The sequence below is a fragment of the Streptomyces sp. NPDC051109 genome (genome assembly GCF_044455885.1).
GTDB lineage: Bacteria > Actinomycetota > Actinomycetes > Streptomycetales > Streptomycetaceae > Streptomyces.
Genome location: NZ_JBITFF010000005.1, coordinates 177,345 through 234,291 on the forward strand (window position 1 = coordinate 177,345; position 56,947 = coordinate 234,291).

Genomic DNA, 56,947 nt, shown 5'->3' on the forward strand with positions numbered 1-56,947 from the left:
CGGGCGAGGGCATCACCGTCCCCGTCGGTGACTTCACCAAGGGCAAGGTGTTCAACACCCTGGGCGAGGTGCTCAACTACCCCGAGGCGAACGCCGAGGTCACCGAGCGCTGGCCCATCCACCGCAAGGCGCCCTCCTTCGACGAGCTCGAGTCGAAGACAGAGATGTTCGAGACCGGCGTCAAGGTCATCGACCTTCTCACCCCGTACGTCAAGGGTGGAAAGATCGGTCTGTTCGGTGGTGCCGGTGTCGGCAAGACCGTTCTGATCCAGGAAATGATCTACCGCGTCGCCAACAACCACGACGGTGTGTCGGTCTTCGCGGGCGTCGGTGAGCGTACCCGTGAGGGCAACGACCTCATCGAGGAAATGGGCGACTCGGGCGTCATCGACAAGACGGCCCTCGTCTTCGGCCAGATGGACGAGCCCCCGGGCACCCGTCTTCGCGTCGCGCTCGCCGGTCTGACCATGGCGGAGTACTTCCGCGATGTGCAGAAGCAGGACGTGCTCTTCTTCATCGACAACATCTTCCGTTACACCCAGGCCGGTTCGGAGGTGTCGACCCTTCTGGGCCGCATGCCGTCCGCCGTGGGTTACCAGCCGAACCTGGCTGACGAGATGGGTCTGCTGCAGGAGCGCATCACCTCGACGCGCGGTCACTCGATCACCTCGATGCAGGCGATCTACGTCCCCGCGGACGACCTGACCGACCCGGCGCCGGCCACCACGTTCGCCCACCTCGACGCGACGACGGTTCTCTCCCGTCCGATCTCCGAGAAGGGCATCTACCCGGCCGTGGACCCGCTGGACTCGACGTCCCGCATCCTCGACCCGCGGTACATCGCGGCGGACCACTACGCGGCCGCCATGCGTGTCAAGGGGATCCTGCAGAAGTACAAGGACCTCCAGGACATCATCGCGATCCTCGGTATCGACGAGCTGGGCGAGGAGGACAAGCTCGTCGTCCACCGTGCCCGTCGCGTCGAGCGCTTCCTGTCGCAGAACACCCACGTCGCCAAGCAGTTCACCGGCGTGGACGGTTCGGACGTTCCGCTCGACGAGTCGATCACCGCGTTCAACGCGATCTGCGACGGTGACTACGACCACTTCCCCGAGCAGGCGTTCTTCATGTGCGGTGGCATCGAGGACCTGAAGGCCAACGCCAAGGAGCTGGGCGTCTCCTGATCCGGCGCGCTCCTCGCGGAGCGCTCCCGGTTCGCAGGCGCCCCGGCCTTGCCGGCAGGTGTCCTGACGGAGAGGGGCGGGTGTGTCCCGTCCCTCTCCCCACGCCCATTAGAATTTGACCCAACACCCGGCTGACCCGCCGGGTGGTGACCCGAGGAGCCACCTTGGCTGCTGAGCTGCACGTCGAGCTGGTCGCGGCGGACCGCAATGTCTGGTCCGGCGAGGCCACCCTTGTTGTCGCCCGCACCACGTCCGGCGACATCGGCGTCATGCCCGGTCACCAGCCGCTTCTCGGTGTGCTGGAATCGGGCCCGGTGACCATCCGTACCAGCGAGGGCAGCACTGTCGTCGCCGCGGTGCACGGCGGTTTCATCTCGTTCGCGGACAACAAGCTGTCCCTGCTGGCCGAGATCGCCGAGCTCGCTGACGAGATTGACGTCCAGCGGGCGGAGCGGGCACTGGAGCGCGCGAAGTCGGAGGCCGATGCGGCCGCCGAGCGTCGCGCCGATGTCCGGCTGCGCGCGGTCACGGGGCACTGAGCCCCGTACCGAACAGGTTTGAGACCTCAGCCGCGGTCCGGTCTGGAATTTTCCAGACCGGGTCGCGGCTGAGGCGATGCAGGTCGTTTTTCGTTTGAGGTATTCGATGAGCGAGGAGGTCGGTGAAGATGCTCCTCGCTCTGCTTGTGAGCGGCCTGGTCGTAGCCCTGGTGGTGATCGGGCTGTTTGTCTTCGGGCTGCGCCGCAGGCTGATCCAGCGTTCCGGCGGCACGTTCGACTGCAGTCTGCGCTGGGGCGTGTCCGAGGAACCCGACATCTCCGGCAAGGGCTGGGTGTACGGGGTCGCCCGCTACAGCGGTGACCGCATCGAGTGGTTCCGCGTCTTCTCGTACTCGCCGCGGCCCCGCCGGCTGCTGGAGCGCTCCTCCATCGAGGTGGTCGCCCGCCGCGCCCCCGAGGGCGAGGAGGAGCTCGCGCTGCTGTCCGACGCCGTCGTGCTCGGCTGTCTGCACCGCGGGACCCGCCTGGAGCTGGCGATGAGCGAGGACGCGCTGACGGGGTTCCTGGCCTGGCTGGAGGCGGCGCCCCCCGGCCAGAGGGTGAACGTCGCGTAGGACGCGTGGTCCGGATGCGAAGAAGCCGGGGAGACGGGGGCGGACCCGTCTCCCCGGCTTCGTCCGTTCTACTGGAGACCGGTGTGGATCGCGTTGGCCAGCTCGCCGTTGGCCGTGTCGCCGCTGAACTCCCAGAAGAAGGCACCCCTGAGGCCCTGCTGCTTGGTCCAGTTCATCTTCCCGGCGATGGTGGCGGGGGTGTCGTAGCTCCACCAGTTGCTGCCGCACTTGGCGTAGGCCGTGCCGGCGACGGTGCCGGTCGCGGGGCAGCTGCCCTTGAGCACCTTGTAGTCCTCGATGCCCTGCTCGTACGTGCCCGGGGCGGGCCCGGTGGCACTCCCGCCGGGGGCGTCCTGGGTGACGCCGGTCCAGCCGCGGCCGTAGAAGCCGATGCCGAGGTTGAGCTTCGAGCCGGCGATGCCCTTGCCCTTGAGCTTGGTGATGGCGGCCTCGGAGTTGAAGCCGGCGATGGGGATGCCGGCGTACGAGGTGAGCGGGGAGTGCGGGGCGGTCGGGCCCTTGGCGTCCCACGCGCCGAAGAAGTCGTACGTCATGACGTTGTAGAAGTCGACGTACTGGGAGGCGCCCGCGTAGTCCGCGAGGTCGAGCTTGCCGCCGTTGGAGCCGTCGGCGGAGATCGCGGCGGTCACCAGGCTGCTGCCGCCGAACCTGGTGCGCAGCGCGGACAGGACGTTCTTCAGGGAGGCCGCGCCGCTGGTGTCGCAGGACAGGCCGCAGGCGTTCGGGTACTCCCAGTCGATGTCGATGCCGTCGAAGACGTCCGCCCAGCGCGGGTCCTCGACCAGGCTGTAGCAGGAGTCGGCGAAGGCGGCCGGGTTGGCCGCGGCCTGGCCGAAGCCGCCGGACCAGGTCCAGCCGCCGAAGGACCACAGCACCTTGATGTTCGGGTACTTCGCCTTGAGCTTGCGCAGCTGGTTGAAGTTGCCGCGCAGCGGCTGGTCCCAGGTGTCGGCGACGCCGTCGACGCTCTGGTCGGCGGTGTAGGCCTTGTCGTAGTCGGCGTAGGCGTCACCGATGGTGCACTTGCCCCCTTGGACGTTGCCGAACGCGTAGTTGACGTGGGTGATCTTCGCGGCGGAGCCCGAGGTGACCAGGTTCTTCACGTGGTAGTTGCGCCCGTAGACGCCCCATTCGGTGAAGTAGCCGAGCTTGACCTTGCCGCCCGGGTCCGGGGGAGTGGTGCCGCCGCCGGTCGTGGTGACCGAGACGGAGCCGGAGGCCGGGCCCGTCTGGTCGGCGGTGTCGCGGGCGACGACGCTGTACGTGTACGTCGTGCCCTTGGTCAGGCCGGAGTCGCCGTAGCTCGTACCGGTGACGGTCGCGACCTTGGCGGCGCCGCGGTAGACGTCGTAGTTCTTGACGCCCTTGTCGTCGGTGGCCGCGGCCCAGCCGATGGTCAGCGAGGTGTCGGTGACCCCGCTCGCCGTGGGGGTGCCGGGGGCCGACGGCGGGCTGTCGGTGGGGGTCGAGCCGCCGTCACAGGAGCCGCCGTTGACCTTGCAGCCGCTGGGGGCGCCGGAGCCGGCGCCGTTGAAGCCGAAGCTGATCGTGGCGCCGGGGGCGAGGGTGCCGTTCCAGCCCACGTTCTTGCCGGTCCAGTGGGTTCCGGAGCTGGTGACGGTGGCGTCCCAGGCGGAGGTGACCGTCGTACCGGAGGGGTAGTCCCACTCCACGGTCCAGCTGGTGAGGGTGGTGGTGCCGGTGTTCTTCACCGTCCACTTGCCCTCGAAGCCGGTGCCCCAGTCGGAGACCTTCGTGTACGTGGCCGTCGCGGAGGCGGCGGCCTCGGCGGGGCCGGCCAGGGCCACGAGTCCGGCGATGGGCAGGGCGAAGGCGGCCACGGTCGCGGCGAGCCTTCGCAGCAGTCGCATGCGGGGTGGGGGTGTCGAGCTTGCTGTGCTCAAGGGTGCTCCTCCGTAGGTCCGTCGCGGCCGTGGGGCCGACCGCGACTGGGGATGGGACCTGCGCCGCCCGTGAGCACGCTTGTCATGGCACGCTCACCACAGTTGCCGCGAGCGTAGAAAGGTCTGGACCAACCGTCAAGAGGTCCAGACCTCCACTCCGGTGCGCCTCTAGAGGCCCAACTCCTGGGCCAGCACGGCCGCCTGGACCCGGCTGCGCAGCTCGAGCTTCCCCAGCAACCTGCTGACGTGCGTCTTCACCGTCGCCTCCGCCATCTCCAGCCGCAGCGCGACCTCCGCGTTCGAGAGCCCCTCGCCCAGACAGCCGAGCACCTCCCGCTCCCGCCGCGTCAGCGAGGCCACCGCCGCGGCCGTCTCCGGCGACACCGGGGCCTTCACCGGGCGCGGAGCCGCGAACTCGGCGATCAGCCGCCGGGTCACCGCCGGGGCGATCAAGCCCTCCCCCCGCGCGACCGTCCGTACCGCCCCGATCAGCTCCGCCGCTTCCGCGTTCTTCAGCAGGAAGCCCGCCGCCCCCGCGCGCAGGGCGCCGAACACGTACTCGTCCAGGTCGAAGGTGGTGAGGACGAGGACGTCCGCCAGCCCCTCCGCGACCACCTGGCGGGTCGCCGACACCCCGTCGAGCCGCGGCATCTGCACGTCCATCAGCACGAGGTCCGGGCGGAGCTCCCGCGCCAGGCGGACCGCCTCCTCCCCGTCCGCCGCCTCGCCCACGACCTCGACGTCGCCCGCGCTGCGCAGGATCAGCACCAGCCCGGCACGTACGGCCCTCTGGTCCTCGGCCACCAGAACCCGGATGCTCATCCGGTCACCGCCTTTTCTTCCGCGGGCAACTCCGCCCGCACCAGCCACACCAACCCCGTAGGGCCCGCCGAGAACTCCCCGCCCAGCAGTTCCGTTCGCTCCCGCATGCCGACCAGCCCGGCCCCCGAGCCGGGGGCGCGGGGTCCCGGCCGGTCCCCGTACGGGGACTCCACCCGTACGGTCAGCAGCCCGTCCGCGCACGTCACGCGGACCCGCACCGTGCCCGGGGCGGCGTGCTTGAGGGCGTTGGTCAGCGACTCCTGGACGATCCGGTACGCCGCCAGCTCCACGGGCGCCGGCAGCTGCTCCCCGGACGGCCGGTCGTCGAGGAGCGCGAAGTCCAGACCGCTCGCGGCGCCGTTGACGCCGGCCTGCGCCAGCAGGGCGTCGAGCCCGTCGAGGGAGGGAGTGGCGACCGCCTCCTGCTCGGCGCCGGCGTCCCGGAGCAGTCCGATCAGCCGGCGCATCTCGGCCAGTCCCTGCACGCTGTTCTCCCGGATCACCCCGAGGGCCTCGCGGCTCGTCCCGGGGGAGTCGATGGACAGTGCGGCCGTCGAGTGGATGGCGATGGCGGAGAGGTGGTTGGCCACCATGTCGTGCAGCTCGCGGGCCATCCGGGCGCGCTCGGCGGCGACGGCCTGGCTGCGGTCCATTTCGGCCAGTAGCGCGGTCTGCTCGGCGCGCAGCCGGGCGGCCTCCGCGGCCTCGCGGTGGTTGCGCAGGGTGGCGCCGGTCAGGGCCGGACCGAAGCACACGATACCGGTGAGCACGCCGATCATCAGTGACTGCGGGGTGCGCAGCCAGGCCACGAAGGTGACCGTGACGGCGATGGTGATCAGGCCGGTGGTGATCGGGAGCCGCCGGGCCATGGCGGGCTTGCCGTAGACGACGGCCGCGTACATCAGGTCCGTGAAGATCACGACCGTGCCGAGATTGCCCACGGTGAACTGGTCGGCGACCACGCCGATCGTGCCGACGGCCAGGGTGACGTTGGGCGCGGTGCGCCGCAGCAGTTCCATCGGGCCGAGGACGAGGAGCGGGACGAGTGCGGCCCACGGGGGGAAGAAGTACCGGTTGTTCGTGCTGTAGATGCCGAGCGACCAGAGCAGCAGGCCCGCGAGCACGCTGCACACCGCGAGGAGGACGTCGTCGCGGTGGGGGCGGAAGGTCCTGGCCGGCGTCGCGGGGGCGATGGTCGGGGTCACGGTCCCATCCAACAGGGTGGGGGAGGGCCGGGCGTCGGCGCAGGGGCGGAGGCCGGGCGGGGCGGCACTACACCGAAGGATGCAGTCACGGTTCGTCACCGGCGACGACGAAGCGGCGCGGATCGCGCGGGAGGCTGGATCCAGTCGTTGCCGACGCGACGACGGAAGGGAGGATCCGGTGCTCGTCGCACTGATCATCGCCTGCGAGGTCGGCTTCTGGGTGCTGCTGGCCGGCGGACTGGCGCTGCGCTACCTCGCGAAGATGCCGAGGCTGGGGGCGGCGGTCCTGCTGTGCGAGCCGCTGCTGGAGCTGGTCCTGCTGGCGGCCACCGCCGTGGACCTCAAGAACGGGGGCGAGCCGAGCTGGACGCACGGCCTGGCCGCGCTGTACATCGGCTACACCGTCGGATACGGCCACTACACGGTGAAGTGGCTCGACCGGCACGCGGCGTACCGCCTCGCCGGGGGGCCGAAGCCGCCCGGCCCGAAGTACGGCAGGGCCAGGGCCGTCCACGAGTGGAAGCTGTGGGCCCGCACGCTGGTCGCGGCGGCCGTCGCGCTCGGGCTGCTCCAGGGCGCGATCTGGTACGTGGGCGGCGCGGCCGACACCGGGAGCCTGCTGAGCTGGCAGTACGCCGCCCTGCGCGTGCTCGGCATCCAGGCCGTGATCGCCGCCGCGTACACGTTCTGGCCGCGCAGGCCTCCCGCGGACGGGCCGCGGGAGGAAGGGACACCTCCCTAGCGCTCGCCGCCGGGCACCCAGAGGACGTCGCCGACCTCCTTGTTGGCCGTACGGGCCAGGATGAAGAGGAGGTCGGAGAGGCGGTTGAGGTAGGTGGCGGTCAGCGGGTTCATCACCTCGCCGTGCACCTCCAGGGCCGCCCAGGTGGAGCGCTCGGCGCGGCGGACCACGGTGCAGGCCTGGTGCAGCAGGGCCGCGCCGGGGGTGCCGCCGGGGAGGATGAAGCTGCGCAGCTTCTCCAGCTGTTCGTTGAAGGCGTCGCAGTCGGCTTCGAGCTTGTCGACGTAGAACTGCTCGACGCGCAGCGGCGGGTACTCGGGGTTCTCGACGACCGGAGTGCAGAGGTCGGCGCCGACGTCGAACAGGTCGTTCTGCACCCGTACCAGGACCTTCACGACATCCTCCGGCAGCGCGCCGAGGGCGATCGCCGTGCCGATGGCCGCGTTGGCCTCATTGGCGTCGGCGTAGGCGGAGATCCGGAGGTCGGTCTTGGCCGTCCGGCTCATGTCGCCGAGAGCGGTCGTGCCCTTGTCGCCGGTGCGGGTGTAGATGCGCGTGAGGTTCACCATGCGGCCAGCCTAGTGAGCGGCGCCGGAATGTCGCACGCGGACCTCTCGGCCGCGCCGCTCCGCCGCGTCCGGGTGAACTGGCTGCGGCCGGGGGGATGCTGGGCCGGATCGGTGTGATGTCCGTCAGTTGAGACGTGACGCGTGTTACTTCGCGGTCACACGAACCCCCGCTGGCGCTAGTCTCCGCCGGAGAGGCTACGAGACTGGGCCGTATGGAAGAACGTGGGGTGTGCAGTGGCTGGGAAGCTCGCCGTCATCGGTGCCGGACTGATGGGTTCCGGAATCGCTCAGGTCTCCGCTCAGGCGGGGTGGGACGTCGTACTGCGTGATGTCACCGACGCCGCGCTGACCCGCGGCACCGACGGCATCAAGGCCTCGTACGACAAGTTCGTCTCGAAGGGCAGGATGACGGCCGAGGACGCCGAGGCCGCGCTCGCCCGCATCAAGACCACCACCGACCTCGACGCGGTCGCCGACGCCGACATCGTCGTCGAGGCCGTCTTCGAGAAGCTCGAAGTCAAGCACGAGATCTTCCGCGCGCTCGACAAGCTCGTGCGCGACGACGCGATCCTCGCGTCCAACACCTCCGCCATCCCGATCACCAAGATCGCGGCCGTGACGGAGCGTCCGGAGCGCGTCGTCGGCGCGCACTTCTTCTCGCCCGTCCCGATGATGCAGCTCTGCGAGCTCGTCCGCGGCTACAAGACGAGCGACGAGACCCTCGCGACCACCCGCGCGTTCGCCGAGTCCGTCGGCAAGACCTGCATCGTCGTCAACCGCGACGTCGCCGGCTTCGTGACGACCCGTCTGATCTCCGCCCTGGTCGTCGAAGCCGCGAAGCTGTACGAATCGGGCGTGGCCTCCGCCGAGGACATCGACATCGCGTGCAAGCTGGGATTCGGCCACGCCATGGGGCCGCTCGCCACCGCCGACCTCACCGGCGTCGACATCCTGCTGCACGCCACCAGCAACATCTACACCGAGTCCCAGGACGAGAAGTTCGCGCCGCCGGAGCTCATGCGCCGCATGGTGGACGCCGGCGACATCGGCCGCAAGAGCGGTCAGGGCTTCTACAAGCACTGAAGCGCCACTGAGCGCCAGTTCGAATATCCGCACCCGCACGGGTGAATTAGGTATCGGTTCGCTCACAGTCGGCAACCTCGCTGCCCGAACGACAGTCAGATGCAGTGAGAGTTGCCGACCGCGGACCAGTCGGATCCCTACGTACCCGTACCCAGGACTGCCGGGAGCACATATGCACATCAGGGGCGACCACGCCGAACTCGCTGTCGGGGGCCGCCTCGACGTGCGCAGCGCGGCGGACGCCCGAACAGCCCTCCACACCGCCCTCGACGACGGCCAAGGCGACCTCGTGCTGGACCTCACCGGGCTCGACTCCTGGGACGCGACCGGGCTCGGCGTGATCATGGGAGCCCACCGGCGGGCCGGCCGGACCGGCCGCCGCCTCGTCCTGCGCGGGGTCCCGCCGCAGATGCAGCGCCTCCTCGTCGCCACCCGGCTGCACCGCATCCTCGCGATCGAGGGCGGGCTGGAAGCGGAATCCCTCCCGAGGGTCTGACGCGGCCGCCCTCCACCCTTCCTGCGGAAACGTAACGGTCCGGTGGTGATGGCACCCCTGCGGTTCCGTGCACGACCGGGCACCGTCTAGGGTTCGGGCGGAAACCGGACCCGTAGCGACAGCGGAATGTGCGAAGGCCGGACGGTACGACACGACGGCGACGGCGCAGAGCGCGATCGGGGGACTAGGTCATGGACCGCACGCAGGGGCAGCCCGAACCGGTGGAGCAGCCCGCGACGGCACCCGTGCCTCCAGGGGCGCCCGCGACGTCGGCGGCGGCTTCCGCGGCCCCCGCACCGGCCTCCGCCGGCCCCGCCGTCGCGCGCGTCGTCACCCTCACCGCCGGGGACTTCACGCTCACCGTGAACCCCGTCGACGGCAGCGAGATCGAACCGCGCCGGCCCGGCACCGGCGGCAGCGCCCCCGCCAAGCGAGACGCCGCCGGCCGCGCCGCCCGGGACGCCGCCGCCCGCCCGCCCCTCCTGCCCGGCCCCGCCGCCCCGGCCCCGCCGCTCCTCGCCCGCGAGGAGGAGCGCGAGCGCCTCGTACGGCTGCTGGGACGCGGCCGCTCCGTACGGCTCACCGGGCCCGCCGGCTCCGGGCGCAGCGCCCTGCTCGACGCGGTCGCCGCCGACTGCGCGCGCCTGGCGCCCGACGGCGTCGTACGGCTCAGCGGGTACGGGCACCAGCAGCCCGGCGAGCTGCTGCACGCGCTGTACGACGCCGTGTACGAGGCCTCGCAGGAGCGGCCCGAACGGACCCAACTCCTCGCCCGCGTACGGGACATCGGCGCCATCGTGCTCCTCGACGACCTGGAGATGGGCGGCGCCCCCCTCGACGAGCTGCTGCGCGCCACCCCCGAGTGCGCCTATCTGCTGGCCGCCACCCCCGACACCCGCGCCCCCTCCGACGACTCGCACCTGGAAGAGGTCTTCCTCGCCGGGCTCGGCCGGGCCGACTGCGTACAGCTGCTGGAAGCGGGCATAGGCCGGGCGCTGACCGAGGAGGAGACCGCCTGGGCGGGCGACCTGCGGTTCGCGTCCGAGGGACTGCCGCTGCGCTTCGTCCAGGCGGCGGCGCTGCTGCGCCAGCGCGACGAGCGGAACCTCTCCTCGGCGGGGGACGAGGACGAGGAGCCCGGGGTCTTCGAGGAGCGGCCGCGCGACGCCGCGTTCGTGCCGCTCCCGACGCTCGCCGAGGGCGCGGCCCCCGCCGAGCTGCTGGCCTCCCGGGTCAGCGAGTCGGCGCGGGCGGCGCTGCGGATCGCGTGCGCGCTGGGCGGGGAGCTCCCGCACCACGCCCACCTGCCGGCGCTCGTGGGGGACACCCACGCCGACGCGGCGGTCGCGGAACTGCTGGGCTGCGGACTGCTCACCCCGGTCGGCACCCGCTACCGGCTGGCCGCCGGGGTCGCACGGCAGCTGGAGGAGGCCGGGTACGGGGACAGCGCGGCGGAGGAGGCCCGTACGGCCGCCCGCCACTACGCCTGGTGGACCGGCCACGCCTCGGTGACCCCGGAGCGGGTCGCGGCGGAGGCCGACGCGGTGCTGGCGGCGCTGGCCGGCGCGGACGTGGTGGCCGCCGTACTGCTGGCCCGCACCGCGGCCCCGGCGTTCGCGGCCTCGCGCCACTGGGAGGCGTGGGAGCGGGTGCTGCGCTCGGGGGCCGAGGCCGCGCGGAAGGCGGGAGAGGTCGCGGAGCAGGCGTACTTCCACCACGAGCTCGGCGTACTCGCGCTGTGCGAGGGGCGCCTGGACCGGGCCCGGGCCGAACTGGAGGCCTCCATAGGCCTGAAGGGCGCGCTCGCCGACAAGCGGGGCACGGTGGCGGGGCGGCGGGCGCTCGCGCTGGTCGCCGACCGTGAGAAGGCGGGGGTGGAGGTGTCGCCGCCGCTGCGGCTGGAGCCGCCGGCGCCTGCGGGTGCCGAAGGGGCCACGGGGGCTGCGGAGGCCGTGACGGCAGCGCTGCCGGCGGCCGCGCCCACAGCGCCACAGGGGGTGCAGGCGGCGCTTGGGGCGCCTGCGGCGCCTGTGCCATCCGTCGTGCCGGTGATGAGCGGCCGCTCGGAGGCCCCGACGACCCTCACGGAGGTGTTCGAGGAGGCCTTCCCCCCCACCCCGAAGCCGGCGCCGCCGGTCGCGCCCGTGCCGGCGCCGCGCAAGCAGCCGCGCCGCAAGCCGGCGCTGCTGGCGGCGGCGGGAGCGCTGACGGTGGTGGCCCTGGGCACGGTGATGGCCCTCGCGATGGCGGGCTCGGACGAAGACCCGCAGACCCCGGCGGGCGGGGACGGCCCGGCGGTGTCGTCGACGCCGACGCCCGGGGCAACCGTGCCGGGGGTGCCGGGCACGAGCGGGAACGATTCTGCATCGGACCCGGGAACTCCGGCCTCCGAAGCCCCGGATCCGGGTTCCCCGGAGTCGGCCCTCACCCCGGACCCGAACCAGCCGCCGCGCCCCCCGTCGCGCAAGCCGGTCTCGCCGCCGCCGTCGCAGAAGCCGTCTCCGACGGGACCGAAGCCCCCGTCGCCGAACCCTTCGACGACGCCGCCCACGACCGAGCCCACGCCCCCGGCCCCGACTCCGACGCCCACCGCGACGGCCACACCGGCCAGCCCGTCGGCGACGGCGTAAGCCGCACCGGGCGGGCCCGGTCGCGTCCGGACCCGGGCGGGCACGCCCGGCCGTCAGAACAGGCGGAGCTTGTCGTCCTCGATGCCGCGGAGGGCGTTGTAGTCCAGGACCACGCAGTCCATGCCGCGGTCCGTGGCCAGAACGCGGGCCTGGGGCTTGATCTCCTGGGCCGCGAAGACGCCGCGCACCGGCGCCAGGTGCGGGTCCCGGTTCAGGAGTTCCAGGTAGCGGGTCAGCTGCTCGACGCCGTCGATCTCGCCGCGCCGCTTGATCTCCACCGCCACCGTGGCGCCGGAGGCGTCCCGGCACAGGATGTCCACGGGCCCGATCGCCGTCATGTACTCGCGCCGGATCAGCGTGTAGCCGTCGCCGAGCGTTTCGATGCGGTCCGCCAGGAGCTCCTGGAGGTGTGCTTCCACACCGTCCTTGATCAGGCCCGGGTCGATGCCCAGCTCATGGGAGGAGTCGTGGAGGACTTCCTCCATGGTGATGATGAGCTTCTCGCCCGCCTTGTTGACGACGGTCCAGACGCCGGCCTCGTCCCCGCTCCCCTCCTTGAGGGTGCAGGGGGGCGACATCCAGTTGAGCGGTTTGTACGCCCGGTCGTCCGCGTGGATCGAGACACTGCCGTCGGCCTTCACGAGGATCAGACGGGGTGCCGAGGGCAGATGGGCGGTGAGCCGGCCCGCGTAGTCGACGGAGCAGCGGGCAATGACGAGACGCATGGTCGGCAACGCTACTCGACCGACGGGCCTCCACGCGATTCGCCCCCGAAAGCCCCGTTCGCGGATGGCGCGTTGTATGCGCATTCTCCTGGTGCGCCACCCACGGGGCGCCTACCGTGGTGAGCGGGAGGTGGCGGAGCGTGCACTCTGCGTCGCGGCCTTCTTCCCTGCCCGTAAGACTCCGGCAACCCAAACGGCCGGGGTCGCGAGAGGAGAACCCATGTCGCTCGACGTCTCACCGGCCCTACTCGAACAGGCCGAGCGAGGCGAGGTCGACGAAGCCGCCTTCGTCGACTGCGTCCGGACCTCCCTGCCCTACGCATGGGAGATGATCAGCTCGCTGGTGGCACAGCTGAAGGTGGACGGCGGAGAGTTCGCCGACAACCAGACGCCGCCGCCCGACGAGCAGGCGCGTGGACAGCTGCTGCGCGCCCTCGCGAGTGACGCGATACGTGGTGCGCTGCAGCGGCACTTCGGGGTGCGCCTGGCGTTCCAGAACTGCCACCGGCTGGCCGTGTTCCCGCTGGATCCCTCGTCGGACGACCGGCTCGCCAAGTTCACTTCGATCCGCGGCCAGCTGCTCAACCAGTCGCCCGAGCTCCGGGACTGCTGACCGTACGACCCGTATGACCCGTGATCCGCATGACCTGCATGACATGCCTGACGTGCAATGACAGGCACGGGATACGCACGACCGTACTTCGCTGCCGCTCCGTGTCGGGGGAGGTGCCATTGATACCGGGGCGGCAGCCTCAGCCGAGACGGGGCAGGACCTCGGCGCCGAGGCGCCGTACGTTCTCCTCCGTCGCGGCGAGATCCCCGGAGCCCTCCGCCAGCAGCGCGAACCGCGTGATGCCCGTCCGCTCCGAGGTGGCCGCCAGCCGGTTCGCCGCCACCCGCGGCGTGCCCACGGGGTGCAGGTCGCACAGCAGCTCGGTGTAAGCGACGGGGTCCCGCATCGCGCGCACCCGGCCGTCCACCGTCACGTGCGCGTCCAGCCCCAGCTTCAACCAGCCCGGCATCGCCTTCAGCAGCGCCTCGCGGGCGTCCGCCGTACGGTCCGCCAGCTGGCACACGCCCGCCGACACGTGCGGGGCGTGCGGGTCGTGGCCCGCCGCCGCGGCCGTACGCCGGTACAGCGCGACCATCTCCGCCTTGTCCTCGTCCCCGCAGTGCATGCCCAGCAGCATCGGCAGCCCCCGCTCCGCGGCCAGCCGCACCGACGCCGGGGAGGTGCACGCGACGATCACTTCCGGCCCTGATCCGTCCCCGTCCAGCGCCTCCGAGGGACGCGGTACGACGGCCACTTCGCGGAACCCGTACCGCTCGCCGGCGGCCGCCACCCGCGGCTCGGCCAGCCAGCGCCGCAGCAGGTCCAGGGCCTCCGGGAACTCCTTCTCGTAGGCGTCGAGGCCGCCGCCGAAGACCTCCAGGTCCACCCAGGGCCCGCCCCGGCCCACCCCCAGCGTGAACCGGCCGCCCGAGGTCAGGTGCAGCAGCGCCGCCTGCTCCCCGAGGGCCACCGGGTGCGTGTTCGGCAGCACGCTGACCGCCGTGCCCACCCGCAGCCTCCGCGTCCGCCCCAGCAGCAGCGCCGCCAGGGTCACCGCCGACGGGCAGACCCCGTACGGGACGAAGTGGTGTTCGGCGAGCCACACCGAGTCGAGCCCCGCCTCCTCGGCCACCTCCGCGGTCCGCACTGCCCGGTGCAGCGCCTCCCCCTGCCCCTGGCCCGGGAACTGGGCCGCCAGTACAAACGCTCCTACGCGCATCGCCTTCACCCTCCTCGTGGCTGACGCGGCCTCCCCCAGGTGGACCGGTTCATCTGATGGCAACAACGTCTGACACGTGCCAAAGGCACGGCCTGACACGAAAGTTATTGGGATAGTCAGGCTGGCCGACTGCGAGCGCGTCGCCGTCGGCCGACCTCTGTCAGCCACCCTGCGGGTACCCGGCCTCGCTGCGCGTAGTCTGGGAGAAAGTCACTTCGGTCCGCCCATACGTGAGGTATACGTGTCACCGCGCCACAACCGCCCCAGGGGCGGCGAGACTCCGGAAGAACGCCCCCACACCGGCCTCGACCGCTTCGGGCTGGAGCGCACGGAGGAGTACCAGGGCGAGGAGTGGAAGGTCCGGCACGTCGCGGGCGCGAGCGCGGCGGGCAAGCGCTACCGCTGCCCGGGCTGCGACCAGGAGATCCCCTCGGGCACCCCGCACCTGGTCGCCTGGCCGGAGTACGGCGGCGTGGACGACCGCCGGCACTGGCACAAGGCGTGCTGGAACGCGAAGGACCGCCGCACCTCAAGGGTGCAGCGGTCCAGGAACGCTCCCAAGTACTGACTCCCAAGTGCTGGCTCCCGCCTGGGGATCAGACGTCGCGCCGGCCGACCACCGCGTACGAGCCCGCCACCGCGGCTCCCGTCACCAGCACGAGCAGCAGCACCTGGGCCGTGCCGCCGGCCGAGTTCCCGGTGTCGACGCCCGACAGGCCGAACAGCCTCATGATGGCGACCGGGGCGTTGTAGCGGAGCACGATGCTGCCGAACGGAGCCAAGGTCTCCCACATGCTGAGCATCGCCCCTATCACCGGCGGCAGCGTGACCAGTCCCAGCATCACGGCGATCGCCCCGGCGGAGTGCCGCAGCATCGCCCCGACCGCGAGGCCCAGCATCCCGAGCAGGGTGACGTAGACGCAGCCGGACAACGCGTGGGCCCACTCGGAGGCGCCGTGCGACCCGGCGGCCGAGCCGCCCCGCAGGATCGCGGAGGCCAGTCCCACGACCGCCACCGAACCGAAAACGGTGAGGAAGGCGACGGCGGCGAACACCAGGTACTTCGCGGTCAGCACCCGCGCCCGGTCCGGGGCGGCGGTCAGGGTCGTACGGATCATCCCGGTGCCGTACTCGGAGGTGATCGTCAGGACGCCGAGCACCATCACGGGGATCTGGCCCACCAGCAGCCCGAACAGCGCGGGCGCGGTGAGCGGCACGTCCCGGTAGTCGCTGGAGCGCGTCTCGGAGACGGCGAACAGCCCGATGCCGACGACGAGCAGCACCAGCGAGCCGAGCGTCCACACGGTCGAGCGCACCGAGATCAGCTTCGTCCACTCGGAGGCCACGGCGTGCCCGAGGTGCGGCCGGGGCGTCTCCAGCGGCGAGCTGTAGCTCTTCGGCCGCTCCGCCGTGCTCGTGCGGCTCGCAGGCGTCGTGGGGCCGGTCATCGGGTGTCCTCGCGGGTGTCCTTGGGGGTGTTCTGGGCGGTACCGGCGAGCTGGCCGGGCTCGGCGGGCATCAGGAAGGGCTGCCCGCCCGCCCCCGGCGGCGGGGGAGCGAAGAAGGCGCCCCGCGGTACCTCCGGCGCTTGGAGCTCGTCCTCCCAGGCCGGGACGGTGAGCGGCTCCGGCTCCCACAGCTCGGCGCGCGGGTCCTCGGTGGAGGTGTACTCCACGTCGGCCTGCGTCATCCGCATGTAGGCCTCCTCCAGCGAGGCCCGGTGCGGGGAGAGCTCCCACAGCCGTACGCCCGCCTCGTGGGCGACGTCGGAGATCCGCGGCAGCTCCAGGCCGGTCACGCGCAGTGCTCCGTCGGGCTCCTGGAGCACCCGGCCGCCGGCCTTGGTCAGGGCTTCACCCAGTGCATCCCGGCCACCGTGATCATTGTCGGCCGCGCGCACCCGCGCGAATCCGGCCGAGTTGTGCGCGATGAATTCCTGGGTGCCCATGTCGGCCAGCAGCCGCCCGCGGCCGATCACGATGAGGTGGTCCGCGGTCAGCGCCATCTCGCTCATCAGGTGTGAGGAGACGAACACCGTGCGGCCCTCGGCGGCGAGCCGGCGCATGAGGGTGCGGACCCAGAGGATGCCCTCGGGGTCGAGCCCGTTGACCGGCTCGTCGAACAGCAGCACCTGGGGGTCGCCGAGGAGCGCGGCGGCGATGCCGAGCCGCTGGCCCATGCCGAGCGAGAAGCCCTTCGTACGCTGCCGGGAGACGTCCTGGAGCCCGACGACCGCCAGTACCTCGTCCACGCGCTTCTCGGGGATGCCGGAGAGCTGGGCGAGGGAGAGCAGGTGCCTGCGGGCCCGGCGGCCGCCGTGCACGGCCTTGGCGTCGAGCAGGGCCCCGACGTTCCGCTGGGCGTTCGGCAGCTGCCGGAAGGGCAGGCCGTTGATCGTCACGCTGCCCGCCGTGGGCCGGTCCAGGCCGAGGATCATGCGCATGGTGGTGGACTTCCCGGAGCCGTTCGGCCCCAGGAATCCCGTCACGTGACCCGGCCTGACCTGGAAGGACAGCTGGTCGACGGCGGTCTTGGCGCCGTAGCGCTTGGTCAGGCCGACAGCCTCGATCATTGCTCTGCCTCTGCTCTGCCCCTTGCCAGGACCGGACGGCTTTCGTCCGCGTAAGGGTTAAGAGGATATCGAGTCGCCTACGGTTCCACCCCGGGCCGGATCCCTGAGCTCACCCTGACTCCGACCCGGGGATGACCCGTAGTACCTGCGGCGTCGGTCGCACGGCTGACGCCGCAGGATCGCAGGGATCAGGCGTCGCGCTTCTTCAGCACCAGGTAGCCCCCGAGTACGGCGGCCAGCACCCACAGGGCCATGATCCCGAAGCCGCCCCACGGCCCGTAGGGGGCCTCGCCGCTGTCCATCGCGCCCGGGACCACCTGCATGATCTTGGAGCCTGCCTGGTCCGGGAAGTACTGGGCGACCTTGCGGGTGGCGCTGACCGCCCCGAGGATCGTCGAGACGAGGAAGAAGAACGGCATCAGGATGCCGAGCGACAGCATCGAGCTGCGCAGGATCGTCGCCACGCCCATGGAGAACAGGGCGATCATGGCCATGTAGAGGCCGGCGCCGACCACGGCGCGCAGCACGTTCGGCTCGTCGATGCCGATGCTGCGGTCGCCCAGGATGGCCTGTCCCAGGAAGAAGGACAGGAAGCTGGTGACGAGGCCCACGACCAGCGCGAGGCCGGTGGCCACGATGAGCTTGCCGGCCAGGAAGCTTGCCCGGCGCGGTACGGCGGCCAGCGAGGTGCGGATCATGCCCGAGCTGTATTCGGTGCCGACCACCAGCACACCGAAGACGATCATGGCGAGCTGGCCGAGGGTCATGCCCGCGAAGCTCGCCAGGGTCGGGTCGAAGGTGACCTGCTGCTCCTTCGGCATGTCGTCGAAGGTGGCGTTGAAGACGGCGCACAGGCCGGCGCTCACGCCGACCGTGACCACCAGCGCGGCGACCAGGGTCCAGGTGGTGGAGGCGACGGTGCGGATCTTGGTCCACTCGGAGCGGAGGACGGCGGGGAAGGAGGACATGGTCACTGCCCGCCCTTGCGCGTCGCCTCGTACCCGGCGCCCCACACGGGGGCGTCGGCGGCGGGGCCGGGCCCCGGAGGCAGCCCCGGCTCTCCCGGTGCGTGGGCGTGGTACTCGACGGAGTCCGCCGTCATGCGCATGAACGCTTCCTCCAGTGAAGCCCGTTGCGGGCTGAGTTCGTGCAGCACGATCTGGTGCTGGGCGGCCAGCTCGCCGAGCCGCTCCGGGCCGACCCCGTCGATCTCCAGCGCGCCGGTGGCCGGGACGCTGATGGCGTCGATCCCGGCTTCGTGCAGGACGTCCTTGAGCCGCTCCTGCTGCGGCGAGCGCAGCCGGACGTAGCTGCGCGAGTTCTTGTGAATGAAATCAGCCATGGACATGTCGGCCAGAAGCTTTCCCTGGCCGATGACGATCAAATGGTCCGCGGTGAGCGCCATTTCGCTCATCAGGTGGGACGAGACGAAGATCGTCCGTCCCTCCGACGCCAACCCCTTCATAAGATTTCGGATCCAGAGAATTCCCTCCGGGTCCAGACCATTGACGGGCTCGTCGAACATCAGGATCTCCGGGTCGCCCAGCAGGGCAGAGGCGATTCCCAGCCGCTGGCCCATGCCCAGCGAAAATCCTTTCGACTTCTTCTTCGCCACCGGCGTCAGCCCGACAAGATCCAGTACCTCCGCGACCCGGCTCTCCGGGATGCGGTTCGACTGGGCAAGGCAGAGAAGGTTGTTGTAAGCGCTGCGGCCGCCGTTCATGGCTTTCGCGTCCAGCAGCGCCCCGATGTGCTTCAGCGGCTCCGGCAGGTCCCGGTAGTGCTTCCCGTCGATCCGGACCGTACCGCTGGTCGGGTTGTCGAGGTCGAGCATCATGCGCATGGTCGTGGACTTCCCGGCCCCGTTGGGGCCGAGGAAGCCGGTCACCACCCCCGGTCTGACCTGGAAGCTGAGGTGGTCCACGGCGGTCTTCGCGCCGAATCGTTTGGTAAGGCCCTCAAGCTCGATCATGCGCTCACGCTAGAACGCCCGAGGGCCCCACGCCACCTCAATCAGGTGACATAGGGCCCTCGGGCAGGACGTTCGTCCACGGACCGGTAGACGGCGGCCGTCCGACCGGTCGACCGCCGGTGAACTGCCGTACGTACCAGTGCCCGTACTAGCGGCTCTGCTGAGCCGGAACGCCGCGCGTGACCGGCTCGTCGTCGACGATCGGGTTGGCCGCCGCGACGGCCGCACCGGTCAGCGTCGCCAGCATCTCGCGGACGTTGGTGAGCTGGGCGTTGATGGAGTCGCGGCGGTTGGTGAGCGCCGCCAGCTCGCGCTCGGACTCGCTGCGGATACGGTCCGCCTTCGCGTTGGCGTCGGCGACGATGTCCTCGGCCTGGCGCTGCGCGGTCTCGACGGTCTGGCGGGCGCGGCGCTCGGCGTCCGTACGGAGCTTCTCGGCCTCCAGGCGCAGCTGCTCGGCGCGGTGCTCGATCTCCGCGAGGCGCTTCTCGGCCTTGGCCTGACGCGAGGCCAGGTCGCGCTCGGACTGCTCACGGCGCTTGGCCAGGTTGGTCTCGAAGTCCGCGGCGGCCTGCGCGGCCTTGGCGCGGGTCTCCTCGAACAGGGCGTCGGCCTCCTCGCGCTTGGAGGCGGCGTCCTTCTGGGCCTCGGCGCGCAGGGTGGAGGCGTCTCCCTTGGCCTTCTCGACGATGCGGACGCCCTCGTCCTCCGCCTTCGACTTGCGGTCGGCGGCGAACGACTCGGCGTCGTTGCGCACCTGCTGGGCAGCCGACTCGGCGAGCTCGCGGTGCTGCTCGGCCGCGCGACGGGCCTCCTCGCGCAGGTCCTTCGCCTCCTCCTCGGCCAGGCGCAGGATCTTCTCGACCCGGGCGCCGAGGCCGGCGTACGACGGCTCGGCGTCGCTCACCTGGGCCTGGGCGTTCTGCGTCTCAAGGTGCAGCTCCTCGATCCGCTTTTCCAGAGAGTTGATACGTCCAAGGGCGCTGTCGCGGTCGGAGACCAGCTTGGTAATGCGGTCGTCCACCTGACCGCGGTCGTAACCACGCCGCACGAGCTCGAAGCCGAAGGGGGAGGAAGTGTCGCTCATGGGGTTCCTGTCGAATGAGACCGATGAGGTGCTACGTGAGGTGTTAGGGGAATCCTAGGCGCCCGAGCGGCGTGTCATCGAGTCAATCCACGTTTGATCTGGACAATGACACCCCTTTTGAGTGGCAAGGCGGCAGAATGCTTGTCACTCGTTCGGATGAATCTTCATCAGGAACACACATCCTGATCGATTGCTAGCCCTCTGACGCCTTGCCACCCGAACGAGTGGAACCGGCTGCGGCTCCCGCCTTCACGCCCCCCGCGCCCTGACCGCCGACCGCCGGCTTTCCGCCGCCCGAAGGCGCCTCGAATGACTCCAACGCCTCAAGAACGTCCTGGACACGGGAGATCTCCGCCTGAATGTCCTCGCGCCTGCGCACCAGGACCTCCAGCTCGCGACGCCCCTCGTCGACCAGCCGCTCCGCCTCCGCCTTCGCCTCCGCGAGCGCCTTCTCGGCCTCCCGCGCCAGCTCGGCCTTCTTCTGCTCGGCCTCCTTGAGCAGCGCCTCCGCCTTGCGCACCGCGGCGATCCGGACCTTGCTCGCCTCGCTGCTCGCGTCCGACACCAGCGCCTTGGCCTTCGACTCGGCCTCGACGCTCTGCTCGGTCGCCGCCCGCACCAGCTTGTCCACGCGCTCGCCGGCCGACTTCATCTGCTCGGCGGACTCCCGGCGGGCCCGCTCGTGCAGCTCCTCGACCTCGCTCTCGACGCGGGAACGCAGCTCCTCCGCCCGCTCCCTTATGGCGGCCGCATCCGTGCGGGCGCCGACCAGCAGCTCGTCCGCGTCCGTACGGGCCTTCTCCACCAGGGAGTTGCCCTCGACCGTCGCCTCGGACGAGATCCGCGCGGCCTCCTTGCGGGCCGCGTCGACCATCGCGTCGGCCTGCTCCTCGGCCGCCGTCGTCGCGGCCAGGGCCTGCGCCTGCGCGTCGGTGGTGAGCTTGTCCGCCTCGGCCGCCGCCTCGGTGATGAGACGGTCCACCTGCTCCGCGGCCTCGCTGCGCCGCTTGTTGGCGGCTTCGCGGGCCTCGTCCAGGAGCCGCTCCGACTCCGCGCGGGCCTTCGTACGCGTGCGCTCCGCCTCCGTCGCCGCCTGGGCCTTGACGCGCTCGGCCTCCGCGCGGGTACGGGTCGCGTGCTCCTGCGCCGAGGCCAGGGCCTCCGAGGCCTCCGCACGCAGCCGTTCGGCCTCGGCCTGCGCCTCGCCGACCGTGCGCTCGTTGTCCCTGCGGGTCTGCTCGGTGAGCTTGTCCGCCTCGGACGCCGCCTCGGTGATGAGCTTGTCCGCCTGCTCGGCGGCCTCGCCGCGCAGCCGGCCCGCCTCCGCGCGCGCGTCGTCGAGCGTCTGCTCCGCCTCCCGCTCGGCGCTCGCCAGCGTCTCGTTCGCCGCGACCGTGACCCGGTCGGCCTCCGCGGTGGCCTCGCCGATGATCCGGCCGCCCTCCGCGCGGGCGTCGTCCAGGGTCCGCGCCGCCTCGGCGCGCAGCCGCTCGGCCTCGGCCGCGGCCTCGCCGACCGTGGCCTCGTTGGCCGCACGCGTCTCGTCGACCAGCCGGTCGCCCTCGTTGCGGGCGTCGACCAGGACCCGCGCCGCGTCCCGCTCGGCCGCGGCCAGCATGTCGGACGCCTGCCGGGTGAGCCGCTCGGCCTTCGCCGTCGCCTCCCCGACCGCGGCCTCGTTCGCGGCGCGCGTCTGCTCGGTGAGCTTGTCCGCCTCGGAGGCGGCCTCGGTGATGAGCCGGTCCGCCTGCTCGGCGGCCTCCGTACGCAGCCGGTTGGCCTCGGAGCGGGCCTCGTCCAGGGTGCCCGCCGCCTCGGCGCGGGTGGCCTCGGCCGCCAGGGCCGCCTCGGTGGTGAGCCGTTCGGCCTCGGCCGCGGCCTCGCCGACCGTCACCGCGTTCGCGGCCTCGGCCTCGTCGGTCAGCCGCTTGGCCTCCGCCGTCGCCTCCGCGACGATCCGGCCGCCCTCGGCGCGCGAGGCCTCAAGGGCCTCCGCCGCCTCGCCGCGGATCCGGTTCGCGTCGTCCCGGGCATCGGCCTTGGTACGGGCCGCGTCGCGCTCGGCCGCGGCCAGCGCGTCCGTCGCCTCCGTACGCACCCGCTGGGCGTACTCGGCGGTGTCGCTGCGCAGCTGCTCCGCCTCGGCGATCGCGTCGCCGACCGTACGCTCGGCCAGCGCCTTCGCCGCGTCCGTCTCCGCCCGCGCCTCGGTACGGATCCGGTTGGCGTCCTCGGTGGCCCGCTCGCGCTCGTCGTAGGCGTCCGCGCGGACCCGCGCGGCCTCCTCCTCGGCCTCCGTCTTCGTGCGCTCCGCCGCGTGCTCGGCGGCGCTGCGCAGCCCGGTGATCTCCTCCTCGGCCTCCTCGCGCAGACCTGCCACGGAGTCCCGCACCTGCTGGGCGGTGGCCTCCGCCGCCGACACCAGCTCCGCGGCGCGCCGCTCCGCCTCCTCGGTCAGGCGGGCCGCCTCGGCCTGCGCCTCCTCGGAGCGCTTGCGGGCCGAGGCCAGCAGCTCCTCGCTCTGCTCGCGCGCCTGGGCCCGCTCGCTGTCCGCGTCCGTACGGGCCGACGCGAGGGTCTCCTCGGCCTCCCGGCGGCGCCGTGCGGCCTCCTCCTGCGCGGCGGCCAGCGCCTCGGCGGCCTCCGCGGCGACCCGCTCGGCGGCGGCCTTCGCCTCCGCGCGCAGCCGGTCCGCGGTCTCCTGCGCCTCCGAACGCACCCGCTCCGCCTCGGACTCCGCCTCGCTGCGCAGCCGTACGGCGACCTGCTCGGCCTCCGCGCGGGTGCGCCCGGCGTCCTCCGCGGCGTCCGTGCGCAGCTGGTCGGCCTCCGCCTCCGACTGCGCCTGGAGGCTGCGGATCCGCTCCGCCGACTCGGCGCGCAGCCGGTCGGCCTCCTCGGCGGTCTCCCGGCGGATGGTCTCCGCCGCCCCACGGGCGTCGCGCAGCGTCTGCTCGGCCGTGCCCAGCCGGCTCTCGGCCTCCGCCTGCAGGCGTACGAGCTCCTCCTCGGCCTCCGCCCGCTTCGCCGCGAGGGCCTGCTCGGTCTCCTCGCGCCGCGCACGGGCCGCCGCGTCGGCCTCGGCCCGTACGGACTCCGCCTGCTCCTCGGCCTCGTCGCGCAGCCGCTCCGCCTCCGCGCGGGTGCGCTCCAGCGTCTCCTCGGCCTGCTTGCGCAGCGTGGTGGCCCGCTCGACGGCCTCGGCGCGGACCCGCTCGCTCTCGGCCCTCGCCCCGCCGCGCAGCTCGTCCGCGTCCGACTTGGCCTTGCCCAGCAGCTCCTCGGCGGTCCGGGCCGCCTCCTCGATCTGCTGGACGGCCTCGCGGCGCGCCTCGCCGCGGATCCGCTCGCCCTCGGCGACGGCCTCGGCGCGCAGCTGCTCGGCCTCGCCGCGCAGCCGCCGGGCCTCCTCCTGGAGTTCGACGGTCCGGGCCCGGTACTCCTCGGTGTCGTCCTTCGCCGCGCCCTTGAGCTCGTCGGCCGTGGCCGCCGCCTGGGCGCGCAGCCGCTCCGCCTCCGACTCGGCCTCGCGGCGGATCCGCTCGGCCTCCTCGGACGCGGCGCGGGTGGTGGCCCGGGCGTCCTCCGAGGCCTTGTTCAGTACGTCCTCGGCGGTGCGGGCCGCCTTCGCCAGCTGGGCGGCCGTGTCCTCGGCCGCCGCCGCGCGGGCCTGCTCCGCGGCTTCCGCGCGCAGCCGCTCGACGCCGGCGCGGGCGTCGGCGAGGGTCTGCTCGGCCTCGGCCCTGAGGGCCTCGGCCTCCTTGGTGGCCTCGCCGACCAGCCTGGCCACCTGCTCCTTGGCCGTGCGGGTGCGCTGCTCGTTCACCGACTCCGCCGAGGCGAGCTGCCGGGCGGCGCTCTCCTTGGCGTCCGCGAGGAGCTTCTCGGCCTCGGCGCGCGCGGTGCGCAGGGCGCCGTCGGCCTCCTGGACCCGCTGCTCGGCCACCCGGCCGAGGTCGAGGGTCTGCTGCCGGGTCTGCTCGGCCTCGGCGGTGGTGCTGCTGCGCAGCCGTTCGGCGTGCTCGGTGGCCTCCTGGGCCTGCGCGGAGGCGGCGGTCAGCAGCCGCTCGGCCTCCTTGCGCGCACGCAGCAGGGTCGCCTCGGTCTCCGCGCGGGCGGCCTCCGCGTCGGCGGCCAGCCGGCGGCGGGTCTCCTCCGCCACGCGGGCGGCCTCGGCACGGGCGGCGTTCAGGGACTGCTCGGCCTCGGCGCGGGACTCCTCCATGAGCCGGCGGGCCTGGGCCTCCGTCCGGGAGCGCAGCTGCTCGGCCCAGGCCACGTTCTCGTTGACGTGCGCCTCGACGGTCTGGCGGCGCTCGTTGAGCTCCTGGTCCAGGCGCTGGCGGCGGTTGACGGCCTCGGCGTGCAGCTCGGCCTGCAGGCGCGCCTGGTGCTCGGCGTGCTCCTGGAGGATGCGCTGCGTCTGGGCCCGGGCGTCGCGCAGTTCGCGCTCGGCGTCCGAGCGCATCTGGTCGGCCTGAATCTGGGCATTGCGCAGCAGCTGCTCCGCCTGGTAGCCCATGTCCGCACTGTCGTATGCGGGGCGGGACGCCAGATTGCGGCGTACCTCGTGGAGCTTGGCGCGCAGCACCTCGACCTGGTATCCGAGGTCTTCGGCGTGCTGGACGGCCTTCCCGCGCTCCTTCTTCAGCCGCTCCATCTCGGCTTCGAAGCGCGAGAGATGGTCGGCTTCAGCCTGATGGCTCTCCTGGCTTTCGTAGCCCCGCACAGCGCGGTCCCATCCGTCCCCTGGTCGCAAGCTCACTCCCAATTGAGCATCGCTCGCCCGCTGAACGACGCCCCCGGGGGAATGGTGTCAGATACCGGGGCAGGGGTCACAGGCCCCGACCCCGTCTCCGCACCGAACCCCGGCCGAGCCATGGCCACTCTACCGGCCGGGGAATCGGGCCATCAGTGGTCCATCAATGGTCGGGGTTGGAGGTGACCAGTTCGGTGAGGACTCCGTGGCAGTCCTTGGGGTGCAGGAAGGTGATCGAGGAGCCCATCGAGCCCGTGCGGGGCTGGTCGTAGAGGACCCGGACGCCCTTGCCGCGGATGGCCTCCGAGTCGCCGAGGACGTCTTCGGTGCCGAAGGCGATGTGGTGCACGCCCTCGCCGTTCTTGGCCAGCCACTTGCCCACCGCGGAGTCCTCGCGGGTGGGCTCGAGGAGCTGGAGGTAGGAGGCGCCGCCGTCGGAGGTCTCGTTGATCTTGAGCATGGCCTCGCGGACGCCCTGCTCCTCGTTGACCTCGGTGTGGAACACCTCGAAGCCGTACGTGGCACGGTAGAACTCGACAGTCTTGTCCAGGTCGAAGCAGGCGATCCCGATGTGGTCGATTCTTGTCAGCATGGGACCAGTGCACCGCCGCGGAGGGCCGTTACGCAACGTGCCAGCGATCACACCGACTGCCCGGTGACGGCGCGGGTACCGCTCAGTACATTCATGTAAACCCTCGTTCACCCTCATCTTCAAGGGGCTGTGCTCCATGTCCGGAACGAACAACACCACGTCAGTGATCGTCGCCGGGGCCCGCACCCCCATGGGGCGGCTGCTCGGCTCGCTGAAGTCCTTCTCGGGCGCCGACCTCGGCGGGTTCGCCATCAAGTCCGCGCTGGAGCGGGCCGGCATCACCGGTGACCAGGTGCAATACGTGATCATGGGCCAGGTGCTGCAGGCCGGCGCGGGCCAGATCCCCGCCCGCCAGGCGGCGGTCAAGGGCGGCATCCCCATGAACGTCCCGGCGCTCACGATCAACAAGGTGTGCCTCTCCGGCCTCGACGCGATCGCTCTGGCCGACCAGCTCATCCGCGCGGGCGAGTTCGACATCGTGGTCGCGGGCGGCCAGGAGTCCATGACCAACGCCCCGCACCTGCTGCCGAAGTCCCGTGAGGGCTACAAGTACGGCGCGATCGAGATGCTGGACGCGATGGCCTACGACGGCCTCACCGACGCCTTCGAGAACATCGCGATGGGCGAGTCCACCGAGAAGCACAACTCCCGCCTGGGCATCGAGCGCGCCCCGCAGGACGAGTTCGCCGCGGCCTCGCACCAGCGGGCCGCCGCCGCGCAGAAGAACGGCGTCTTCGAGGCCGAGATCACCCCGGTCGAGATCCCGCAGCGCAAGGGTGAGCCGGTCCTCTTCTCCCAGGACGAGGGCATCCGCCCGGAGACCACGGTCGAGTCCCTCGGCAAGCTGCGCCCCGCCTTCGCCAAGGACGGCACGATCACGGCCGGCACCTCCTCCCAGATCTCCGACGGCGCCGCCGCCGTGGTCGTGATGAGCAAGGCGAAGGCCGAGGAGCTGGGCCTGGAGTGGCTCGCCGAGATCGGCGCCCACGGAAATGTGGCCGGTCCCGACAACTCGCTGCAGTCGCAGCCGTCGAACGCGATCCTGCACGCCCTGAAGAAGGAGGGGCTCCAGGTCTCCGACCTGGACCTCATCGAGATCAACGAGGCCTTCGCGGCGGTCGCCGTGCAGTCAATGAAGGACCTCGGCGTGACCCCGGAAAGGGTGAACGTCAACGGTGGCGCCATCGCCCTGGGCCACCCGATCGGCATGTCCGGCGCCCGCGTGGTGCTGCACCTGGCGCTGGAGCTGAAGCGCCGCGGCGGCGGGGTCGGCGCGGCCGCGCTGTGCGGCGGCGGCGGCCAGGGCGACGCCCTGATCGTCCGCGTTCCTTGATCGGCAGGGTCCGGAGAAGCAGGACCGCCCCGTATTCGTACCCGAAGCCGTATCCGCAGCGAGACCGAGGAGCGCAGCACGTATGACGGTGGACGTCCCCCAGCTGGTGGCCCAGGCGCGTGAGGGCAGGCCGAGAGCGGTGGCCCGGCTGATCTCGCTGGTCGAGGGGGCGTCCCCGCAGCTGCGCGAGGTGATGGCGGCCCTGGCCCCGCTGACGGGCGGGGCGTACGTGGTGGGCCTGACCGGCTCACCGGGCGTCGGCAAGTCCACGTCCACCTCGGCGCTGGTCTCCGCGTACCGCAAGGCCGGCAAGCGGGTCGGCGTCCTCGCCGTCGACCCGTCCTCGCCGTTCTCCGGCGGTGCGCTCCTCGGCGACCGGGTCCGGATGTCGGACCACGCCTCCGATCCGGGGGTCTACATCCGCTCCATGGCCACCCGCGGCCACCTGGGCGGCCTGGCCTGGGCCGCCCCCCAGGCGATCCGGGTGCTGGACGCGGCCGGCTGCGAGGTGATCCTGGTCGAGACGGTCGGGGTCGGGCAGTCGGAGGTGGAGATCGCCTCGCAGGCCGACACCTCGGTGGTGCTGCTGGCCCCCGGGATGGGCGACGGGATCCAGGCCGCCAAGGCGGGGATCCTGGAGATCGGCGACGTGTACGTGGTGAACAAGGCGGACCGGGACGGCGCCGACGCCACCGCCCGGGAGCTGAACCACATGCTGGGCCTCGGGGAGTCCCGGGGCGCGGGCGACTGGCGGCCGCCGATCGTCAAGACGGTCGCGGCGCGCGGCCAGGGCATCGACGAGCTGGTCGAGGCCCTGGAGAAGCACCGGGCGTGGATGGACGAGCGCGGGGTGCTGGCGGAGCGGCGCACGTCCCGGGCCGCCCGCGAGGTGGAGACCATCGCGGTGACGACCCTGCGGGCCCGGATGGCTGACGTGCGCGGGGACGCGCACCTCGACGCCCTCGCGGCCCGGGTCGCGGCCGGCGAGCTGGACCCGTACGCGGCGGCGGACACCCTGCTGGCGACGCTCACGGAGGCCTGAGCGGCCGGACGGCGTACGTACGCGAGAGCCGCGCCCCGTTCCTTCGGGGCGCGGCTCTCGTACGTCTGCGGGCGGACCGGTCAGGCGTTGGGACGCTTGCCGTGGTTCGCCTTCTTCTTCTTGCGTGCTCGCTTCTTGTTGCCGCGCTTGGCCATGACGCCACTCCCTCGAAGATCGGGGTAATCCGGGCGTTCGCCAGTCTAGGGGCGCCCGATCCGGTCCGCACGGGAACCCGCGGACCGGCGCGTGTCAGTTGTCGCCGTCGTTGCCGTCGCCGTCCGAGTCCGCGGCGGCGGCCACCGCCGGGCTCCGGGCCGCCACCTCGGACGGCACCCGGACCGGGCGGCGGCCGACGCGGCGCCGGGCCGGTGTCAGGCCTTGCCGCGCTGGTCCCGCAGGTGCGCCGCGACCGGCTCCAGCGAGGCGCGCAGCGCCGCCAGGGCCTCCGGCGGCAGCAGGTCGATGAAATGCCGGCGGACGGACGCCACGTGGTGCGGGGCGACCTTCCGCATGAGCTCCATGCCCTCGTCGGTCAGGACGGCGTACAGCCCCCGACGGTCGGACTCGCAGTTCACCCGGACGACCAGGCCGGCCGTCTCCATGCGGGTGATCTGGTGGGACAGCCGGCTCTTGGACTGGAGCGTCGACGTCGCGAGATCGCTCATCCGCATCCGGTGGTCCTCCGACTCCGAGAGGTTCACCAGGATCTCGTAGTCGTTGTTGGTGAGTCCGAAGGGCTGGAGATCCTTTTCCAGCTGGTGCATCAGCAGTCTGCTGACGTCCAGGTGGGTGCGCCAGGTGCACTGCTCGGCCTCGGTCAGCCAGCGTGTGGCCGTCTCGGTCTCCATGGTCTCCATGAATGAACTCTACCTAAGAAGTTGAATTACGTACAAAAAATGTCAGGTCGAAGATCAGGTCACAGTCCGAGGCGCCGCTGGAGATCACCCAGCTGTCCCGGCATCCGCGGCACGCCGAGCTGCCCCAGCGGGCCCTGCTGCCCGTGGCCGCCGGTGTACCCGGCCCCCGGCACGCCCGCCGACTCCGCGCCGGCGCCGACCGTCCCGATCGCCTGCTCCGCCATCAGCATCTCCGAGGACTGCAGCAGCACCGTCCCGGCCCCGACGAACTCGAACTGGTGCTCCTCGCCGGAGCTGCCGCCGACGCCCGTCAGCGAGCGCAGCCCGCCGATGACGCCCGACATGTAGCCGTGGTCGTAGTGGTGGCAGGGGGACGGGCAGTCCGCCCAGCCCACCAGCGCCTGCGGGTCCACGCGCAGCGGCGGCTCCATGAACACCACCGGCCCGTTGGACGCCGCCACGAACTTCCCCGTTCCGATCAGGGTCAGGAATCCCGGCACGATCGACTGCTTGAGGGCGAGCGAGGGCTGGAAGGCCAGCAGGTTGCCCGACCGGATCGTCAGGTTCCCATTGTCCAGGTCGTACGAGTTCACGTCGAATGCCCGGTCGGCCAGCAGCATCTTGCCCTGGCCCTCGGCCACCACCCAGTCGGAGGCGTGCATCGGCGAGTGGAAGCTGGTGCGCAACAGCCGGTCGAAGCGGCCGTTGCCGACGCCGTTGAACTCCATGCGCCCGTAGTAGGCGATCATCTTGCCCTTCTGCAGGAACCACTGGCTCCCCTTGAGCTCCACGCAGAAGGTGTACGCGTTCACGTTGTCGTCGGAGGGCAGGGTGTGCGGGTCGAAGACCGTCGGGCCTCCCGGCCCGCCGATGACCGGACCAAAGTTCACAGCTTCTCCTCCGAGGCCTGCACGTACACGGCTCCCTGTCCCGACAGCTCCAGCTGGAACGCCTCGCCCGAGCCCCGCCCCACCATGTCCCGCCAGCCGAGCGCGGTGGAGAGCTTGTTCCTGACGTCCCCGTGGTGGGCCACGTACGCCTGCGGGTCGACGTGGATCGGGCGGTTCGGCGTGATGGGGAGTTCGATGACCCCGCCGTGGGCCATCACGGCGACCGAGCCGTGCCCCTTGAGGGTGGTGGTGAACAGGCCCTGGCCGGTCACCTGACCGCGGACCATGCCCATGACACCCCCTTGCGAGCCCATGAACATCGTGCCCTGCTGGAGCGTGCCGTCGAAGGCGAGCAGCCGGTCGGCCTCGACGTACAGGGTCTCGCCGGTCAGGTTGATCACCTGGATGTGGTGGCCGCCGTGGCCGAACATCACGGTGCCGCTGCCCTCGACCGTCATCAGCGGGGTCTGCTCGTTCGCCACGCGGCGCCCGATCATGCCCATCACCCCGCCCTGACCGCCGGTCAGGCTCGGGGTGAAGGAGACGTCGCCGCGGTACGCGAGCATCGCGCCGCGCTGGCTGAACATCCGCTGCCCCGGGATCACCTGGGCTTCGACCATCTTCGAGTTGATCTCGCGGAACGGCATCAGATGTCGCCCCCGATGGTGTTGCGCTCGCTGGGCTGCACGTAGACCAGGCCCTCGCCCTCGAAGCGGATCTGGAACGCCTCGCCCGATCCCTCGCCGATCAGGGTGCGGAAATTGATCCCCGACTGGAAGGACTGCTGGAGGTTCCCGGTGTGCGCGATGTACGCCCCCGGGTCGACGGAGAGCGGGTACTGGGCGCTGACGCGCAGCACCACCGCCGGGCCGTCGGACATGATCGCCGCCTGCCCGGAGCCCTCGACGGTGGTGGTGAACAGGCCGTTGCCCGTCGCCCCGCCGCGCAGGCCGGTGAAGGTGGTGCCGGTGCGCAGGCCGGCGTCGGTGCACAGCAGGTTGCTGGACTCCACGTACAGCTTCTCGCCGCGCAGGTTGACCAGATTGATTTCGCTCGCGCGGTCGGCGAAGAAGCAGGTGCCGTGCCCCTGCACTTCCATCACGGTCATCTGCTCACCCGTCAGCCGACGGGTCACCATGCCGCGCAAACCTTCGCCGCCGCCGGTCATCTTCTTGAAGGCCATCTGACCGTCGTACGCAACCATGGAGCCGTTCTTCGCTTTGACGGCATCCCCGGTCAGGTCGACGGCCAGCACCTTGCTGCCTTGGAGTCGGAACTGAGCCACGGGATGACGTTATCGGCAGCGGGCGGAGGCGAACAGGGCCCGGTGGCCGATATCCGGCGACTGCGGCATCTCGTACACCCGGGGCGGCGGCCCCGCCTCAAGATCGGGCAGGGCTGCTGAGACACTGGAACGGACCCCCGGCCACCACCCCGAAGGTTCATCGTGGACATCAAGACCGCTTCCGCCCTGCACCGGCTGCGCCTCATCTCCGTACCGGAGGCGCTGTCGTTCCCGGCCCTGCTGATCTTCGGATCGGTGCTGAGCCGGATCTCCGACATCGACTACCTGATGATGCCGCTGGGCATCCTGCACGGGATCCTGTTCGTCATCTACGCGGTCTTCCTGCTCGACGTGTGGAACAAGGCGAAGTGGCCGGTCAAGAAGGTCGCCCTGTTCTTCCTGCTGGCGCTGCTGCCCTTCGGCGGCCTCTACGGCGACAAGCTGCTCAAGCGCGAGGAGGCCGACAGCGTCATGGCGGCCCGCGCCCGGCGCGAGGCGGCGAACGCAGCGTGATCGTCGCGTTCTCGGTGACCCCGCTGGGGGTCGGTGAAGAGGTCGGCGAGTACGTGGCCGACGCGGTGCGCGTCGTACGGGAGTCGGGACTGCCGAACCGCACGGACGCCATGTTCACCTCCGTCGAGGGGGAGTGGGACGAGGTGATGGACGTGGTCAAGCGCGCGGTGGCGGCCGTGGAGGAGCGGGCGCCGCGGGTGTCCCTGGTCCTGAAGGCCGACATCCGCCCCGGGGTGGTCGACGGGCTGACGTCCAAGGTGGAGACGGTGGAGCGCCACCTGGCCTGATCCGCCCCGCTCCGAACGCCGCGGCCTGATCCCCCGTTCGGCGGAGCCCCGTTCGGCATGTCCAGGGTTTGTCACCTTTTTCGGTGATGCCAAACCCTGGGCCGTGCCACCAGGGGCCGAGCCCGGCGTGCTGCCGAGCGCGGTCACGCAGACCACGGACGTGGAGCAGCGCTCGATCGGGCTCGGGCCGGCGCGGGCGGCCGGGGCGGTTCGTAGCCGGCGCAGGCGCCGGACGAGTAGCCCCTCGCGGGGGCTACTCCTTGGCGCGGGCGGCCAGCCCGAGCGCGTAGTCCGGCCACCACCGGCCGGCCGCCGGCCCGCCGCGGCAGGGCCCGTCGGACTCGCCGGGCCGCTTGATCCAGAGGTACGCGTCGACGAGCGGGTCGCCCGTCCTGTCGGTCGGCGCGGTCCCGAGGGCGCGGCCGGGCGGGTTGCACCAGGCCTCGTCGCCGTCGCCGGTGAGCGGGCCCTCGCCGTTGCGGCTGGTGTCGATGACGAAGTGCTTGCCGTGGGCGGCCCCGGAGATGCGGGCGCCGTACTCCCGGCCGGCCGTGTCGGGCTGGAAGTTGGAGACGTTGAGGGAAAAGCCGTCGGCCTGGCCGAGCCCGGCCTGGTAGAGGGGTTCGACGAGCTTCATCGGGTCGGGGATCCAGGCCGGATGGCCGGCGTCCAGGTAGACCTTCGTGTTCCGGTTCCTCTTCAGCCGGGTGACGGCCTCGGAGAGGAGCCGCAAGCGCTCCTCGTGGTGGGCGGCCGGGGTGCAGCCGTCCACGATGTGCGGGACGGCGTCCGGCTCCAGGACCACCACCGCCCTGGCGTCGCCGACGGCGTCGGCGAAGGCCCCGATCCAGTTGCGGTACGCGGTGGCGCCGGCGGCCCCGCCCGCCGAGTGCCGGCCGCAGTCGCGGTGCGGGATGTTGTACGCGGTGAGCACCAGGACCCGGCCCGCCGCCTCGGCGCCCTTCGCGGCCCTGCGGATCGCGGGACCGGGGTCGTGGCCCGGTGCCCACAGGGCCATGGGCCGTTCCGAGATCCGGCGCAGCAGCCGAGCGTCGCTGTCGCGGCCCTGCACCTCCCAGGCGGCGACCTGCCGGGCGGCGTCGCTCTCCGGGTCCACCCAGTACGGGGATCCGGCGGGCGGGGCCTGCGCCGAGGCCTCGGGCGGCGCCTCCGCGGGCGCGTGCGGCGGGGCGGACTCCCCGCTGCCGCAGCCGGGGGCCGCGGCGAGCAGCAGGGCGAGGCCGAGCGCGGCGGCGAGGGGGCGGGGGCGGCCGGGAGGCGGGCGGCGTCGGGTTCGGGGTCGGCCTGGCATCCGGGTTCCTCGGGGCGAAGGGTCGGTGCGCGCAATTGCGGAATCGCAGACCGCCACATCGTGGCATGACGGTCGGTCACCCCCGCTCCGCGACACCGCACGCCGCCTACGTGCGGGGCGCACCGCCCGTCGTGAGGGCGATGGCGAGCGGGGTGCGCTCGTAGAGGATCCGGTGGCCGTGCCGGGCCGAGATCAGCAGACCGGCGGCGTGCAGAACCTTCAGGTGCGCCGACACCGTCGCGGGGGCGAGGCCGAGCCGGCGGGCCAGCTCCGTCGTGGAGGACGGCTCGTCGAGCGCGCACAGCACGTCGGCCCGGCCGCGGCCCAGCAGCCGCGCCAGCGCCCGCGGGGTCGGACCCGCCGACGCCGTCCACAGCGCGCCGATGCCCCGCGCCGGATACACCAAAGTCGGCTGCCAGGGCGGGTCGTACCCGCCGACCACCTCCGGCCACACGAACGCGCTCGGCATGAGGAGCAGCCCCTGCCCGCCCAGGGAGCGGTCGTGGTGGTTGGCGCGGTCGATGGTGAGCGTCCCGTCCGACCACCGCAGGTCCGGGTGGAGGCCGTCGAACAGCGCCTCCAGCCCGCCCGCCGCCAGCCGCCGCGAGTGGAACAGGACGTCGGCCTCCAGCAGCGCCCGCAGCCGCGGCCAGTGCGGGGCGACCAGCGCGGCCCAGGCCTGCGCGTAGAGGTCGGCCAGCTCCCGCACGGCGCGGGCCGGGTCGGCGAGCATCCGCCGCCCGAGGTCGCTCTCGGCGGCGCCCGGGGTACAGACCAGGGACCGCCGCAGGTCCTCCCGTACGGCCTGCGGATCGGCGGCCGCGGACCGGACCCGCGCCAGCTCCTGTTCGAAGGTGACGGAGGGTCCGACCGGCGGCGGGCTCAGGAAGTCCGGGTTGTGGCCGGCCCGCGGCATCAGCAGCCACAACGGCCGCAGGTCCAGCCCCTCGGCGGCCGCCCGGACCTGCCGCAGCCAGGGCAGGTGGTACGTCTGCCGCTCCGGCTGCAGCAGGGTCCGCACCGCCTCCTGCGTCTCCCACCGCGGCGAGACGGAGAACCGGCACCGCAACAGGTCCCCGGCCCCGAACCGGAAGTGGAACGCCATGCCTCTCCCCCCGGGGTGCGATTCGGCGTACGGCGAATCACTGCCGAACCCCCACCGTAGTCCCGCAGGGTCGCCGTATGTCCCTCACCGTCAACGAGGCCGCCGGCGGATACCGGTCCGTCTTCCGGGTCCGGGAGTTCCGGCCCGTGTTCGCCGCGCACCTGCTGTCCGTCCTCGGCATCGTCGTCGCCGAGATCGCCCTCACCGTCCTCGTGTTCCGCGCCACCGGCTCACCCCTGATGAGCGCGCTCACGTTCGCCCTCGGCTTCCTCCCGTACGCGCTCGGCGGGACCCTCCTCGCCGGGATCGCCGACCGCAGGCCCGCCCGCCGGGTCCTCGTCGGCTGCGACCTCCTCTGCGCCGCCTGCGCGGCGGCCATGGTCCTGCCCGGCACCCCCGTCGCCGGGCTGCTCGTCCTGCGCTGCGCCATGGCCTTCGTCGCCCCCCTCTTCCAGGGCACGCGCAACGCCTCCCTCGCCGACGTCCTCGGCCCCGGCGACGCCTACGTCCTCGGCCGCTCCCTCATGCGGATGGTGGCCCAGAGCGCCCAGCTCATCGGCTTCGGCCTCGGCGGGCTGCTGCTCACCGTCCTCGCCCCGCGCGCGGCCATCGCCCTGACCGCCGCCGGATTCCTGTGCTCGGCCCTGCTGCTGCGCTTCGGCACGGCGGCGCGGCCGGCCCGGACCGCCGCCGAGCGCACCTCCCCGCTCGCCGGGCTGCGCGCCGTCCTGGGCGAGCGCCGCCGGCGCGCCCTGATCCTGCTGTTCTGGCTGCCGCCCGTCTTCGTCATCGCGCCCGAGGCGCTGCTCGCCCCGTACGCGGACGCCGTCGGCGCGGGCACCGCCGCCCTGGGAGTGATGATGTGCGCGCTGCCCGTCGGCACCATCGCGGGTGAACTGTGGGCCGGCTCGGTGCTCGGCCCGCGGGCCCGCTCCCGGATCGTGGCCCCGCTCGCGGCCGCCGGCCCGCTGCCGCTGCTCGTGTACGCCTTCCGGCCCGGGGTGGCGGCCGTACTGGCCGCCCTGCTGCTGGCCGGCCTGGCGCACGCGTACACCCTCGGCCTCGACCAGTGGTACGTCGACGCCGTCCCGGACGCGCTGCGCGGCCGGGCGATGACCCTGCTGAGCACCGGGCTGATGACCCTCCAGGGCGTCGGCATGGCCCTGGCCGGGCTGGCCGCCGAGTTCCTGCCGGTGCACGTGGTCGTGGCGGGTGCGGCCGTCCTCGGCACGGCGGTGGCCCTGCTCCTCCTGGCCGAACTGCGGGCCGCGGGGCGGCAGGGCGGCCGACCGAGGAATGAGACGGGGCCCGCCGCCAAATGACCGCCCGGTAGGGTCGGATGCGTGTCCAAGCCGCTCAGCCTCCCCTTCGATCCCATCGCCCGCGCCGACGAGCTCTGGCAGCGCCGCTGGGGACCGGTGCCCTCGATGGCCGCCATCACCTCGATCATGCGCGCGCACCAGATCCTGCTCGGCGAGGTCGACGCGGTGGTCAAGCCGTACGGGCTGACCTTCGCGCGGTACGAGGCGCTGGTGCTGCTGACCTTCTCCAAGGCCGGCGAACTGCCGATGTCGAAGATCGGCGAGCGGCTGATGGTCCACCCGACGTCGGTGACGAACACGGTGGACCGGCTGGTGCGGTCCGGGCTGGTGGCCAAGCGGCCGAACCCGAACGACGGCCGGGGCACGCTCGCGTCCATCACGGACAAGGGGCGCGAGGTGGTCGAGGCGGCGACGAAGGACCTGATGGCGGTCGACTTCGGGCTCCGCGTCTACGACGCCGAGGAGTGCCGGGAGATCTTCGCCCTGCTGCGCCCCCTGAGGGTCGCCGCGGCGGACTTCGAGGAGTAGCGGACCGCGGGCGCCGGGCCCCCGTCAAGATCGAGCAAAACGGACGGTTAGGCTCGTCGGCATGAAGAAGAGCGTGCTGACCCGCTACCGGGTCATGGCCTATCTGACCGCGGTCATGCTGTTGATCCTCTGCACCTGCATGGTTTTCAAGTACGGCTTCGACACCGGCGCCGACCTGACCCTCGCGGTCTCGCAGGTGCACGGCGTGCTGTTCATGATCTACCTGGTGTTCGCCTTCGACCTGGGCTCGAAGGCCAGGTGGCCGTTCCCGAAGCTGCTCTGGGTGCTGGTCTCCGGCACGATCCCGCTGGCCGCCTTCTTCGTCGAGCGCAAGGTCCGCGCCGAGGTCGAGCCGCTGGTCGTCGACGCGATGGCGACCGCCGACGCCTAAAGGCGCACCCGAGCGCCGGCCGCGCGCCGCTCGTACGCGGACACCCCGGGGATACTCCCCGGGGTTTCCCATCGACATTTACTAGGACGTCCTAGTAAATTCATGGGTATGGACGCTGACGCCATCGAGGAGGGCCGCCGCCGCTGGCAGGCCCGCTATGACAAGGCCCGCAAGCGCGAGGCCGATTTCACCACGCTCTCCGGGGATGACGTCGATCCCGTCTACGGGCCCCGGCCCGGCGACGCCTACGAGGGATTCGAGCGCATCGGCTGGCCGGGGGAGTACCCGTACACCCGCGGCCTGCACGCCACCGGATACCGGGGCCGGACCTGGACCATCCGCCAGTTCGCGGGGTTCGGCAACGCCGAGCAGACCAACGAGCGCTACAAGATGATCCTGGCCGCCGGCGGCGGCGGGCTCTCCGTGGCCTTCGACATGCCGACCCTGATGGGACGCGACTCCGACGACCCCCGCTCGCTCGGCGAGGTCGGCCACTGCGGCGTCGCCATAGACTCCGCCGCCGACATGGAGGTCCTGTTCCAGGACATCCCGCTGGGCGACGTGACCACCTCGATGACGATCTCGGGCCCGGCCGTGCCCGCCTTCTGCATGTACCTGGTCGCCGCCGAGCGGCAGGGCGTGGACCCGGCCGTGCTCAACGGCACGCTGCAGACCGACATCTTCAAGGAGTACATCGCCCAGAAGGAGTGGCTCTTCGAACCCGAGCCGCACCTGCGCCTCATCGGCGACCTCATGGAGTACTGCGCGAAGGGCATCCCGGCGTACAAGCCGCTGTCCGTCTCGGGCTACCACATCCGCGAGGCCGGTGCGACGGCCGCGCAGGAGCTCGCGTACACCCTCGCCGACGGCTTCGGATACGTGGAGCTGGGCCTGTCCCGCGGTCTGGACGTGGACCACTTCGCGTCCGGCCTCTCCTTCTTCTTCGACGCGCACCTCGACTTCTTCGAGGAGATCGCCAAGTTCCGCGCCGCCCGCCGGATCTGGGCGCGCTGGATGAAGGAGGTGTACGGGGCGCAGAGCGAGAAGTCGATGTGGCTGCGCTTCCACACCCAGACGGCCGGCGTCTCGCTGACCGCGCAGCAGCCGTACAACAACGTCGTGCGCACCGCCGTCGAGGCCCTCGCGGCCGTCCTCGGCGGCACCAACTCGCTGCACACCAACGCCCTCGACGAGACCCTCGCGCTGCCCAGCGAGCAGGCGGCCGAGATCGCCCTGCGCACGCAGCAGGTGCTGATGGAGGAGACCGGGGTGGCCAACGTGGCCGACCCGCTGGGCGGTTCCTGGTACGTGGAGCAGCTCACCGACCGCATCGAGGCCGACGCCGAGAAGATCTTCGACCAGATCAAGGAGCGCGGCCTGCGCGCCCACCCGGACGGGCAGCACCCGATCGGGCCGATCACCTCGGGCATCCTGCGCGGCATCGAGGACGGCTGGTTCACCGGGGAGATCGCCGAGTCGGCGTTCCAGTACCAGCGCTCGCTGGAGAAGGGCGACAAGCGGGTCGTCGGCGTCAACGTGCACCACGGGTCGGTGACCGGGGACCTGGAGATCCTGCGCGTCAGCCACGAGGTGGAGCGCGTACAGGTGGAGCACCTGGCGGCGCGCAAGGCGCGGCGCGACGACGCGAAGGTCAAGTCCTCGCTCGACGCGATGCTGGCCGCCGCCCGCGACGGGTCGAACATGATCCCGGCCATGCTGGACGCGGTGCGCGCCGAGGCCACGCTCGGGGAGATCTGCAACGTGCTGCGGGACGAGTGGGGCACGTACACGGAGCCGCCGGGCTTCTGAGTCCCGCCCGTGTGGTGGAAGGCCGGTCGTGGGCGCCCCTTTCGGGGCCGCCGCGACCGGCCTTCGCCGTGTCCGGGTGCGAGGGGGCGCCTGGGGGCGTGAGGGGAGTCGGGCATGAGGCGTGCCGCGTGCCGCGTGTCAGGCGTGGGCCGGGCCCCGGAGGCCGTGCATCAGGAGGGCGGTGAAGGTGGAGACCCAGAGCTCGTCCACCGGCTCCGAGCTGACCAGCGCCCGGTGCACCACCGTGCCGGCGATGACGTCGAAGATCAGGTCCGTGGTGCGGCCGGCGAGGGTCTCGTCCTCCTCGTACGGGAGTTCACCGCGGGCCTGGGCCCGTTCGCGACCCAGTACGACGAGACGTTTCTGCCGGTCCACGATCGCCGATCGGATCCGGTCGCGCAGGGCCTCGTCCCGGGTGGACTCGGCGACGACCGCCATCAGGGCCGTACGGGCCTCCGGCCGCCGCAGCAGCGCCGCGAACTGCAGGACCACGTCCTCTATATCGGCTTCGAGGGAGCCGCGGTCGGGTAGTTCGAGGGAGTCGAAGAGCTCCGCGACGGCGTCCACGACCAGCTCGTTCTTGCCGGCCCAGCGGCGGTAGAGGGTGGTCTTGGCCACCCCGGCCCGGGTCGAGACGTCGCCCATCGTCAGCTTCGACCAGCCCAGCTCGACCAGCGCGTCCCGCGTCGCGGCGAGGATCGCGGCGTCCGCGGCAGCGCTGCGGGGGCGGCCGGTGCGTGCGGTCGGGGAGCTGGGGTTGCGCATGGCCGAGACCATACCCGTCGGTAGCCAGAGCGGCGGGTCCCGAAATGCTGTGCTTCAGATCACGGGGCGCGAAGGGGCGCGGGGAGTTACGCTACGGCTCGTAGCGTAAGAGCGACGACCACGCGAAGAGCTACCGGCGCCAGGTGGGGACCCGGCGCCAACACCGCACCACCGAGGGTACTGAAGAAGGCATTTCGGCCGATCTTTTTCGTCGGCGCGCGCACACGGGGGAGGATGTACGCATGCAGCCCAGAAACATGTCCATGAGCGGCGTCGTCGACCTCGCCGCTGTGAAGGCGGCCGGCGAGGCCAAGGCGAAGGCCGAGCAGGCCCGTGCCGAAGCGGCCCGGCAAGCCGCCCAGGGCGGCGCGCCCGCCTCCGCGGGTGCCGTGCCGCCGTCCGCGCTCGTGATCGACGTCGACGAGGCCGGCTTCGAACGCGACGTCCTCCAGCTCTCCGCCGAGGTCCCGGTCGTCCTGGACTTCTGGGCCGAGTGGTGCGAGCCGTGCAAGCAGCTCAGCCCGCTGCTGGAACGCCTGACCGTCGAGGCGAACGGCCGCCTCCTGCTGGCCAAGGTCGACGTCGACTCCAACCAGATGCTGATGCAGCAGTTCGGCATCCAGGGCATTCCGGCCGTGTTCGCCGTGGTCGCGGGCCAGGTGCTGCCGCTGTTCCAGGGCGTGGCGCCCGAGCAGGAGATCCGGGCGACCCTGGCGCAGCTGGTCCAGGTCGCCGAGGAGCGGTTCGGGATCATCGGCATCGAGGTGGACCCGAACGCACAGGGCGCGCCCGCGGGCGGCCCGGCCGCCGGTGAGGACCACGTCCCGGCGGGCCCGTACGACGCGCTGCTGGAAGCGGCCGTCGTCGCGCTCGACGCCGGTGACCTGGGCGGCGCGGTGCAGGCGTACAAGAACGTGCTGGCGGACGACCCGGCGAACACCGAGGCCAAGCTGGGCCTGGCGCAGGCCGAGCTGCTCGCCCGGGTCAAGGACATGAACCCGCAGGCGGTGCGCGCGGCGGCGGCCGAGGACCCGAAGGACCCGGCGGCCCAGATCGCCGCGGCGGACCTGGACCTGGTCGGCGGTCACGTGGAGGACGCCTTCGGGCGCCTGGTGGACACGGTCCGGGTGACGGCCGGCGCGGACCGGGACGCGGTACGGGTCCGGCTGCTGGAGCTGTTCGAGGTCATCGGGGCGGACGACCCCCGGGTGGGAGCGGCCCGCACGGCGCTCGCGCGGGTGCTGTTCTAGCCGCCGACGATTTATTGACAGATGGAGAAACAGCGGCTGCACTTTACCAAAACTTGGTAATGGCAGCTGCTGTTACTCGCAGTAAGTGGAACCCCGTGAACTGTCCGGTGTATCCGCAAATCCGCCACTCTGTCGTGGCCTTTGGTGACACCCAGCGTCGTCACCCGATGGCACCGGGTCGATCCCCGGTTATCTTGCCGTTACCCGCCAGTAACGAACCCCCTTGTGCCCCGGCCTGTAATGGACCACGATCGGCGACGCTCGGTCCTTCCCCGCAGACCCGCTCATCCGGAGCTGTGGCGGAGGGTCCCCACCGGGCCGGCCGGTGCCAGGGGCGCCGGCTGCTGGACAGGGGGGTCTTCGCCGCACCGGCGGAGCCTGTCCTCCTGGTTGCGCGAACGCGTGACCCAGTGGTTGTCGCTCGGGGGTGAACGCCGGTGTATCGGACGCGGCTCTGCCGCGGCTCGGCCGCCTGCGCTCCTTCCCGAGGACGTAGCACTTCTCCCATCCCAGGACGGGTACGGCCCGGACCGGAGATGTACGTCCGAGAAGGAGGAACGAATAATGAGTTCTCAGGTTCGTGGCGGGACCAGATGGAAGCGCTTCGCGCTCGTCATGGTGCCGAGCATCGCGGCCACCGCCGCGGTCGGTGTGGGTCTGGCGCAGGGTGCCCTCGCGGCGTCCTTCAGCGTGTCCGGCCAGGACTTCAAGGTCTCGGCCGACAAGCTCGACGGTGACGACCTGCTGCAGTACGGCAGCGTCGCCAAGGGCAAGGGCCTCGACGGCAAGGACACGGCGCACCCGGTCACCATCTCCGGGTTCCGCCACGCCGAGATCACCAACATGTGCCAGTCGCTGGTGACCCCGATTCCCGGCCTCGGCAACATCACGATGCAGCTGCGCACGGGCAACAAGGGCAAGCCGGCCGTCGCGGACAACATCTACCTGGATGTTGCCGAGCTCGACACCGACGCCACGTTCACCGACCTGGACATCGGTGTCGCGGTCGGCTCCGCGGCCGACGACAAGCACCCCACCGCGCCGCAGGCCGGCACGGTGGCGAACGGCGCCCTGTTCTCGCAGCGCGCCAAGAAGGCCGTGCTGACGAACGTGCGCCAGAAGGCCTGGGCGACGACGGCGGGCACCTTCACGCTGCCCGACCTCAAGCTGCGCCTGCTCGGCGGCGACCAGCCGTGCTACCAGGACGAGAAGTAGTCCGTCCCGGGGCGTGACCGGTAGAGGCGGGTGGCGGCCGTGGCCGCCGCCCGTCCCACCGGGCTCCCCCCAGTTCTCCGTACCACCGTTTCCAGGGAGCTGTTGTCCATGAACCCCCAGGCCCCGGTTCGCGCCGCAGACGACGCTTGGCTCACCGCGGTGTACTACCGCTTCCGCGCCTGGAGGGGGGTCCGGCCCTTCTGGGCGGGCCTCTTCACTCTCATCGGCGGCATTCCCATCGCGTACTTCCCGTACGCGGACCTCCGGCTGGGCAACGTCACCATCGCGATGGCGACGACCGCGGGCTCCGGATCGCTGATCATCGGCGTCCTGCTGATCACCCTCGGCGTGGCCCTCTGGTTCCAGCAGAGCATCCGGGTCTTCGCCGGAGTGGCGTCGATCCTGCTCGCCCTGGTCTCCCTGCCGGTGTCCAACCTGGGCGGCTTCTTCCTCGGCTTCCTGTTCGCCCTGGTCGGCGGAGCCCTCGCGCTGTCATGGGCGCCGGGCAAGCCGCAGGACGCGCAGGACGCGGACGACGCGGCGGCGGCCAAGGCGGAGACGTACGGGGGCGGTCCCCTGGGAGTGCCCGGCCCCCGCGACACGGAAACGGCTTACGCGACCGAGACGACTGCCCACGCCGATGGCGGGAGGAACAGTGCGGGGTGACGAGACGCAGCGGGACGTGACCCCGAGCGCAGAGTCCCGTGAACGAAGGGGTCCGCGGCACGCCGCGCCCCGGAAGTCGCTGCTGAACAAGATCCAGATACCCGTCGGCAAGACGATGGCGCTGGCGGCCATGCCGACCGCCGTCTTCGTCGGGATGGGCATGGCGCCGAAGCTGGCGCTCGCCGACGAGGAGATCCCCTTCGCGCCCGGACCGTGTGTGACGCGGTCCGACGAACCCGCGGAGTCGGCCTCTCCGAGCCCGTCCACGTCGCCCTCGCCGAGTGCGTCGCCCTCCGCGAGCCCCTCGCCGGGCGCCTCGAAGGCCGCGAAGACCCCGAAGGCGCCGCAGCCGTCCGCCACCAAGTCGGCGGAGACCACCACCCAGTCGAAGCAGACGGCCCCCTCGGCCCCGGCCGCCGCGCCGTCCGCGTCCAAGACGCCGAACCCGCTGGACCCCCTGGGCATCGGCGACAAGGTCAAGGGCATCGTCGACGGCATCACCACCCCGATCCTGGGCGCGCCCCCGTCGGCCACCCCGACCCCGACGCCCACGCCGACCAAGCCCGCCACGACGACGCCTCCGACGGCGAAGCCCGCCCCGGCGCCGGACCCGGCCGCGGACGCGATCCGCGACGCCGCGAAGAAGGCCGGTGTCGACGTCAAGGAGCTGTCCGAGGACGTCAAGGACACCGCGAAGACGCCGAAGGACGAGACGGGCAAGGCGGCCGACGAGGACGCGTCCAAGACCGAGGCGACGAAGGACGCGGACGGGAAGCAGCCCTTCCCCTGTCCGACCTACGACGCCAAGGCGCTGGCCGACGCCGAACTGGAGCCGGGGATCCCGCTCCTGCCGGACGAGCCCTGGTACCTCGACAGCTCTCTGCTGACCCTCTACGGCCTGGATTACCACGGCATAGTCGAGGTGAAGACGGCGGGCGGCAAGACGAAGAAGGTCCTGAAGTTCACGGCGGACTCGCTGGACATCAAGGACCTCTACCAGACGGTCGGCAAGACCGGGAACGTCGCCCACCTGAAGTCCCGTCCGGGCTCCACCTCGAAGATCCGCGGCGGCACGGTGACGATGTACACCGAGAGCCTCAAGGGGAACCTGTTCGGCCTGATCCCGATCGAGTTCACCCCGAACAGCCCGCCGCCCGTGAACGTCCCGTTCGCGTTCTTCTCGAACGTCAAGGTCGTCCAGGCCGGCCAGTTCGGCGGCACCCTCACGGTCCCGGGCCTCCACAACTACGTCGGCCCGCCGGAGTAGAAGTCTGAATCAAGACAATCGCACATCCAGACCCCGTTTCTCAGAAATGAGAAGCGGGGTTTCCACTTGAATGAAGCAATCTCTATTTCCTTTACCGGAGTTAAGGGTTTCATTAAAGTGATCTCACTGCTGCCGTAGCAGCAGTGCGTTGGGTGTCCAGGGGGAAGCCCGAGTCCTCGGTGTGCCTGTGGCATGCCTGCGCTCGTGACTTCCGTGAGGACCGAACACTCGATGCTGCTGCAATCCATGCACCGCTCGCTGCGCTGGACGGTGATCTGCGTGCTCGGTGTGGCGCTGGCACCGTAGCGGCGGGCGCGTCCGGTGTGGCGCCGCCGCTCTGGCCGGGCCGGGCCGTCAACGCCGGCTCCCAAGGGGCCCAGCCAGTGGGCCCGCCCCTCAAGACGTTCCCGCTCCTCGCACCCAATGCGAGCACCGGCAAACTTCGCGCCTACGAGGCGAACGGCACGGGGGGCTTGAAGGCCGCCTACGAGCTCGGGGGCGGGTTCGGCGAGGCCACCGCTCTCGTCTAGGCCAACGTCTCAGAGGGCGGCCGGGCGCACGATCTCTACCACCGTGCCAGCGGCACGCTCTACTACACCGCCGAGCACGGAAGTGACACCAAGGCCATCGGCGGGGGCTGGGACATCTACGACACCATAGTTTCAGTAGGGAACATGGGCGGCTCTGTGGAACCGGACCTCGTCAGCCGTGACGCCTCCGGCAACCTCTGGCTCTACCAGGGCAAGCCCGACGGCACCCTCGAGGCCCGGATCCGGGTCGGAGTCGGGTGGGGCGGAATGACCCTCGTGGGCCGGGGCGACTACACGGGTGACGGCAAGGCCGACCTACTTGCCCGGTTCAGCGACGGCACACTCAACATCTACGCCGGCACCGGCTCGGCCACGGTGGACGCAGTCGTCGGAACGCGCTATCCGGCGGGAGCAGGCTGGCAGTCCTACAAGACGCTCGCCTCCGCAGGCGATACGGATGGGGATGGCAGGACCGACCTGATCGCGGCGGACGCCGCAGGCGCGCTATGGCTGTTCAAGGGCACCGGCAACGCCGCCGCGCCGTTCGCCCCGCGCGTGCAGATCGGTACCAGCGGCTGGGCCGCCTTCGACGTCCTCTTCTGAGCAGAACGGCTGATACGGGTATGCGCAAGAACGCACAGCCGCCCAGTCGCCGGCGTTTCGGCTCCTGGACGCGCTTCCTTACCACCACGGCCCTGGCGACCGCCGCGGCCGTTACCTTCACCGGCAGCGGTGTGCAGCCACCGGGCGGCTTGCGCTCGGCTGCCGCCGCGGAGCCGGCGCCCTGCGATCTGGACGCCGCCCAGAAGGTCCGCGAGGCCCAGTGCCTGCTCGGCAACGTGCTGCGCAAGGGCGGCACGGAGATGAAGGCGCTGGCCCGCACAGGACTGAGGGGGACCGAGTCCGAGCTCCTCGCCGCCGCGGCGCGAAACTACTGGGACGACACGCCGCTGGCACTGGCATACAGGAAGGACCACGCCGCGGCAAGCGCCAAGTTCGCGGAGATGGACGAGCGCAACAAGGCCTGGCAGGCCAACCTGAACATGTACGACATCCCGCCGGGCTACACGAACACCGGGTTCCAGTGGCCGCCGAACGACCCGACCATTTTCAAGGCGACAGGTTACACGGACTGGATCGCGGACCGTTTCTGGGTGAGCGAGAGGGACTTCTACGCCGATCCACACCCCCTGGCGGGCAAGGAATCGGTCGACGCCGCCACCAAGATCGCCAAAGCGCGCTACTACCCGGAGACCTCGGCCACCTACGAGGACCGCAAGGCCTGGGAGCTGTACATGGCGGGGTCGACGCCCATGTACGCGGACGACGCGCGTATCTTCCTCCAGAACGGAGGCTTCCCGGCCAGCGCCCCGGACATGGACTCCATGGAGTTCCGCATCGACGTGGAGCAGCTGAAGACGCGCTTCGCCTCTTGCGCCACGCGCAATCCGCTCGACCCGCACAAGGTTCTCACGGCCGAAACGGCCATCGCCTCCCAGGAATGGCAGGCCGAGATCGCGGGTCAGAACGCGCAGCGCGACGTTATCCTCGGTGCCGAGCAGGCTGCGGCCAAGGACCTGCAGACCGCCGCGCAGGCCATGGCAGAGGCACTCGGCCAGTCCATGATCGCTAGTCGTCTGACCGACTGGGAAGCGCACTTCCTGAAGGTTCCGGCGGGAAGTGGACGCCCACCGGCAAGCGAATTCACCAAGGCCCGCACCGGGATCGAGCAGGCGCAGGCCCGCGCGACCGGTCGGCTGTACGTGGCTTCGCGCGCGGCTCAGGACGCCCAGGCGCAGGCCACCAAGGTGACCGCCGCGCAGGACGCGGCGTACGCCATCGCCGACCAGGCGGGACTGCCCCGCGGTCGGGGTCTGCTCTACGGCCAGCAGGCTGCCCAGATCACCAAGGCGTCGGCCGCAGCAGCCCAGGCTGCTGCCAAGGCAACCGAGACGGCCTTGAACGCCACGCGTGCCTCGGCAGCCGACAGCAAGACCCTGAACTCGCTGGCCATGACGCAGGCGCATGCCTCGAAGGCGGAATTCCGCCGCAAGGCCGCAGAGGAGGCCGCCGCGCAGGCGAAGTCTGCGGCGGAGGGCGCAGCCCTCCAGGCGGCGAAGGCCGCCGAGAATGCCACGAAGGCGAAGACGGCTCAGGTCAAGGCCGAGAACGTGGAGAAGGAGGCCAAGGCCGCTGCTGCCGACGCGAAGGCGAAGCGGGAGAAGGCCGAGTCCGAGCGGAACTACGCCAAGACGCAGAAGGAACTCGCAGACTCCGAGCGGGCGAAGGCCTCGGCGGCGGAAGCCAGGGCCCAGACCCAGCGGACTGAGGCAGGTAACAGGCTGACCGCGGCGCAGAGCGCCGGAACCACCGCGGAGAACCAGATGAAGGCCGCTGTCGATGCCGAGAAGAAGGCCGTGACAGCCCGGAACAACGCGATGGACGCGGAACAGCAGCGCGACGCTCTGGAGGCCAAGGCATACGCCAAGGAGTCCAAGGCCGCGGCCGACGAGGGCACGGACGCGGCCGGGGATTCCCGTACGGCGGCCACTGCCGCGCGCAAGGCCGCCGACGACGCTGGCACTGCGGCCACTGCCGCACGGGCCGAGGCGAACACCGCGACCGAGGCAGCGACCAACGCGAGAGCCGCTGCCACCCGTGCCAAGGGAGCGGCGGCGCGCGCCCAGGCGGCGGCGGACGCGGCCAAGCGGGACGTCGCGGTCACAGAAGCCGCCGTGCAGAAGGCTCATTCGGCGGCAGCTGATGCCATCGACGCGTCGGACGCGGCCAAGTGGAACGCGATTACGGCCAAGTCGCAGGCGGAGACGGCCCGGCAGAACGCAGATAAGGCCAAGACGGATGCCACCGTGGCCCGCAGCGAAGCTGTGGCTGCCGGAGCGGAGTCCGTCCGCACAGCGGGGTTCGCCTTCGCCACCGCGAGGGCGGCCGTGGCCGCGAGTGAGTCGGCCCTGCAGGTGGTCAAGCCGGCCAATGATGCCGTCGAGCTGGGATCCCCGTACATGGAGACCGACTCCTCGGCTGGCCTGGCGGTACTGACCGGACAGGCGGCCAAGACGGCGGCAGAGCAGCAAGCGGCCCTGGCCCAAGCCAAGGCGGACCAGGCAGCCAGGGCGGCGACCGAAGCGAAGAAGCTCGCTGAGCAGGCGGACGCCGACGCGAAGGCCGCGGCAGAGGCCGCGCTCCAGGCAGCCGACTGGGCGGCCAATGCGGCGAAGTCGGCGCAAGTCGCGCAGGCGTCGGCCAATGAGGCGGCAGCGGCGGCAAAGGCTGCGAAGACAGCCGAGACCAGGACGGTCGAGTACCACCGACAAGCCACGCAGGACGCCGCAGCGGCCCAGACCGCGGCCACCACGGCAGGTACTTACGCGTCCGCTGCTGACGCCGCCGCCACGGAGGCGGAGCGCGACGCCGCCTCGGCCCGCAAGGCGGCCACGGCGGCGGAGGCGGACGCGACGACGGCGAACACGGCGGCGACGAAGGCCGAGAACGACGCCACCACGGCGGAAGCGGCGGCGACGCGGGCCCAGCAGGCGGCGAAGGAGGCCCAGGATGCGGCGACCCGCACGGAGAACGAGAAGAGCCGCAATGCCATCGCCTCGGGAGGCGTAACCGGCTTCAAGGGAGTGTTCACACGCTCCACGATCGAGCCGATCGGAGACCCGGTCGACCAGAACAAGTGTGTCCTGGACGTCGGGTTCGACGGCTGCACGGTGAAGTTCAAACTGACCTACAACCTGACCATCGACTTCTACCTGTGCACGGACCCGGCAGCTCCGGAGAACGTGACGGAGGCGAACTGCCCAGCCGATTACGTGACCTGGCTCCGTGCCCAGAACATGGGTGTGCAGACTTATTACAAGGACGTCTACTTCAGTCGCCTGGAGATCGCCCTGATCTTCGACAAGGCGTTCCTGCAGACCCTCTGGCACATGCTCACGGACGACTTCTTCAAATGTGCCAAGGGCGACCTTGAGGCGTGCATGTCGGCCGGGATCGACCTGGCGATGGGCGCCGCCACCAAGCGTATGGAACTCCTGATGGAGGCCATGCAGGCCTACCGCACCGTCATGAGGACCGGCGTGGGGCTGGAAGACGCCAGGGCGCTCGCGAAGAAGGCCGAGATGGACCCGGCCACGACGGCCGCTCTCGAGCGGGAGGTCGATCTGTCCCAGCGGTTGTTCGGCTCGTGCGTGCGCAACAGCTTTCCCGCGTCGGTCCCAGTACTCATGGCGGATGGTTCGCACAAGCCGATCGGCGCGGTACGGGTCGGCGACGTGGTACTGGCGGGAGACATCGAGTCAGGTATGGCCAGGGCGCAACAGGTGACCGCCGCGTTCAAGCACAACACCAGCCGGCTGATCGACATCACTTTGACGGACGGCAGCCGTCTGAGCAGTACGGCGGGCCACCGGCTGTTCGTCGTAGGCCGTGGCTGGACCTATGCCTCGGACCTGGTGGTGAATGACCACCTGCTGAATTCGGAGGGCCGTGAGCAGGCGATCACCGCTCTGGGCGATAGTGTGAAAACTACTCCCGTGGAGGTGTTCGACCTCACCGTCGACGGCCTGCACACCTTCTTCGTGCAGGCCCAGGGGTCGGCACCTGTCGATCTCCTCGTCCACAACTGCCTGGACATCGTCGGCGACGAGGGCGTTTCAGGTGCACACACCATGACTGAGCATGTCGGTCTAAGCCGGGCGAAAATCTTGGAAAAGCTGGAGAAGAGTCCCGTTGCCACCGAGTGGAATGATCAGGCGACGGCGGTTTCTTCCGTGCAGCAGGCTTTCGATGAGTGGAGCGCGGTTCCCGGTAACCAGGACAAGCTGCGCGGATGGCTGAAGAAGCAGCAGGGGAAGACCACCTTCGATCCGCGCTTCGACCTGTACGAGATCTCCTGGAAGCTGGAGGCGAAGGGATCCCTGGGCAGAGCGTGGCGGAGGGGGCCGGATGATGCCAACGGTAACCCCACCATCTATTCGACACCGGTCGGAAACGAAGTATCCATTCAGATCAAACAGGTGAAGAGGAAGGTCGATGGAAGACACCAGGACGGATACGTCGTCTACACCGCCTTCCCGAAATAGAGGACATGAAGGTGTATCAGGAACACCGGCGACTCGGATCGGACATCGGGCTCAGCGGCCTGATGAGAACGTTCCACTTCGTGCGCACGAACCGGATGTCGATCGCTCTGGCCAGCGTGGGCGCCTTCGCGGATCGCGAGGACGGCGCGTTCGCCCATCAGCTGCTGGAGGACGCCAAGCGGCTGCTGGCTTCGGACCTGTCAGGCCCGGAGCTGGCCACGCTCTGGCACGGGGGAACGTCCCGGGACTTCGACCTTGAGGCCCGTGGGATCGAGGGACGTCAGTGGATCACTTGGATCGAGGAGATCGCCGAATACCGCATCACCTGGAACGTCGGTGACGCTCCCATCCCGCCGGATCCACCGCCCGCCCGCGGGCTGACGGAAGCGGTACTGGGTGAGATCGCGTCGGTTGCTCCGGCGTTGGAGGTGGCCACAGCCGGCCGCCCCTATGCCGCGGTGCCCGGTGTGGTTCCGGCGCTCCGGCGGGTCGTGGCCGAGGTCGATCCGGATCTCGGCTTCAGGCTCCTGCTGCGCGTGCTCAAGGCCTATTTCCTGCGGGTCGACCCGGCGCTCGTCGCGGCCTACCACGCCCTTGCAGAGCGACTGGGGATGGAGGAGGAGCTCGTCGACGACGGGAACTTCAACGTCGGGCCCGATCTCGGCTGAGCACGCGCGACGCACCGAGGGCGGCACCCCGGTCCTGACAAGGATCCGGGGTGCCGCCCTCGGTCTCTGTGCGGCAGAGGTGCGGCCGGCGTCAGGCCTGGGGCTGGCCGCCCAGGTGGTGGACGCGGACCATGTTGGTCGTGCCCGGGACGCCGGGGGGCGAGCCGGCGGTGATGACCATCGTGTCGCCGGCGTTGTGGCGGCCCAGCTTCAGCAGTTCGCCGTCCACCAGGTCGACCATCGCGTCGGTGGTGTTCACGTGCGGGACGATGTAGGACTCCACGCCCCAGCTCAGCGTGAGCTGGTTGCGGGTGTTGACGTCGGTGGTGAAGGCCAGGATCGGCTGGCTCACGCGGTAGCGCGACAGGCGGCGGGCGGTGTCGCCGGACTGCGTGAAGGCGATGAGCGCCTTGCCGTCGAGGAAGTCCGCGATCTCGCAGGCCGCGCGGGCGACGGAGCCGCCCTGCGTACGGGGCTTCTTGCCCGGGACCAGCGGCTGCAGGCCCTTGGAGAGGAGCTCCTCCTCGGCCGCCGTGACGATCTTCGACATCGTCTTGACGGTCTCGATCGGGTAGGCGCCGACCGAGGACTCGGCCGACAGCATGACCGCGTCCGCGCCGTCGAGGATCGCGTTGGCGACGTCGGACGCCTCCGCGCGGGTCGGGCGGGAGTTGGTGATCATCGACTCCATCATCTGGGTCGCGACGATCACCGGCTTGGCGTTGCGGCGGCACATCTCGATGAGCCGCTTCTGGACCATCGGGACCTTTTCGAGCGGGTACTCGACGGCCAGGTCGCCACGGGCCACCATGACCGCGTCGAAGGCGTCCACCACGGCGGCCATGTTCTCGACGGCCTGCGGCTTCTCGACCTTGGCGATGACGGGGACCCGGCGGCCCTCCTCGTCCATGACCTTGTGGACGTCCTTGACGTCGTTGGCGTCGCGGACGAAGGACAGGGCGACCATGTCGCAGCCCATCCGCAGGGCGAAGCGGAGGTCGTCGACGTCCTTCTCCGACAGCGCGGGGACGTTCACGGCGGCACCCGGCAGGTTGATGCCCTTGTGGTCCGAGATGACCCCGCCCTCGATGACGATGGTCTTGACCCGCGGGCCCTCGACCTCGGTCACCCGCAGCTCGACGTTGCCGTCGTTGATCAGGATCTGGTCGCCCTTGGCGACGTCGCCCGGCAGGCCCTTGTAGGTGGTGCCGCAGATGGACTTGTCGCCCGGGACGTCCTCGGTGGTGATGGTGAACTCGTCACCGCGCACCAGCTCGACGGGACCCTCGGCGAAGGTCTCCAGACGGATCTTGGGGCCTTGGAGGTCGGCGAGGACGCCGACCGCGCGCCCGGTGTCCTCGGAGACCTTCCGGACGCGGTCGTACCGCTCCTGGTGTTCTGCCTGGGATCCGTGGCTGAAGTTGAATCGGGCCACGTTCATACCTGCCTCGATGAGCGCTTTCAGCTGCTCATACGAGTCGACGGCGGGGCCCAGCGTGCAGACGATTTTGGAACGGCGCATGGAGCGGATCCTATCCGTTTGTTTCGTAGCGGAATATTCCGTCTGGTGGAAAGTCCAAGTGACTACTGAGTAACCAGCGCGTACGCCTGGGTGGCGATCTCCAGTTCCTCATCCGTCGGGACCACGGCCACCGCCACCCGCGCGGAGTCCGGCGACACCAGCCGCGGCTCGGAAGAGCGCGCGGCATTGGCCTCCGGGTCCAGCGCGAGCCCCAGCTCCGCGAGGCCGTCGACGGCAGCTTCCCGGACCTGGTGCGCGTTCTCGCCGACCCCCGCCGTGAACGCCACCGCGTCCACCCGGCCGAGCACCGCCGAGTAGGCGCCGATGTACTTCTTGAGGCGGTGGACGTACGCCGCGAAGGCGAGCCGCGCCGACTCGTCGCCCTCGCCCGCCCGCCGCAGCACTTCGCGCATGTCGTTGTCGCCGCACAGGCCCAGCAGACCGCTCTTCTTGTTCAGGAGCGAATCGATCTCATCCACCGAGAAGCCGCCCACCCTCGCCAGGTGGAAGACGACCGCCGGATCCAGGTCGCCCGAACGGGTTCCCATGACCAGGCCCTCCAGCGGGGTCAGGCCCATCGACGTCTCCACGCACACCCCGCCGCGGACCGCCGAGGCCGAGGCCCCGTTGCCCAGGTGCAGCACGATCACGTTCACGTCCTCCACCGGCCGGCCGAGCAGGGCGGCCGTCGCCCGCGAGACGTACGCGTGCGAGGTGCCGTGGAACCCGTACCGCCGGACGGCGTACTTCTCCGCCGTCGCGGCGTCGATCGCGTACCGGGCCACGTGCTCCGGCATCGTCGAGTGGAAGGCCGTGTCGAAGACCGCCACCTGCGGGATGTCCGCGCGCAGCGAGCGCGCCACCTCGATGCCGGTCACGTTCGCCGGGTTGTGCAGCGGGGCGAGCGGGATCAGGCTCCGGATCTCCGCCAGCACCTCGTCGTCGATCACCGTCGGCTGGGTGAACCGGGTCCCGCCGTGCACCACCCGGTGCCCGACGGCCGCCAGTTCGGGGGAGTCCAGGCCCAGCCCGTCCGCGGCGAGCTCCGCCGCGACGGCCTGGAGCGCGGCCTCGTGGTCCGCGATCGCACCGAGCCGCTCGCGCTTGCCGCCGCCCGCGCCCGGACCGGTGAGCGGCTCGTGCACCAGGCGCGATTCCTCCTCCCCGATCCGTTCCACAAGGCCCACGGCCAGGCGGGCGGAGTCCGCCATGTCGAGCAGCTGGTACTTCACCGACGAGGAGCCGGAGTTGAGGACGAGTACGCGCGATGCGGTGGTCACGATGGGCGTCTTTCCTTGTCTCGGGAGGGAGGGGAGCCGGGGAGGGGCCGGGCGGGTCAGCCGGTGGGTGCCGGCGCGGGCCGCGCGCCCTGCGCCTGGATCGCGGTGATCGCCACGGTGGTGACGATGTCCTGCACCAGGGCGCCGCGCGAGAGGTCGTTGACCGGCTTGCGCAGACCCTGGAGCACCGGGCCGACCGCGACGGCGCCCGCCGAGCGCTGCACGGCCTTGTACGTGTTGTTGCCCGTGTTGAGGTCCGGGAAGATCAGCACGCTCGCGCGGCCGGCCACCTCCGACCCGGGCAGCTTGGTCGCGGCGACCGAGGGCTCGACGGCGGCGTCGTACTGGATCGGGCCCTCGATCAGCAGGTCGGGGTGCTGCTCGCGGACGATCTCGGTGGCCTTGCGGACCTTGTCCACGTCCGCGCCGCTGCCCGAGGTGCCGGTCGAGTACGAGAGCATCGCGATCCGCGGCTCGACCCCGAAGGCGGCGGCGGTCGCCGCCGACTGGACGGCGATGTCGGCGAGCTGCTCGGCGCCCGGGTCCGGGTTGACCGCGCAGTCCCCGTAGACGAGGACCTGGTCGGCGAGGCACATGAAGAAGACCGAGGAGACGATCGAGGCGTCGGGCTTGGTCTTGATGATCTCGAAGGCGGGCCGGATGGTCGCGGCGGTGGAATGCACCGAGCCCGAGACCATGCCGTCGGCGAGGCCCTCCTGGACCATCAGGGTGCCGAAGTAGTTCACGTCGGCCACCACGTCGAGGGCCAGCTCCACGGTCATGCCCTTGTGGGCACGGGCTTGCGCGTAGTACTCGGCGAATCGTTCCCGCAGCGGGGAGGTCGCCGGATCGATGAGCTGCGCGGCGGAGATGTCGATGCCCAGGTCGGCGGCCTTCTTCAGGATCGCCTGCTCCTCGCCCAGCAGCGTCAGGTCGCAGACCCCGCGGCGCAGCACCACGTCCGCGGCGCGCAGCACGCGCTCCTCGGTGCCCTCGGGGAGCACCACGCGGCGGCGCTCGGCGCGGGCCCGCTCCAGCAGCTCGTGCTCGAACATCATCGGCGTGACGCGCTCGGAGCGCGCCACCGACAGCAGCCCGCGCAGCTCGGCGGTGTCCACGTGCCGCTCGAACAGGCCGAGCGCGGTCTCCAGCTTGCGCGGGGTCGCGGAGTTCAACCGGCTCTGCAGCGAGAACAGTTCGGCGGCCGTCGGGAAGCTGTTGCCGGCCACCGAGACCACCGGGGTGCCCGGGGCGAGCTTGGAGGCCAGGGTCAGGATGTCCGGGCCCGGGCGCTCGTTCAGGGTCAGCAGTACGCCGGCGATCGGCGGGGTGCCCGAGGCGTGCGCGGCCAGTGCCCCGATGACCAGGTCGGCGCGGTCGCCGGGGGTGACGACCAGGCAGCCGGGCGTCAGGGCGTTCAGGAAGTTCGGCAGCATGGCCCCGCCGAAGACGAAGTCCACGGCGTCGCGGGCCAGCCCGGCGTCGTCACCGAGGAGCACCTCGGCGCCGAGCGCCCGGGTGATCTGGGCGACGGTCGGGGCGGAGAGCGACTTGTCGTCCGGCAGCACGTAGCAGGGCACGGGCAGGCGGGCGGCCAGCTGCTCGGCTATGCCGTCCCGGTCCTCGGCGGCCACCCGGTTGACCATCATCGCGACGACGTGGCAGCCGAGGCTCTCGTACGCGCGGAAGGCGCTCTGGGCCTCGGCGCGCACGGACTCGGCGGGGTGCTTCGTGCCGCCGACGACGGGCACGACGACGGCCCCCAGTTCGTTGGCCAGGCGGGCGTTGAGCGCCAGCTCGTCGGGGAGGTTCGTGTCGGCGTAGTCGGTGCCGAGGACGAGCATGACCTCGTAGTCGCGGGCCACCCGGTGGTAGCCGTCCACCAGCCGGGACACGAGCTCGTCCGTGCCCTTCTCGGCCAGGATGGCGGAGGCCTCGTGGTACTCCATGCCGTAGGCCGCCCGGGCGTCCTGGTCGATCCGGTAGCGGGACTTCAGGAGCTCGAAGAGCCGGTCGGGTGCGTCGTGGAGCAACGGCCGGTAGACGCCGACCCGTGCCGTCTGGCGGGTCAGCAGCTCCATGATCCCCAGCTCGACGACTTGGCGGCCGTCCCCCCGCTCGATACCGGTCACGTACACGCTGCGCGTCACGCGTGGTCTCCGTCCCATCGTATGGATGTCGTGGATGTAGTGGATGTGGTGGTTTTTTCCCCGTTAGAGTGGGCCTGACCTCTTGACAATACCTCGGCGGGGAGATAGGGCGCCCGCCGGGAAAGGCCTGTCCACAGGGGTCGAAAGGCCTGGTCGGCGGAGCAGCGCAGAACGCGCCGCACCCCCCGCCCGTGGAACAATCGGACACGCTTCACCATGACGAACACGACGCCCTTCAGATGTACGGCTGTCCGCCCGCACGCGTACGGCCCGGTACGACCAGGAGCAGGAGACACAGCACGATGCGCATCGGAGTTCTCACCGCAGGCGGCGACTGCCCGGGGCTGAACGCTGTCATCCGTTCGGTCGTACACCGCGCCGTGGTCGGCCACGGCGACGAGGTCATCGGCTTCGAGGACGGCTTCAAGGGCCTCCTGGACGGCCACCACCGCCCCCTCGACATCAACGCCGTCAGCGGCATTCTGGCCCGCGGCGGCACGATCCTCGGTTCGGCCCGCATGGAGCGCGCGCGGCTGCACGAAGCCGCGGAGAACGCCCGGGAATTGGCGAAGCGCTACGGCATCGACGCCCTCATCCCGATCGGCGGCGAGGGCACTCTGACCGCCGCCCGGATGCTGTCGGACGCCGGGATGCCGGTCGTCGGCGTGCCGAAGACCATCGACAACGACATCTCCTCCACCGACCGCACCTTCGGCTTCGACACCGCCGTCATGGTCGCCACCGAGGCCATCGACCGCCTCAAGACCACCGCCGAATCGCACCAGCGCGTGATGGTCGTCGAGGTCATGGGCCGGCACGCGGGCTGGATCGCCCTGGAGTCCGGCATGGCCGGCGGCGCCCACGGGATCTGCCTGCCGGAGCGCCCCTTCGAGGTGGACGCCCTGGTGAAGATGGTGGAGGAACGATTCTCCCGCGGGAAGAAGTTCGCCGTCATCTGCGTCGCCGAGGGCGCGCACCCGGCCGAAGGCTCCATGCCGTACGAGAAGGGCGCCATCGACCAGTACGGCCACGAGCGCTTCGCCGGCATCGGCAACCGCCTGGCCGTCGAGCTGGAGCACCGCCTCGGCAAGGAGGCCCGCCCGGTCATCCTCGGCCACGTCCAGCGCGGCGGCGTCCCCACCGCCTACGACCGCGTCCTCGCCACCCGGTTCGGCTGGCACGCGGTGGAGGCCGTCCACCGCGGCGACTTCGGCAACATGACCGCCCTGCGCGGCACCGACATCGTGATGGCACCCCTGGCCCACGCGGTCACCGAACTGAAGACGGTCCCGGACGACCGCATGTACGAGGCCGAATCGGTCTTCTGACCCGCCTGACGGGGCCGGACGTCGTCCCGCCCGACGGGACCTGCGCCCCGAATCGCCGGGACCTGCGCCCCGCCCCCTCGGGACCTGCTCCCCGCCCCCTCGGGACCTGCGCCCTGAACCGCAGAGCCGAACGGCCTCCAGTCCGCCTGCCGTATTGCGCCCCGGAGATCAGCTCTCCGGGGCTTTCTGCCGCGCTCGTACCCGGCGGATATGATTTTCGCCCCGGGGGCCGGGGGTGGGGGGCTGAGCCGTGCGGACGGACCGGGCCGTTGTGTCCGGCCCCGTCATCCGTTCCCACCGCTCGATGGAAGGCGCCCGTCTCCCGTGGCCACCCGCTCTGCCGTTCCGACAACCGAGCCCGTCGACATCCGGGCGCAGCGCCCGGCCGAGGACGGCGCCGGCAGCGGGAGGCGGTGGCCCGTCCTCGGCGCGGCCGTGGCGCTGTCCTGGGCGCTGCCGCTCCTGCTCCACACGCTCTCCCTCGACGTGGTGCTCCTCCCCGTCCTGGTGCTCGCGACCGCCTCCCTGATCCGCGTCGGCGGGGGGCTCCTCGACCGCCTGGTGGTCGCGGTCTTCCTGCTCTGCGGGGCGGTGATGGCCTTCGGCCTGCTCTTCTCCGTCTGGCCGTGGGGCCTGGCACCCGTCCCCGGAACGGGCCTCCTGCTGAGCGTCCTGTCCGTCACCGGCTGGCTCGCCGGCCGCAGGCCCCGGATCCCGCTGCGCCTGCGCGGCTCGGACGCTCTCGTACTCGGCACGGTGGCCGTGGTCTGGCGGTACTTCCACCACCCGCTGGCCGGCAAGTCGACTGCTGACCGGCTGGCGTACTTCGCCACGTCCGAGGACCGGATGGGCCACTTCTCGTACTTCGACGGCATCCACCACCTCGGCGGCTACGCGTTCCTCCACCAGGAGGCCGCCAAGGCGTACATGATGACCCCGTCCGAGGCCGTCTACCCCCAGGGCTACCACTTCCTGCTGGCCTGGGCCGACGTCCTGGTCACGTCCTCGACCGACGGCGGCTCCGGCCTCGACATGACGCACCGCTACCTCCTTTACGTCCTGGCGGGCTACGCCCTGCTCTGCGGGGTGCTCGTCTGGGCCGCCCGCTGGATCGGCGGCCCGCGCCTGCGCGGCTGGCGCACGGCGGCGGTCTGCGCGACCGTGGCGGCGGTGATGATGTCCGGCTCGATGGCGCAACTGGTCGCATGGGGCTTCGACTCCGAGACCTTCGGACTGCTCTTCCTCGCTGTCGCGCTGGCACTGCTCGTGCGGCCGGCG

General features: G+C 71.3%; 51 protein-coding genes (2 of these 51 only partly in view). 27 read left to right on the forward strand and 24 right to left on the reverse strand.

Translation table 11 applies throughout. The annotated features are described in order from the left end of the window. From atpD to ACIBAD_RS12005, 3 genes are all read left to right on the forward strand, one after another. Positions 1-1,184, forward strand: the 3' portion of a protein-coding gene (gene atpD, locus ACIBAD_RS11995; RefSeq protein ID WP_134071115.1) for a F0F1 ATP synthase subunit beta. The gene continues 259 nt to the left of window position 1, outside the view; only the last 1,184 of its 1,443 coding nucleotides appear in the window; its start codon lies beyond the left edge, outside the window; its stop codon occupies positions 1,182-1,184. A 164-nt stretch (positions 1,185-1,348) separates the two neighbouring features. Beyond that, entirely contained in the window at positions 1,349-1,723 is a 375-nt protein-coding gene (locus ACIBAD_RS12000) for a F0F1 ATP synthase subunit epsilon (protein ID WP_134071113.1), read from the forward strand. Positions 1,724-1,851: 128 nt separating this feature from the next. Then, entirely contained in the window at positions 1,852-2,298 is a 447-nt protein-coding gene (locus ACIBAD_RS12005; RefSeq protein ID WP_030153784.1) for a DUF2550 domain-containing protein, read from the forward strand. Positions 2,299-2,366: 68 nt separating this feature from the next. Here the strand turns inward: ACIBAD_RS12005 and ACIBAD_RS12010 are convergent, their stop codons facing one another. The 3 genes from ACIBAD_RS12010 to ACIBAD_RS12020 all read right to left on the reverse strand — a co-directional run bounded on the left by ACIBAD_RS12010 (position 2,367) and on the right by ACIBAD_RS12020 (position 6,250). Beyond that, entirely contained in the window at positions 2,367-4,190 is a 1,824-nt protein-coding gene (locus ACIBAD_RS12010; RefSeq protein ID WP_134074393.1) for a glycoside hydrolase family 18 chitinase, read from the reverse strand. Between the two features lie 201 nt (positions 4,191-4,391). Then, the gene (locus ACIBAD_RS12015; protein ID WP_398906162.1) at positions 4,392-5,045 is read right to left on the reverse strand and encodes a response regulator; all 654 of its coding nucleotides are present in this window, start codon (positions 5,043-5,045) and stop codon (positions 4,392-4,394) included. Next, positions 5,042-6,250: a sensor histidine kinase gene (locus ACIBAD_RS12020; protein WP_398906164.1), complete on the reverse strand. Its 1,209-nt coding sequence runs from the start codon at positions 6,248-6,250 to the stop codon at positions 5,042-5,044. The genes ACIBAD_RS12015 and ACIBAD_RS12020 overlap by 4 nt, the downstream gene beginning before the upstream one ends. 178 nt (positions 6,251-6,428) lie before the next feature. Between ACIBAD_RS12020 and ACIBAD_RS12025 the strand changes: the two genes are divergently transcribed. Then, complete coding sequence (locus tag ACIBAD_RS12025; protein WP_398906166.1) at positions 6,429-6,992, forward strand: hypothetical protein; 564 nt, start codon at positions 6,429-6,431, stop codon at positions 6,990-6,992. Here the strand turns inward: ACIBAD_RS12025 and ACIBAD_RS12030 are convergent. Next, a complete protein-coding gene (locus ACIBAD_RS12030) occupies positions 6,989-7,561 on the reverse strand; it encodes a cob(I)yrinic acid a,c-diamide adenosyltransferase (protein ID WP_134071107.1) in 573 nt (190 codons plus the stop codon). The genes ACIBAD_RS12025 and ACIBAD_RS12030 overlap by 4 nt on opposite strands. 234 nt (positions 7,562-7,795) lie before the next feature. Between ACIBAD_RS12030 and ACIBAD_RS12035 the strand changes: the two genes are divergently transcribed. The 3 genes from ACIBAD_RS12035 (at position 7,796) to ACIBAD_RS12045 (ending at position 11,770) form a co-directional block, all read left to right on the forward strand. After that, the gene (locus ACIBAD_RS12035) at positions 7,796-8,644 is read left to right on the forward strand and encodes a 3-hydroxyacyl-CoA dehydrogenase family protein (protein ID WP_134071105.1); all 849 of its coding nucleotides are present in this window, start codon (positions 7,796-7,798) and stop codon (positions 8,642-8,644) included. A gap of 172 nt (positions 8,645-8,816) precedes the next feature. Next, positions 8,817-9,140, forward strand: a complete 324-nt coding sequence (locus ACIBAD_RS12040) for an STAS domain-containing protein (RefSeq protein ID WP_030386930.1) — start codon at positions 8,817-8,819, stop codon at positions 9,138-9,140. A 191-nt stretch (positions 9,141-9,331) separates the two neighbouring features. Beyond that, entirely contained in the window at positions 9,332-11,770 is a 2,439-nt protein-coding gene (locus ACIBAD_RS12045; protein ID WP_398906169.1) for an ATP-binding protein, read from the forward strand. A 53-nt stretch (positions 11,771-11,823) separates the two neighbouring features. On the opposite strand, the gene nucS is transcribed toward ACIBAD_RS12045, so the two are convergent. Beyond that, positions 11,824-12,495, reverse strand: a complete 672-nt coding sequence (gene nucS / locus ACIBAD_RS12050; protein ID WP_030857179.1) for an endonuclease NucS — start codon at positions 12,493-12,495, stop codon at positions 11,824-11,826. Positions 12,496-12,715: 220 nt separating this feature from the next. Between nucS and ACIBAD_RS12055 the strand changes: the two genes are divergently transcribed. Further along, positions 12,716-13,108: an SCO5389 family protein gene (locus ACIBAD_RS12055; protein WP_134071099.1), complete on the forward strand. Its 393-nt coding sequence runs from the start codon at positions 12,716-12,718 to the stop codon at positions 13,106-13,108. A 139-nt stretch (positions 13,109-13,247) separates the two neighbouring features. Here the strand turns inward: ACIBAD_RS12055 and ACIBAD_RS12060 are convergent, their stop codons facing one another. Continuing rightward, positions 13,248-14,267, reverse strand: a complete 1,020-nt coding sequence (locus tag ACIBAD_RS12060; protein WP_134071097.1) for an LLM class flavin-dependent oxidoreductase — start codon at positions 14,265-14,267, stop codon at positions 13,248-13,250. A gap of 241 nt (positions 14,268-14,508) precedes the next feature. Between ACIBAD_RS12060 and ACIBAD_RS12065 the strand changes: the two genes are divergently transcribed. Beyond that, complete coding sequence (locus tag ACIBAD_RS12065; RefSeq protein WP_030153796.1) at positions 14,509-14,835, forward strand: hypothetical protein; 327 nt, start codon at positions 14,509-14,511, stop codon at positions 14,833-14,835. Between the two features lie 28 nt (positions 14,836-14,863). Here ACIBAD_RS12065 and ACIBAD_RS12070 read toward each other — a convergent pair whose 3' ends face one another. The 7 genes from ACIBAD_RS12070 to mce all read right to left on the reverse strand — a co-directional run bounded on the left by ACIBAD_RS12070 (position 14,864) and on the right by mce (position 25,249). After that, positions 14,864-15,715 (reverse strand): ABC transporter permease, encoded by an 852-nt coding sequence (locus ACIBAD_RS12070; protein ID WP_134071095.1) that lies wholly within the window; start codon positions 15,713-15,715, stop codon positions 14,864-14,866. Continuing rightward, complete coding sequence (locus ACIBAD_RS12075; RefSeq protein ID WP_134071093.1) at positions 15,712-16,839, reverse strand: ABC transporter ATP-binding protein; 1,128 nt, start codon at positions 16,837-16,839, stop codon at positions 15,712-15,714. Before ACIBAD_RS12075 ends, ACIBAD_RS12070 begins: the two co-directional genes overlap by 4 nt. A 188-nt stretch (positions 16,840-17,027) precedes the next feature. Next, positions 17,028-17,807, reverse strand: a complete 780-nt coding sequence (locus ACIBAD_RS12080) for an ABC transporter permease subunit (RefSeq protein WP_398906415.1) — start codon at positions 17,805-17,807, stop codon at positions 17,028-17,030. 2 nt (positions 17,808-17,809) lie between these two features. Beyond that, a complete protein-coding gene (locus ACIBAD_RS12085; RefSeq protein WP_398906174.1) occupies positions 17,810-18,811 on the reverse strand; it encodes an ABC transporter ATP-binding protein in 1,002 nt (333 codons plus the stop codon). Between the two features lie 148 nt (positions 18,812-18,959). Continuing rightward, complete coding sequence (locus ACIBAD_RS12090; protein ID WP_030153801.1) at positions 18,960-19,898, reverse strand: cellulose-binding protein; 939 nt, start codon at positions 19,896-19,898, stop codon at positions 18,960-18,962. A gap of 193 nt (positions 19,899-20,091) precedes the next feature. Beyond that, positions 20,092-24,627 carry a polarized growth protein Scy gene (gene scy / locus ACIBAD_RS12095; RefSeq protein ID WP_166682042.1) on the reverse strand — a complete coding sequence of 1,512 codons (4,536 nt, stop codon included), beginning with the start codon at positions 24,625-24,627 and terminating at the stop codon, positions 20,092-20,094. 193 nt (positions 24,628-24,820) lie between these two features. Continuing rightward, a complete protein-coding gene (mce, locus tag ACIBAD_RS12100) occupies positions 24,821-25,249 on the reverse strand; it encodes a methylmalonyl-CoA epimerase (RefSeq protein WP_048476381.1) in 429 nt (142 codons plus the stop codon). Between the two features lie 136 nt (positions 25,250-25,385). Between mce and ACIBAD_RS12105 the strand changes: the two genes are divergently transcribed. Together ACIBAD_RS12105 and meaB are read left to right on the forward strand one after the other, a co-directional pair. After that, complete coding sequence (locus ACIBAD_RS12105) at positions 25,386-26,582, forward strand: acetyl-CoA C-acetyltransferase (RefSeq protein WP_134071089.1); 1,197 nt, start codon at positions 25,386-25,388, stop codon at positions 26,580-26,582. Positions 26,583-26,664: 82 nt separating this feature from the next. After that, on the forward strand, positions 26,665-27,624 hold the full coding sequence (meaB, locus tag ACIBAD_RS12110; protein WP_134071087.1) for a methylmalonyl Co-A mutase-associated GTPase MeaB: 960 nt from the start codon (positions 26,665-26,667) through the stop codon (positions 27,622-27,624). 80 nt (positions 27,625-27,704) lie between these two features. Here the strand turns inward: meaB and ACIBAD_RS12115 are convergent, their stop codons facing one another. From ACIBAD_RS12115 to ACIBAD_RS12135, 5 genes are all read right to left on the reverse strand, one after another. Beyond that, a complete protein-coding gene (locus ACIBAD_RS12115; RefSeq protein WP_099895366.1) occupies positions 27,705-27,779 on the reverse strand; it encodes a 50S ribosomal protein bL37 in 75 nt (24 codons plus the stop codon). A gap of 216 nt (positions 27,780-27,995) precedes the next feature. Beyond that, positions 27,996-28,472, reverse strand: coding sequence for a MarR family transcriptional regulator (locus ACIBAD_RS12120; RefSeq protein ID WP_134074390.1), 477 nt, complete (start codon positions 28,470-28,472; stop codon positions 27,996-27,998). 68 nt (positions 28,473-28,540) lie between these two features. Next, a complete protein-coding gene (locus ACIBAD_RS12125; protein ID WP_398906179.1) occupies positions 28,541-29,371 on the reverse strand; it encodes an AIM24 family protein in 831 nt (276 codons plus the stop codon). Next, positions 29,368-30,018, reverse strand: coding sequence for an AIM24 family protein (locus tag ACIBAD_RS12130; protein WP_030153809.1), 651 nt, complete (start codon positions 30,016-30,018; stop codon positions 29,368-29,370). Before ACIBAD_RS12130 ends, ACIBAD_RS12125 begins: the two co-directional genes overlap by 4 nt. Continuing rightward, positions 30,018-30,656: an AIM24 family protein gene (locus ACIBAD_RS12135; RefSeq protein ID WP_053689446.1), complete on the reverse strand. Its 639-nt coding sequence runs from the start codon at positions 30,654-30,656 to the stop codon at positions 30,018-30,020. Before ACIBAD_RS12135 ends, ACIBAD_RS12130 begins: the two co-directional genes overlap by 1 nt. Positions 30,657-30,818: 162 nt before the next feature. Between ACIBAD_RS12135 and ACIBAD_RS12140 the strand changes: the two genes are divergently transcribed. Then, a complete protein-coding gene (locus ACIBAD_RS12140) occupies positions 30,819-31,169 on the forward strand; it encodes a DUF3817 domain-containing protein (protein WP_030153811.1) in 351 nt (116 codons plus the stop codon). Continuing rightward, positions 31,166-31,456, forward strand: coding sequence for an MTH1187 family thiamine-binding protein (locus tag ACIBAD_RS12145; protein WP_030153812.1), 291 nt, complete (start codon positions 31,166-31,168; stop codon positions 31,454-31,456). The genes ACIBAD_RS12140 and ACIBAD_RS12145 overlap by 4 nt, the downstream gene beginning before the upstream one ends. A 253-nt stretch (positions 31,457-31,709) precedes the next feature. On the opposite strand, the gene ACIBAD_RS12150 is transcribed toward ACIBAD_RS12145, so the two are convergent. Together ACIBAD_RS12150 and ACIBAD_RS12155 are read right to left on the reverse strand one after the other, a co-directional pair. Beyond that, the gene (locus ACIBAD_RS12150; RefSeq protein WP_398906182.1) at positions 31,710-32,768 is read right to left on the reverse strand and encodes a glycoside hydrolase family 6 protein; all 1,059 of its coding nucleotides are present in this window, start codon (positions 32,766-32,768) and stop codon (positions 31,710-31,712) included. A 106-nt stretch (positions 32,769-32,874) separates the two neighbouring features. Further along, positions 32,875-33,873, reverse strand: a complete 999-nt coding sequence (locus ACIBAD_RS12155) for a DUF5937 family protein (protein ID WP_398906184.1) — start codon at positions 33,871-33,873, stop codon at positions 32,875-32,877. 77 nt (positions 33,874-33,950) lie between these two features. On the opposite strand from ACIBAD_RS12155, the gene ACIBAD_RS12160 reads away from it, so the two are divergent. From ACIBAD_RS12160 to ACIBAD_RS12175, 4 genes are all read left to right on the forward strand, one after another. Beyond that, positions 33,951-35,195 (forward strand): MFS transporter, encoded by a 1,245-nt coding sequence (locus ACIBAD_RS12160; protein ID WP_398906186.1) that lies wholly within the window; start codon positions 33,951-33,953, stop codon positions 35,193-35,195. 21 nt (positions 35,196-35,216) lie between these two features. Beyond that, positions 35,217-35,723, forward strand: coding sequence for a MarR family transcriptional regulator (locus tag ACIBAD_RS12165; RefSeq protein WP_134071081.1), 507 nt, complete (start codon positions 35,217-35,219; stop codon positions 35,721-35,723). A 61-nt stretch (positions 35,724-35,784) separates the two neighbouring features. Further along, positions 35,785-36,114, forward strand: a complete 330-nt coding sequence (locus tag ACIBAD_RS12170; protein WP_119095238.1) for a DUF3817 domain-containing protein — start codon at positions 35,785-35,787, stop codon at positions 36,112-36,114. A gap of 108 nt (positions 36,115-36,222) precedes the next feature. Next, entirely contained in the window at positions 36,223-37,923 is a 1,701-nt protein-coding gene (locus ACIBAD_RS12175) for a methylmalonyl-CoA mutase (RefSeq protein ID WP_030153820.1), read from the forward strand. A 138-nt stretch (positions 37,924-38,061) separates the two neighbouring features. Here ACIBAD_RS12175 and ACIBAD_RS12180 read toward each other — a convergent pair whose 3' ends face one another. After that, a complete protein-coding gene (locus ACIBAD_RS12180) occupies positions 38,062-38,688 on the reverse strand; it encodes a TetR/AcrR family transcriptional regulator (protein ID WP_134071079.1) in 627 nt (208 codons plus the stop codon). 242 nt (positions 38,689-38,930) lie between these two features. Between ACIBAD_RS12180 and ACIBAD_RS12185 the strand changes: the two genes are divergently transcribed. The 8 genes from ACIBAD_RS12185 to ACIBAD_RS12220 all read left to right on the forward strand — a co-directional run bounded on the left by ACIBAD_RS12185 (position 38,931) and on the right by ACIBAD_RS12220 (position 49,389). After that, positions 38,931-39,938 carry a tetratricopeptide repeat protein gene (locus tag ACIBAD_RS12185; protein ID WP_134071077.1) on the forward strand — a complete coding sequence of 336 codons (1,008 nt, stop codon included), beginning with the start codon at positions 38,931-38,933 and terminating at the stop codon, positions 39,936-39,938. 564 nt (positions 39,939-40,502) lie between these two features. After that, positions 40,503-41,153 (forward strand): DUF6230 family protein, encoded by a 651-nt coding sequence (locus ACIBAD_RS12190; protein ID WP_134071075.1) that lies wholly within the window; start codon positions 40,503-40,505, stop codon positions 41,151-41,153. 108 nt (positions 41,154-41,261) lie between these two features. After that, a complete protein-coding gene (locus ACIBAD_RS12195; protein WP_398906191.1) occupies positions 41,262-41,819 on the forward strand; it encodes a DUF6114 domain-containing protein in 558 nt (185 codons plus the stop codon). Beyond that, positions 41,809-43,086: a hypothetical protein gene (locus ACIBAD_RS12200; protein WP_398906194.1), complete on the forward strand. Its 1,278-nt coding sequence runs from the start codon at positions 41,809-41,811 to the stop codon at positions 43,084-43,086. The genes ACIBAD_RS12195 and ACIBAD_RS12200 overlap by 11 nt, the downstream gene beginning before the upstream one ends. A 383-nt stretch (positions 43,087-43,469) precedes the next feature. Next, positions 43,470-43,616 carry a hypothetical protein gene (locus ACIBAD_RS12205; protein ID WP_398906196.1) on the forward strand — a complete coding sequence of 49 codons (147 nt, stop codon included), beginning with the start codon at positions 43,470-43,472 and terminating at the stop codon, positions 43,614-43,616. Between the two features lie 144 nt (positions 43,617-43,760). Continuing rightward, a complete protein-coding gene (locus tag ACIBAD_RS12210; RefSeq protein WP_398906198.1) occupies positions 43,761-44,219 on the forward strand; it encodes an FG-GAP repeat domain-containing protein in 459 nt (152 codons plus the stop codon). Between the two features lie 20 nt (positions 44,220-44,239). After that, positions 44,240-48,721, forward strand: a complete 4,482-nt coding sequence (locus tag ACIBAD_RS12215; RefSeq protein WP_398906199.1) for a polymorphic toxin-type HINT domain-containing protein — start codon at positions 44,240-44,242, stop codon at positions 48,719-48,721. A gap of 5 nt (positions 48,722-48,726) precedes the next feature. Then, a complete protein-coding gene (locus ACIBAD_RS12220) occupies positions 48,727-49,389 on the forward strand; it encodes a hypothetical protein (protein WP_398906201.1) in 663 nt (220 codons plus the stop codon). 91 nt (positions 49,390-49,480) lie between these two features. Here the strand turns inward: ACIBAD_RS12220 and pyk are convergent, their stop codons facing one another. The 3 genes from pyk to pta all read right to left on the reverse strand — a co-directional run bounded on the left by pyk (position 49,481) and on the right by pta (position 54,341). Next, on the reverse strand, positions 49,481-50,911 hold the full coding sequence (pyk, locus tag ACIBAD_RS12225) for a pyruvate kinase (RefSeq protein WP_134071069.1): 1,431 nt from the start codon (positions 50,909-50,911) through the stop codon (positions 49,481-49,483). Between the two features lie 62 nt (positions 50,912-50,973). Then, the gene (locus ACIBAD_RS12230; protein WP_134071067.1) at positions 50,974-52,191 is read right to left on the reverse strand and encodes an acetate kinase; all 1,218 of its coding nucleotides are present in this window, start codon (positions 52,189-52,191) and stop codon (positions 50,974-50,976) included. A 56-nt stretch (positions 52,192-52,247) separates the two neighbouring features. After that, complete coding sequence (pta, locus tag ACIBAD_RS12235) at positions 52,248-54,341, reverse strand: phosphate acetyltransferase (protein WP_398906205.1); 2,094 nt, start codon at positions 54,339-54,341, stop codon at positions 52,248-52,250. 302 nt (positions 54,342-54,643) lie between these two features. On the opposite strand from pta, the gene ACIBAD_RS12240 reads away from it, so the two are divergent. Together ACIBAD_RS12240 and ACIBAD_RS12245 are read left to right on the forward strand one after the other, a co-directional pair. Beyond that, the gene (locus tag ACIBAD_RS12240) at positions 54,644-55,669 is read left to right on the forward strand and encodes an ATP-dependent 6-phosphofructokinase (RefSeq protein WP_134071063.1); all 1,026 of its coding nucleotides are present in this window, start codon (positions 54,644-54,646) and stop codon (positions 55,667-55,669) included. Positions 55,670-55,993: 324 nt separating this feature from the next. Continuing rightward, positions 55,994-56,947, forward strand: partial view of a hypothetical protein gene (locus tag ACIBAD_RS12245; protein WP_398906207.1) — the start only. Its footprint extends 1,065 nt past the window's final position; only the first 954 of its 2,019 coding nucleotides appear in the window; its start codon is at positions 55,994-55,996; the stop codon falls past the right edge of the window.

Coding starts and splice junctions, on each gene's coding strand:
- ACIBAD_RS12215 (WP_398906199.1), top strand. CDS start 44,240: ATGCGCAAGAACGCACAGCCGCCCAGTCGCCGGCGTTTCGGCTCCTGG.
- ACIBAD_RS12180 (WP_134071079.1), bottom strand. CDS start 38,688: ATGCGCAACCCCAGCTCCCCGACCGCACGCACCGGCCGCCCCCGCAGC.
- ACIBAD_RS12030 (WP_134071107.1), bottom strand. CDS start 7,561: ATGGTGAACCTCACGCGCATCTACACCCGCACCGGCGACAAGGGCACG.
- pyk (WP_134071069.1), bottom strand. CDS start 50,911: ATGCGCCGTTCCAAAATCGTCTGCACGCTGGGCCCCGCCGTCGACTCG.
- ACIBAD_RS12120 (WP_134074390.1), bottom strand. CDS start 28,472: ATGGAGACCGAGACGGCCACACGCTGGCTGACCGAGGCCGAGCAGTGC.
- ACIBAD_RS12150 (WP_398906182.1), bottom strand. CDS start 32,768: ATGCCAGGCCGACCCCGAACCCGACGCCGCCCGCCTCCCGGCCGCCCC.
- ACIBAD_RS12090 (WP_030153801.1), bottom strand. CDS start 19,898: ATGAGCGACACTTCCTCCCCCTTCGGCTTCGAGCTCGTGCGGCGTGGT.
- ACIBAD_RS12240 (WP_134071063.1), top strand. CDS start 54,644: ATGCGCATCGGAGTTCTCACCGCAGGCGGCGACTGCCCGGGGCTGAAC.
- ACIBAD_RS12055 (WP_134071099.1), top strand. CDS start 12,716: ATGTCGCTCGACGTCTCACCGGCCCTACTCGAACAGGCCGAGCGAGGC.
- ACIBAD_RS12195 (WP_398906191.1), top strand. CDS start 41,262: ATGAACCCCCAGGCCCCGGTTCGCGCCGCAGACGACGCTTGGCTCACC.
- ACIBAD_RS12185 (WP_134071077.1), top strand. CDS start 38,931: ATGCAGCCCAGAAACATGTCCATGAGCGGCGTCGTCGACCTCGCCGCT.
- ACIBAD_RS12210 (WP_398906198.1), top strand. CDS start 43,761: ATGGGCGGCTCTGTGGAACCGGACCTCGTCAGCCGTGACGCCTCCGGC.
- ACIBAD_RS12105 (WP_134071089.1), top strand. CDS start 25,386: ATGTCCGGAACGAACAACACCACGTCAGTGATCGTCGCCGGGGCCCGC.
- ACIBAD_RS12085 (WP_398906174.1), bottom strand. CDS start 18,811: ATGATCGAGCTTGAGGGCCTTACCAAACGATTCGGCGCGAAGACCGCC.
- ACIBAD_RS12175 (WP_030153820.1), top strand. CDS start 36,223: ATGGACGCTGACGCCATCGAGGAGGGCCGCCGCCGCTGGCAGGCCCGC.
- ACIBAD_RS12045 (WP_398906169.1), top strand. CDS start 9,332: ATGGACCGCACGCAGGGGCAGCCCGAACCGGTGGAGCAGCCCGCGACG.
- meaB (WP_134071087.1), top strand. CDS start 26,665: ATGACGGTGGACGTCCCCCAGCTGGTGGCCCAGGCGCGTGAGGGCAGG.
- ACIBAD_RS12170 (WP_119095238.1), top strand. CDS start 35,785: ATGAAGAAGAGCGTGCTGACCCGCTACCGGGTCATGGCCTATCTGACC.
- ACIBAD_RS12075 (WP_134071093.1), bottom strand. CDS start 16,839: ATGATCGAGGCTGTCGGCCTGACCAAGCGCTACGGCGCCAAGACCGCC.
- ACIBAD_RS12070 (WP_134071095.1), bottom strand. CDS start 15,715: ATGACCGGCCCCACGACGCCTGCGAGCCGCACGAGCACGGCGGAGCGG.
- ACIBAD_RS12060 (WP_134071097.1), bottom strand. CDS start 14,267: ATGCGCGTAGGAGCGTTTGTACTGGCGGCCCAGTTCCCGGGCCAGGGG.
- nucS (WP_030857179.1), bottom strand. CDS start 12,495: ATGCGTCTCGTCATTGCCCGCTGCTCCGTCGACTACGCGGGCCGGCTC.
- ACIBAD_RS12190 (WP_134071075.1), top strand. CDS start 40,503: ATGAGTTCTCAGGTTCGTGGCGGGACCAGATGGAAGCGCTTCGCGCTC.
- ACIBAD_RS12160 (WP_398906186.1), top strand. CDS start 33,951: ATGTCCCTCACCGTCAACGAGGCCGCCGGCGGATACCGGTCCGTCTTC.
- ACIBAD_RS12010 (WP_134074393.1), bottom strand. CDS start 4,190: ATGCGACTGCTGCGAAGGCTCGCCGCGACCGTGGCCGCCTTCGCCCTG.
- ACIBAD_RS12015 (WP_398906162.1), bottom strand. CDS start 5,045: ATGAGCATCCGGGTTCTGGTGGCCGAGGACCAGAGGGCCGTACGTGCC.
- ACIBAD_RS12220 (WP_398906201.1), top strand. CDS start 48,727: ATGAAGGTGTATCAGGAACACCGGCGACTCGGATCGGACATCGGGCTC.
- ACIBAD_RS12080 (WP_398906415.1), bottom strand. CDS start 17,807: ATGTCCTCCTTCCCCGCCGTCCTCCGCTCCGAGTGGACCAAGATCCGC.
- mce (WP_048476381.1), bottom strand. CDS start 25,249: ATGCTGACAAGAATCGACCACATCGGGATCGCCTGCTTCGACCTGGAC.
- ACIBAD_RS12130 (WP_030153809.1), bottom strand. CDS start 30,018: ATGCCGTTCCGCGAGATCAACTCGAAGATGGTCGAAGCCCAGGTGATC.
- ACIBAD_RS12155 (WP_398906184.1), bottom strand. CDS start 33,873: ATGGCGTTCCACTTCCGGTTCGGGGCCGGGGACCTGTTGCGGTGCCGG.
- ACIBAD_RS12005 (WP_030153784.1), top strand. CDS start 1,852: ATGCTCCTCGCTCTGCTTGTGAGCGGCCTGGTCGTAGCCCTGGTGGTG.
- ACIBAD_RS12040 (WP_030386930.1), top strand. CDS start 8,817: ATGCACATCAGGGGCGACCACGCCGAACTCGCTGTCGGGGGCCGCCTC.